At 68.2% G+C, this 57,317-nt stretch carries 49 protein-coding genes and 3 tRNA genes (1 of these 52 only partly in view); 21 read left to right on the top strand and 31 right to left on the bottom strand.

All coding sequences use genetic code 11. The annotated features are described in order from the left end of the window. Positions 1–1,204, top strand: partial view of a MocR-like pyridoxine biosynthesis transcription factor PdxR gene (pdxR, locus tag FFS72_RS16230; protein ID WP_137874913.1) — the 3' portion only. Its footprint begins 269 nt before the window's first position; the window shows 1,204 of its 1,473 coding nt (coding positions 270–1,473); the start codon falls outside the window, past its left edge; its stop codon occupies positions 1,202–1,204. On the opposite strand, the gene mutM is transcribed toward pdxR, so the two are convergent. Genes mutM through FFS72_RS16250 form a run of 4 tightly spaced genes read right to left on the bottom strand, consistent with a single transcriptional unit; the run spans position 1,143 to position 3,588 of the window. After that, complete coding sequence (gene mutM, locus FFS72_RS16235) at positions 1,143–2,006, bottom strand: bifunctional DNA-formamidopyrimidine glycosylase/DNA-(apurinic or apyrimidinic site) lyase (protein WP_137874914.1); 864 nt, start codon at positions 2,004–2,006, stop codon at positions 1,143–1,145. The genes pdxR and mutM overlap by 62 nt on opposite strands. Positions 2,007–2,012: 6 nt before the next feature. Further along, a complete protein-coding gene (rnc, locus tag FFS72_RS16240; RefSeq protein ID WP_137874915.1) occupies positions 2,013–2,801 on the bottom strand; it encodes a ribonuclease III in 789 nt (262 codons plus the stop codon). Between the two features lie 5 nt (positions 2,802–2,806). Next, positions 2,807–2,989 (bottom strand): 50S ribosomal protein L32, encoded by a 183-nt coding sequence (gene rpmF / locus FFS72_RS16245; RefSeq protein ID WP_043809451.1) that lies wholly within the window; start codon positions 2,987–2,989, stop codon positions 2,807–2,809. 2 nt (positions 2,990–2,991) lie between these two features. Continuing rightward, a complete protein-coding gene (locus FFS72_RS16250) occupies positions 2,992–3,588 on the bottom strand; it encodes a YceD family protein (protein WP_137874955.1) in 597 nt (198 codons plus the stop codon). A 302-nt stretch (positions 3,589–3,890) separates the two neighbouring features. Here FFS72_RS16250 and ppk2 point away from each other — a divergent pair, with 302 nt between their 5' ends. Both ppk2 and FFS72_RS16260 read left to right on the top strand, forming a co-directional pair. After that, a complete protein-coding gene (ppk2, locus tag FFS72_RS16255) occupies positions 3,891–4,694 on the top strand; it encodes a polyphosphate kinase 2 (RefSeq protein ID WP_137874956.1) in 804 nt (267 codons plus the stop codon). 60 nt (positions 4,695–4,754) lie between these two features. Next, on the top strand, positions 4,755–7,535 hold the full coding sequence (locus FFS72_RS16260) for a cation-translocating P-type ATPase (protein WP_137874916.1): 2,781 nt from the start codon (positions 4,755–4,757) through the stop codon (positions 7,533–7,535). A 35-nt stretch (positions 7,536–7,570) separates the two neighbouring features. Here FFS72_RS16260 and FFS72_RS16265 read toward each other — a convergent pair whose 3' ends face one another. Next, positions 7,571–8,335 (bottom strand): DivIVA domain-containing protein, encoded by a 765-nt coding sequence (locus FFS72_RS16265; protein WP_050067083.1) that lies wholly within the window; start codon positions 8,333–8,335, stop codon positions 7,571–7,573. Between the two features lie 175 nt (positions 8,336–8,510). On the opposite strand from FFS72_RS16265, the gene FFS72_RS16270 reads away from it, so the two are divergent. Further along, positions 8,511–9,479 (top strand): glycoside hydrolase family 43 protein, encoded by a 969-nt coding sequence (locus FFS72_RS16270; protein ID WP_171018713.1) that lies wholly within the window; start codon positions 8,511–8,513, stop codon positions 9,477–9,479. Between the two features lie 7 nt (positions 9,480–9,486). Here the strand turns inward: FFS72_RS16270 and coaD are convergent, their stop codons facing one another. The 5 genes from coaD to FFS72_RS16295 form a co-directional block, all read right to left on the bottom strand. Then, positions 9,487–9,978 carry a pantetheine-phosphate adenylyltransferase gene (gene coaD, locus FFS72_RS16275; protein WP_137874917.1) on the bottom strand — a complete coding sequence of 164 codons (492 nt, stop codon included), beginning with the start codon at positions 9,976–9,978 and terminating at the stop codon, positions 9,487–9,489. Continuing rightward, the gene (gene rsmD / locus FFS72_RS16280; protein ID WP_137874958.1) at positions 9,975–10,538 is read right to left on the bottom strand and encodes a 16S rRNA (guanine(966)-N(2))-methyltransferase RsmD; all 564 of its coding nucleotides are present in this window, start codon (positions 10,536–10,538) and stop codon (positions 9,975–9,977) included. Before rsmD ends, coaD begins: the two co-directional genes overlap by 4 nt. Before the next feature lie 49 nt (positions 10,539–10,587). Continuing rightward, the gene (locus FFS72_RS16285; protein WP_137874918.1) at positions 10,588–14,001 is read right to left on the bottom strand and encodes a pyruvate carboxylase; all 3,414 of its coding nucleotides are present in this window, start codon (positions 13,999–14,001) and stop codon (positions 10,588–10,590) included. 151 nt (positions 14,002–14,152) lie between these two features. Then, positions 14,153–16,483: an ATP-dependent DNA helicase RecG gene (recG, locus tag FFS72_RS16290; RefSeq protein WP_137874919.1), complete on the bottom strand. Its 2,331-nt coding sequence runs from the start codon at positions 16,481–16,483 to the stop codon at positions 14,153–14,155. Positions 16,484–16,559: 76 nt separating this feature from the next. After that, positions 16,560–18,212 (bottom strand): DAK2 domain-containing protein, encoded by a 1,653-nt coding sequence (locus tag FFS72_RS16295; protein ID WP_137874920.1) that lies wholly within the window; start codon positions 18,210–18,212, stop codon positions 16,560–16,562. A 214-nt stretch (positions 18,213–18,426) separates the two neighbouring features. Here FFS72_RS16295 and rpmB point away from each other — a divergent pair, with 214 nt between their 5' ends. Next, on the top strand, positions 18,427–18,618 hold the full coding sequence (gene rpmB, locus FFS72_RS16300; RefSeq protein ID WP_007536895.1) for a 50S ribosomal protein L28: 192 nt from the start codon (positions 18,427–18,429) through the stop codon (positions 18,616–18,618). Positions 18,619–18,700: 82 nt separating this feature from the next. Beyond that, entirely contained in the window at positions 18,701–19,498 is a 798-nt protein-coding gene (locus FFS72_RS16305) for an enoyl-CoA hydratase/isomerase family protein (protein ID WP_137874921.1), read from the top strand. Positions 19,499–19,577: 79 nt separating this feature from the next. Here the strand turns inward: FFS72_RS16305 and FFS72_RS16310 are convergent, their stop codons facing one another. Both FFS72_RS16310 and FFS72_RS16315 read right to left on the bottom strand, forming a co-directional pair. Then, complete coding sequence (locus tag FFS72_RS16310; protein WP_137874922.1) at positions 19,578–20,273, bottom strand: uracil-DNA glycosylase; 696 nt, start codon at positions 20,271–20,273, stop codon at positions 19,578–19,580. 67 nt (positions 20,274–20,340) lie between these two features. Further along, the gene (locus FFS72_RS16315; protein WP_349303996.1) at positions 20,341–21,264 is read right to left on the bottom strand and encodes a thiamine-phosphate kinase; all 924 of its coding nucleotides are present in this window, start codon (positions 21,262–21,264) and stop codon (positions 20,341–20,343) included. 203 nt (positions 21,265–21,467) lie between these two features. Between FFS72_RS16315 and FFS72_RS16320 the strand changes: the two genes are divergently transcribed. Together FFS72_RS16320 and FFS72_RS16325 are read left to right on the top strand one after the other, a co-directional pair. Further along, positions 21,468–21,701, top strand: coding sequence for an Lrp/AsnC ligand binding domain-containing protein (locus tag FFS72_RS16320; RefSeq protein ID WP_137874924.1), 234 nt, complete (start codon positions 21,468–21,470; stop codon positions 21,699–21,701). A 49-nt stretch (positions 21,702–21,750) separates the two neighbouring features. Continuing rightward, positions 21,751–22,362: a DUF3515 domain-containing protein gene (locus tag FFS72_RS16325; protein WP_137874925.1), complete on the top strand. Its 612-nt coding sequence runs from the start codon at positions 21,751–21,753 to the stop codon at positions 22,360–22,362. Positions 22,363–22,404: 42 nt separating this feature from the next. Here FFS72_RS16325 and FFS72_RS16330 read toward each other — a convergent pair whose 3' ends face one another. Next, positions 22,405–23,511, bottom strand: a complete 1,107-nt coding sequence (locus FFS72_RS16330; RefSeq protein ID WP_137874926.1) for a D-alanine--D-alanine ligase family protein — start codon at positions 23,509–23,511, stop codon at positions 22,405–22,407. Between the two features lie 52 nt (positions 23,512–23,563). Then, positions 23,564–24,562 carry an NAD(P)H-dependent glycerol-3-phosphate dehydrogenase gene (locus FFS72_RS16335; protein WP_137874927.1) on the bottom strand — a complete coding sequence of 333 codons (999 nt, stop codon included), beginning with the start codon at positions 24,560–24,562 and terminating at the stop codon, positions 23,564–23,566. 114 nt (positions 24,563–24,676) lie between these two features. Between FFS72_RS16335 and cofC the strand changes: the two genes are divergently transcribed. The 3 genes from cofC to FFS72_RS16350 all read left to right on the top strand — a co-directional run bounded on the left by cofC (position 24,677) and on the right by FFS72_RS16350 (position 28,581). Beyond that, positions 24,677–25,339, top strand: coding sequence for a 2-phospho-L-lactate guanylyltransferase (cofC, locus tag FFS72_RS16340; protein ID WP_137874928.1), 663 nt, complete (start codon positions 24,677–24,679; stop codon positions 25,337–25,339). 128 nt (positions 25,340–25,467) lie between these two features. Next, positions 25,468–27,612 (top strand): RNA degradosome polyphosphate kinase, encoded by a 2,145-nt coding sequence (locus tag FFS72_RS16345; protein WP_349303997.1) that lies wholly within the window; start codon positions 25,468–25,470, stop codon positions 27,610–27,612. Between the two features lie 24 nt (positions 27,613–27,636). Then, entirely contained in the window at positions 27,637–28,581 is a 945-nt protein-coding gene (locus FFS72_RS16350) for an NUDIX hydrolase (protein WP_137874930.1), read from the top strand. A gap of 103 nt (positions 28,582–28,684) precedes the next feature. Here FFS72_RS16350 and FFS72_RS16355 read toward each other — a convergent pair whose 3' ends face one another. The 3 genes from FFS72_RS16355 to leuC all read right to left on the bottom strand — a co-directional run bounded on the left by FFS72_RS16355 (position 28,685) and on the right by leuC (position 31,637). Further along, positions 28,685–29,407 carry an HU family DNA-binding protein gene (locus FFS72_RS16355; RefSeq protein ID WP_137874931.1) on the bottom strand — a complete coding sequence of 241 codons (723 nt, stop codon included), beginning with the start codon at positions 29,405–29,407 and terminating at the stop codon, positions 28,685–28,687. A 154-nt stretch (positions 29,408–29,561) separates the two neighbouring features. Then, positions 29,562–30,176, bottom strand: coding sequence for a 3-isopropylmalate dehydratase small subunit (gene leuD, locus FFS72_RS16360; RefSeq protein WP_137874932.1), 615 nt, complete (start codon positions 30,174–30,176; stop codon positions 29,562–29,564). A gap of 27 nt (positions 30,177–30,203) precedes the next feature. Then, a complete protein-coding gene (leuC, locus tag FFS72_RS16365) occupies positions 30,204–31,637 on the bottom strand; it encodes a 3-isopropylmalate dehydratase large subunit (RefSeq protein WP_137874933.1) in 1,434 nt (477 codons plus the stop codon). Between the two features lie 171 nt (positions 31,638–31,808). Here leuC and FFS72_RS16370 point away from each other — a divergent pair, with 171 nt between their 5' ends. From FFS72_RS16370 to FFS72_RS26510, 3 genes are all read left to right on the top strand, one after another. After that, on the top strand, positions 31,809–32,528 hold the full coding sequence (locus FFS72_RS16370; protein WP_137874934.1) for an IclR family transcriptional regulator: 720 nt from the start codon (positions 31,809–31,811) through the stop codon (positions 32,526–32,528). Between the two features lie 89 nt (positions 32,529–32,617). Next, on the top strand, positions 32,618–33,115 hold the full coding sequence (locus FFS72_RS16375; RefSeq protein ID WP_137874935.1) for a pyridoxamine 5'-phosphate oxidase family protein: 498 nt from the start codon (positions 32,618–32,620) through the stop codon (positions 33,113–33,115). 110 nt (positions 33,116–33,225) lie between these two features. Beyond that, the gene (locus tag FFS72_RS26510; protein WP_249353361.1) at positions 33,226–33,393 is read left to right on the top strand and encodes a DUF5302 domain-containing protein; all 168 of its coding nucleotides are present in this window, start codon (positions 33,226–33,228) and stop codon (positions 33,391–33,393) included. A gap of 65 nt (positions 33,394–33,458) precedes the next feature. Here the strand turns inward: FFS72_RS26510 and FFS72_RS16380 are convergent. The 5 genes from FFS72_RS16380 to FFS72_RS16400 all read right to left on the bottom strand — a co-directional run bounded on the left by FFS72_RS16380 (position 33,459) and on the right by FFS72_RS16400 (position 36,231). Then, positions 33,459–33,531: transfer RNA gene (locus tag FFS72_RS16380), tRNA-Glu, on the bottom strand. Positions 33,532–33,569: 38 nt separating this feature from the next. Beyond that, positions 33,570–33,645 (bottom strand) — tRNA-Glu (locus tag FFS72_RS16385). Positions 33,646–33,698: 53 nt separating this feature from the next. Then, positions 33,699–33,770 (bottom strand) — tRNA-Gln (locus FFS72_RS16390). Positions 33,771–33,907: 137 nt separating this feature from the next. Further along, positions 33,908–35,383 (bottom strand): glutamate--tRNA ligase, encoded by a 1,476-nt coding sequence (gltX, locus tag FFS72_RS16395; protein WP_137874936.1) that lies wholly within the window; start codon positions 35,381–35,383, stop codon positions 33,908–33,910. Positions 35,384–35,457: 74 nt separating this feature from the next. Beyond that, complete coding sequence (locus FFS72_RS16400; RefSeq protein ID WP_137874937.1) at positions 35,458–36,231, bottom strand: fumarylacetoacetate hydrolase family protein; 774 nt, start codon at positions 36,229–36,231, stop codon at positions 35,458–35,460. Between the two features lie 75 nt (positions 36,232–36,306). Here FFS72_RS16400 and FFS72_RS16405 point away from each other — a divergent pair, with 75 nt between their 5' ends. From FFS72_RS16405 to FFS72_RS16415, 3 genes are all read left to right on the top strand, one after another. Then, positions 36,307–37,524: an MFS transporter gene (locus FFS72_RS16405; protein WP_137874938.1), complete on the top strand. Its 1,218-nt coding sequence runs from the start codon at positions 36,307–36,309 to the stop codon at positions 37,522–37,524. Between the two features lie 107 nt (positions 37,525–37,631). Next, complete coding sequence (locus FFS72_RS16410) at positions 37,632–38,993, top strand: lipase family protein (protein WP_249353362.1); 1,362 nt, start codon at positions 37,632–37,634, stop codon at positions 38,991–38,993. Between the two features lie 52 nt (positions 38,994–39,045). Then, a complete protein-coding gene (locus tag FFS72_RS16415) occupies positions 39,046–40,308 on the top strand; it encodes a hypothetical protein (protein WP_137874939.1) in 1,263 nt (420 codons plus the stop codon). Between the two features lie 69 nt (positions 40,309–40,377). Here the strand turns inward: FFS72_RS16415 and FFS72_RS16420 are convergent, their stop codons facing one another. From FFS72_RS16420 to FFS72_RS16445, 6 genes are all read right to left on the bottom strand, one after another. Next, entirely contained in the window at positions 40,378–41,391 is a 1,014-nt protein-coding gene (locus tag FFS72_RS16420) for a 3-isopropylmalate dehydrogenase (protein ID WP_050067235.1), read from the bottom strand. Positions 41,392–41,512: 121 nt separating this feature from the next. Then, positions 41,513–43,105 (bottom strand): phosphoglycerate dehydrogenase, encoded by a 1,593-nt coding sequence (gene serA / locus FFS72_RS16425; RefSeq protein WP_137874940.1) that lies wholly within the window; start codon positions 43,103–43,105, stop codon positions 41,513–41,515. Positions 43,106–43,263: 158 nt separating this feature from the next. Next, on the bottom strand, positions 43,264–44,952 hold the full coding sequence (locus FFS72_RS16430; protein WP_249353363.1) for a SulP family inorganic anion transporter: 1,689 nt from the start codon (positions 44,950–44,952) through the stop codon (positions 43,264–43,266). 149 nt (positions 44,953–45,101) lie between these two features. After that, on the bottom strand, positions 45,102–46,103 hold the full coding sequence (gene ilvC / locus FFS72_RS16435; protein WP_171018717.1) for a ketol-acid reductoisomerase: 1,002 nt from the start codon (positions 46,101–46,103) through the stop codon (positions 45,102–45,104). A gap of 64 nt (positions 46,104–46,167) precedes the next feature. Then, on the bottom strand, positions 46,168–46,671 hold the full coding sequence (ilvN, locus tag FFS72_RS16440) for an acetolactate synthase small subunit (RefSeq protein ID WP_050067058.1): 504 nt from the start codon (positions 46,669–46,671) through the stop codon (positions 46,168–46,170). Continuing rightward, the gene (locus FFS72_RS16445; protein WP_137874941.1) at positions 46,668–48,614 is read right to left on the bottom strand and encodes an acetolactate synthase large subunit; all 1,947 of its coding nucleotides are present in this window, start codon (positions 48,612–48,614) and stop codon (positions 46,668–46,670) included. Before FFS72_RS16445 ends, ilvN begins: the two co-directional genes overlap by 4 nt. Positions 48,615–48,898: 284 nt before the next feature. Here FFS72_RS16445 and FFS72_RS16450 point away from each other — a divergent pair, with 284 nt between their 5' ends. Further along, the gene (locus FFS72_RS16450; protein ID WP_249353364.1) at positions 48,899–49,402 is read left to right on the top strand and encodes a PH domain-containing protein; all 504 of its coding nucleotides are present in this window, start codon (positions 48,899–48,901) and stop codon (positions 49,400–49,402) included. A gap of 182 nt (positions 49,403–49,584) precedes the next feature. After that, entirely contained in the window at positions 49,585–51,426 is a 1,842-nt protein-coding gene (gene ilvD / locus FFS72_RS16455) for a dihydroxy-acid dehydratase (RefSeq protein ID WP_137874943.1), read from the top strand. A gap of 51 nt (positions 51,427–51,477) precedes the next feature. Here ilvD and FFS72_RS16460 read toward each other — a convergent pair whose 3' ends face one another. Further along, positions 51,478–52,521 carry a Glu/Leu/Phe/Val dehydrogenase dimerization domain-containing protein gene (locus FFS72_RS16460; RefSeq protein ID WP_249353365.1) on the bottom strand — a complete coding sequence of 348 codons (1,044 nt, stop codon included), beginning with the start codon at positions 52,519–52,521 and terminating at the stop codon, positions 51,478–51,480. A 345-nt stretch (positions 52,522–52,866) separates the two neighbouring features. Here FFS72_RS16460 and FFS72_RS16465 point away from each other — a divergent pair, with 345 nt between their 5' ends. Then, complete coding sequence (locus FFS72_RS16465) at positions 52,867–54,408, top strand: amino acid permease (protein WP_137874945.1); 1,542 nt, start codon at positions 52,867–52,869, stop codon at positions 54,406–54,408. 49 nt (positions 54,409–54,457) lie between these two features. On the opposite strand, the gene FFS72_RS16470 is transcribed toward FFS72_RS16465, so the two are convergent. Both FFS72_RS16470 and FFS72_RS16475 read right to left on the bottom strand, forming a co-directional pair. Next, the gene (locus tag FFS72_RS16470; protein WP_137874946.1) at positions 54,458–55,186 is read right to left on the bottom strand and encodes a GntR family transcriptional regulator; all 729 of its coding nucleotides are present in this window, start codon (positions 55,184–55,186) and stop codon (positions 54,458–54,460) included. 76 nt (positions 55,187–55,262) lie between these two features. Then, on the bottom strand, positions 55,263–56,063 hold the full coding sequence (locus FFS72_RS16475; RefSeq protein ID WP_137874947.1) for a DoxX family protein: 801 nt from the start codon (positions 56,061–56,063) through the stop codon (positions 55,263–55,265). A 76-nt stretch (positions 56,064–56,139) separates the two neighbouring features. Here FFS72_RS16475 and FFS72_RS16480 point away from each other — a divergent pair, with 76 nt between their 5' ends. Continuing rightward, positions 56,140–57,276: a PQQ-dependent sugar dehydrogenase gene (locus FFS72_RS16480; protein ID WP_137874948.1), complete on the top strand. Its 1,137-nt coding sequence runs from the start codon at positions 56,140–56,142 to the stop codon at positions 57,274–57,276. Positions 57,277–57,317: the final 41 nt, after the last annotated feature.

Here is a 57,317-nt window from a genome sequence, read left to right on the forward strand (position 1 = left end):
CGCCGCCCGAGCCGGCGTCACGGCACACGTCAGCGCCGGAAAGCCGCCTGCGCCGCCACGGAAGCCGGAGCCCGTCGCGATGGAACTCGACCTGACACCCGGATTGCCCGACACCGAGCTGATCTCGAATCGCGACTGGCGATCGGCATGGCGCGCCGCGGCCGGTGGACCCGTCTCCCACACCGTGCCGGGACCGAATGCTCACCGGCGATTACGGGACGCGCTCGCGGTGCACCTGCGCCGAACCCGGGGCGTGGTCGCGAGCCCGGACGAGATCGTCGTGGTGCCCGGGGTAGCGGCGGCACTGCGAACCCTGGTCACGGCGGCCGGACTCGCCGGTCGGCAGGTCGCATTCGAAGACCCCGGATACGCGAAGGCACGCGCGGCCCTCACGGGAGCGGGCGCTCTCATCCGCCCGATCCCGGTCGACACCGACGGACTCGATCCCACGGCCATCCGTCCCGATGACGCTGCGGTGTATTGCACACCGGCACACCAGTACCCGATGGGCGCCCGGATGCCTGCGAGCCGACGAGCAACCCTGGTGTCGGAGTCCGTCGCAGCACGGCGATGGGTCATCGAGGACGACTACGACGGCGAATTCCGTTACGGGGTGGCGCCCCTGCCCGCGTTGCGTGCCGCCCTGGGCGGTCGCGACACGGTGGCCTACATCGGTACCGCGTCGAAGGTCCTCACCCCGGCACTGCGCCTGGCCTGGCTGATCCCGCCCGCACCATTACTCACCGCGGTCCACGAAGCGCTGGCCACCAGCGGTGAGTCGGTGTGCGCGATCACCGCCGACGCGTTGGCCGGGTTCGTCGAATCCGGTTCGCTCACCAGACATCTCGCCCGGTCGAACCGGACCTACGCGGCGCGGCGGCACGCCTTCGTCGACGCCCTGCGTGTTCATCTGCCGGATGTGAATCCCCTGGGTGTCGAGGCCGGTCTGCACGTGGCACTGCGTCTGCCCGACGGCTGCGACGATCGCGCGATCGCCGACGAACTGGAGCGGCGAGGCGTCAGCGTCCGGGCCCTCACCGCCTACCACGCGACCGACTCGGGTCCGCGCGGACTGCTGTGCGGCTACGCGCGACTCCCGGAATCCCGCGCCGACGAGGCGGCGCAGGTGATCGCGGACGTCGTCAGCGGATCGATCGAGGCCGCGGTTGGCAGCGCGGGCAGCTGTACGACGAGCGGTTCATGAACTTCTCGCGCCGGATCGGGGCACCGCAGCGTGAGCAGGGCTCGTCCTCGCGTCCGTACGCCGACAGTGAGCGGTCGAAGTACCCGGATTCGCCGTTGACGTTGACGTAGAGGGCGTCGAACGAGGTGCCACCCTTCGCCAGCGCCTCGGTCATCACGGCGGTCACGGATTCGAGCAGCAACCGGACCTGGGGCCGCGTCAACCGGTCGGTGGGGCGATTGCCGTGGATGCCGCTGCGCCACAAGGCTTCGTCGGCGTAGATGTTGCCGACCCCGGAGAGCACGGTCTGGTCGAGGAGCACCCGTTTGATCTCGGACTGCTTGCGGCGGATCGCCGCGACCGCGGCCTCGGGGTCGAAGAGCGGGTCGAGGGGGTCGCGGGCGATGTGCGCGACCGGTTCCGGGACGGCTGTCCCGTCGACGTCGACGAGTGGCGCCAGTGCCCACCCACCGAAGGTGCGCTGATCGACGAACCGCAGTTCCCTGCCACTGTCGAGTTCGGCTCGGATACGCAGGTGCTTCTCCCGCGCGACGTCTGGCGACTGCACGAGCATCTGACCGCTCATGCCCAGGTGCACGACGACCGCGAGGTCACCGGGATCGACCTCGAGCCACAGGTATTTTCCGCGCCGCTGCGCGGCGGTGACGGAGAGCCCGGTCAGTCGCGAGATCAGGTCGGATCCGCCTGCCAGGTGCCGACGGACTGCACGTGGGTGCAGCACTTCGACCGCGTCGACCCGGGAACCGACCACATGCGTGGTCAACCCGCGACGGACGACCTCGACCTCGGGGAGTTCGGGCACCGTGGACTACTCGCCGGACCCGTCCGTCGACGCGACGGCGGTCGAACCGGAATCCGAGTCGGACTGCCCGTCCGTCAGTGCCTGCCACGCGGTGCTGGCGGCCTTCTGCTCGGCTTCCTTCTTCGTCCGACCGACGCCGACACCGAACGGGACACCCGCGACGAGAACCGTCGCGGTGAATTCCTTGTCGTGATCGGGGCCGGTGGAACTGATCTCGTACCCGGGCACACCGGCGCCGCGCTCCGCGGTCAGTTCCTGCAGGCTCGTCTTCCAGTCCAGGCCGGCACCGAGTCGGGGGCCCCGTTCGAGCAGGTCGGCGAAGAGCTCGAGCACGACGGACCGAGCGGTGTCGATGCCGTGCTGAAGGTGCACCGCGCCGAGGAGGGATTCCATGCCGTCGGCGAGGATGCTCGGCTTGTTCCTGCCGCCGGTCATCTCCTCGCCCTTGCCGAGGAGGAGGTGCACACCCAGCCCGCCCTCGCCGAGACCGCGAGCGACCTCCGCCAGAGCGTGCATGTTCACGACACTCGCGCGGATCTTCGCCAACTCGCCTTCCGACTTGTCGGGATGCGCGGTGTACAGCCGTTCGGTGACGGAAAGTCCGAGGACCGAGTCACCGAGGAACTCCAGTCGCTCGTTCGTCGGCAGACCACCGTTCTCGTACGCATACGAGCGGTGGGTCAGCGCCAATGTCAGGAGCGATTCGTCCAGATCAACGCCAAGAGCGGCGAGGAGGGAAGCATGCTTGCCCTCCTCGCCGCCGGCGGGAGCCGTTGGGCTCGTACTGCTCGTCACTGCGATTAAACCGCAGCAGTGACCTGACGACCCTTGTAGGTGCCGCAGGACGGGCACGCGATGTGCGGCAGGGTCTTCTCGCCGCAGCCGCGGTTCGGGCAGGTCACGAGGGTGGGCGCAGTGGTCTTCCACTGGCTGCGACGCGACCGGGTGTTGGATCGCGACATTCTGCGCTTGGGGACAGCCACTTCTACTTCTCCTCGGCTTCGGTGTTCACAAGATTCGTGCTGGGCTCGGCATCGGCTTCGACACTGTTGACGTCAGCGACACCTTCGGCATCGGCCAACTTCCCCGCGAGGGCAGCCCAGCGAGGATCAAGTATCTCATGCCCATGCCCAGATTCTGCAATCGCCAGGCGAATGCCACATTCGGGGCACAGTCCCTGGCAGTCTTCGCTGCACAGCGGCTGCAGCGGAAGTTCAAGTCCGGCGGCGTCGACGATGACCGGTTCCAGGTCGATCAAATCGTCCACGATCCGGTAGATCTCGTCCTCCTCGGTGGTCTCCTCGGTGACGCTGTTCGGGTATGCGAACAGTTCGGTGAGGTAGAGATCGAGGGTGCCGTCGAACGGTTCGAGGCAGCGCGAGCACTCCCCCGTCGTGTCGGCGTGAACGGTGCCGGTGACCAGCACGCCCTCCGAAACGGATTCGAGGCGGAGATCCAGCTCGACGTCGCCACCGACGGGAACGGCGATCAGGTCGAGGCCGATGCGCGTCGGCGTCGGCACCGTCCGGGTGACCGTGATCATCGATCCGGGCCTGCGGCCGAGCTTGCGGGTGTCCAGCACGAAGCCGCCCTCGTGCAGACGGGGCGTAGCGGAGCTGTGGGAGGACACTCGACACTCTTTCTTTACGACCTGAGAACAGGGACCAGCCCGGATTGGGCAACCACACCAGGGTACGCGATCACTCTCCGGTCACGAAACTCACGTGGCAGGCGTCATGGTGCGCGCGTCGACCTGCGCGGAGGCGCGGCCCGGAGGAAGATGTCCCCAGTCGACGTCGAGGCGGTGGTCCGGTGGGCAAGCAGGGCGGCAAGAAGCATGGCGGCAAGAAGCACGGCGACACTCCACCGGAGGCGGACGGCGAACTGATCGGACCCGGCGCGGACCAGACCGACGAGCACCTCAAATACAAGGAATATCGCCATCTGCTCGAACCGCTGCACGCGGAACTGGTTGCCATGCAGGAATGGGTCAAGTCCTCCGGGGCGAAGGTCTGCATCGTGTTCGAGGGCCGTGACACCGCAGGCAAGGGCGGGGTCATCAAGGCGATCACCGAGCGCGTCAGCCCCCGGGTCTTCCGCGTCATCGCGCTGCCCGCGCCGACCGAGCGGGAGAAGTCGCAGATGTACATCCAGCGCTACATTCCGCACCTGCCCGCGGCGGGTGAGGTCGTCATCTTCGACCGAAGTTGGTACAACCGCGCGGGCGTCGAACGGGTCATGGGCTTCTGCACCGAGGAGCAGGCCGTCCAGTTCCTCGAGGTGATCCCCGAGGTCGAGCGCACCATCGTCCAATCGGGCGTGATCCTGCTCAAGTACTGGCTCGAGGTCAGCGAGGAGCAGCAGACGCTGCGGCTGCAGAGCCGAATCGACGATCCACGCAAGGGGTGGAAGCTCTCCGACCTCGATCTCGAGTCGTACAGCAGGTGGTACGACTACTCCCGGGCCCGCGACGACATGTTCCGGATGACCGACACCGGATGGGCGCCGTGGTACCTCGTCGACACAGACGACAAGAAGCGCGGACGGCTGAACATCATCAGCCACCTCCTCGACCAGGTGCCCTACGAACCGCTGAAACATCGCAAGGTCACGTTGCCGAAGCGTCAACCCGCCGGCGACTACGAACCTCCTCGGCAACCGCTGCGGTGGATTCCCAGCCCGTTCTGATCTGCCCGCCGCGGGGCGACACGATCCGCCTCGCTGATCCCGTCCGAGGAGCACCAGATCATGTCCATCACCGACCACACTCCGTCGGCATCCGCCGACGCGGAGGCTCCCCCGCCGTGGCACGCACAGGACGCCGACACCGTGGTGTCGGCCCTGACGTCGGACCCGGACTCGGGACTGACCACAGCCGACGCGACGGACCGCGCCAGCCGCTACGGCGTCAACGAGATCGCCGCCGAACCCTCGCCGTCGATGTGGTCGACCGCACTTCGGCAGCTGCGCGACCCGATGAATCTGATGCTGGTGGCCGTGGCCGCCGTCAGCGTCGCGATCGGCGAGGTGCCGACCGCGATCGTCGTCGCCGCGCTCGTCCTGCTCAACGTCGTGCTCGGCACCCAGCAGGAACTCAAGGCTCGCGCCAGCGTCGACGCGCTCGCGCGGATGCAGACACCACAGGCACGCGTGATCCGCGACGGCACGCTGATCCAACTCGATGCGACGTCCCTCGTCCCGGGGGACATCGTCGAACTCGAAGCGGGCGACATCGTTCCCGCGGACGGCAGACTGCTCCGGTCCGCGACCCTCGAGACCCAGGAGGCGGCGCTCACCGGCGAGAGTGCGCCGATCGCCAAGGATCCCGCGACGCTGCCCGACGCCGACGTGCCGCTCGGCGACCGCAGCAACATGGTGTTCCAGAACACCTCGGTGACCCGCGGCACCGCGACCATCGTGGTCACCGAAACCGGGATGCACACCGAGATGGGCCGGATCGCGTCGATGCTGTCCGCTGTCGCGCCGAGCAAGTCACCACTGCAGCGCGAACTGGACTCGCTGACCAAGGTTCTCGGCGTGGTCGCCTGGGTGGCGGTCGCGATCATCGTCGTCATCGGTGTCGTCCGCGGCCAGTCCGTCTCGACCGTCCTGCTCCTCGGCATCTCGATGGGCATCTCCGCCATCCCGACCGGCCTGCCGACCTTCGTCCAGGCGATGCTCGCGTACGGGGCACGTCAACTCGCCGACGCGAAGGCGGTCGTCAAGAACCTCACCGACGTCGAAACCCTCGGAGCCACGAGCGCCATCAACTCCGACAAGACCGGCACCCTCACGATGAACCAGATGACGGTGCGGTCCCTGTACTTCCACACCCGCTGGTACGCCGTCGACGGCGAGGGCTACGACAAGAAGGGCGCGATCACCCAAGCTGCGGGCGAGCCGGTCCCCGACTTCACCATGCTGGCGTACGGCCTGTGCCTGGACAGCGATGCGACAGTGTCCGATGCGGGCGCGGTGGTCGGTGATCCGACCGAGGCCGCGCTGGTCGTGCTGGCCGCGAAGATGGGCGTCGACGCGCCGCTGACCCGCAGGAAGTACCCCCGCGTCGCGGAGGTCCCGTTCGACTCGGCGTACAAGTTCATGGCGACCTACCACCACCTGGAGGCCGAGGGCGACACCCGATTCGTCGGTGTCGTCAAGGGCGGCCCGGACGTGGTCCTCGATCGGTGCACCCATGCCTTCCTGCCCGGCAGGCGGTCCGTACCCCTCGACACGGTCCGCGCCGAGATCGATGCGGCGAACCGATCGATGTCGGAGAAGGGACTGCGCGTGCTCGCGTTCGCCGCCCGCGACGTCGACGGGCAGGAGACGGCGGTCACCGCCGATCCGATGTCGTTCGTGAACGACCTCACCTTCATCGGCATGGTCGGCATCATCGACCCGCTCCGACCCGAGGCGGCCGAGGCGGTGCGCACCGCCCACGAAGCCGGGATCGACGTCCGCATGATCACCGGCGATCACGCGATCACCGCCTCGGCGATCGGCGCCGAACTCGGCCTCGGTCCCGGAGCCATCGGCGGGACCGAACTGCAGGCGATGAGCGACGAGGAACTGGTGCAACGGCTTCCGGACCTTCACGTGTTCGGACGCGTCACACCGCAGGACAAACTGCGACTGGCCGATCTCATGCAGCGCGGCGGCGCGGTCGTCGCGATGACGGGTGACGCCGTCAACGACGCCGCCGCTCTCAAGAAGGCCGACATCGGCGTCGCGATGGGCTCCGGAAGTGAGGTCACCAAGCAGGCGGGCAAGATGATCCTCACCGACGACAACTTCGGGACGCTGATCACCGCGATCCGGTTGGGTCGCGGCATCTACGACAAGGTCGTCTCGTACATCCGGTACCAGATGTCGAAACTGTTCTCGCTGGTCCTGCTGTTTCTCGCAGCGAGCATCTTCGACATCAACGACGGGGTCGCGCTGACGCCCCTGATGGTGCTGTTCCAGCACTTCTTCATCACGCTGTTCCCCGTGATCGTGGTGATGCTCGACCCACCCGCACCGAACCTGATGGCCAAACCACCCCGAGATCCCAAACTGCCGATCGCGAACCGGGCGGCGTTCACGCAGTGGATGGCGTACGGGGTACTGCAGTTCGCCGTGACACTGGCCGTGCTGCTGCTCGCCCCCGGCGAGTTGAGTACCACCGAGGCGAACGTGCCGATGACGATGGCGTTCGTCGTGATGTCACTCGCGTCGATCATGGCCGGCCTGGTCATGCGGCGCGATCCGGATTCCGGGATCACCGCCCCCGTGCTGGGTGCGCTGAAGATCCTGACGGTGCCGGTCGTGGTGACGGTCCTCGCGGTCGAACTGGGATTCCTCCAGGACCTGCTGATGACGACGTCACTGACCGGTCGTCAGTGGCTCGTGTGCCTGGGGTGGGCGCTGATCGTTCCTGTCGTCGTCGAGGCGGAGAAGGCGATCCGCCGACGCCGCCGCGCGTCGGCGCCCGGCGCACTGTCGGCGGCGGAGGCGGTCACACCCACCCGCGCCCGCGGAGCCTGAACCACCGGACGGGGGCCGGAGCGGAGGCATCGTCGTCAGCGACGCCGTTCGGTCCGGCGCTCGTCCGGTTCGTCGTAGGTGGGCACGCCGGACCCGGTGCGCAACTGCTGCCGTCCGCGTCCCACCGACCGGATTGTGCCGGTGAGGAACTCCTCGAACTCGGCGAGCTTGTTGTCGACGTAGAGGTCGCAGTCGCCGCGCAGTCGATCCGACTCGGCGTGTGCCGCGTCGATCACCCGCGCCGACTCGGCGTGCGCGGCCTGCACGACCTCCGCCTGCGACACCAGGCGATCCTGTTCGGCCTGCCCCTCTGCGATCGACCGTTCCTGCGCCGCGCGTCCGGCTTCGACCATCCGATCCGCTTCCGCGGCTGCCCGACCCGTCACGTCCTGATACTCCCGACGCCCGTCCTCGACGGTCCGCTCGGCTTCGTCCTGCGCGTCCGCGACGAGTTGTTCGGCGTGCGCCTGCGCCTCCGCGACCATGCGGTCGGCCTTGTCCTTCGCGTCGGCGAGGATCCGGTCGGCATCGTGCCTGGCACTCGACAGGGTCTCGTCCGCTTCGGCGGTCGCGCCGGAGACCATCTTCTCCGCGTGGGTGCGGGCGTCGCCGACCAGTTTGTCGCGGTGGTCGAGCACGTCCTGCGCGTCGTCCAACTCACCTGGGATGGCGTCCCGTACGTCGTCGAGCAGTTCGAGCACGTCACCGCGGGGGACGACGCAGCCCGCGGTCATCGGCACGCCGCGGGCCTCTTCCACGATCGCGACAAGCTCGTCGAGTGCCTCGAATACGCGATACACGCCACACCCCAATCATCGACATCCACTTACCCGTCAATAGTGCCGCAGCCTGCGAGTGCGGCGTGACGCCACGCCCACCGGCGCGCAGATGTGTCGAGGTCCGGGGTAACGATCCGCCACACCCGTGGCCGATATCACGCCTGATGCGTCCGTCGTCACCGATACTGCAGGTGTGATGCCAGCCACACGCAAGGGCCTGTCCGTCATGTCGATGGTGTTGCTCACGGCTGCGAGTTTGCTGGTCGCGACTCCGGGCAGCAGTGGCGCCGCACCACCGGACCGGCGCTACACGATGGTGGCGTTCAGCAACACCAGCGACCGCGACATGGACGTGTACGAGTCGGCGGACGGTACGGAATTCCAAGCACTCCGACTGTCGGCATATCGGCCCCCGTCGGGACTGATGCGTGACCCGAGCATCTTCCGGCACACCGACGGGTTCTACTACGTCACCTACACGACGGTGGACGGGGCGAACATCGGCTTCGCCCGCAGCAGCGACCGGATCAACTGGACCTATCTGGGGTCCTGGCCGGTCCCGTTCTGCTGCGCCTTCCTTCCCGGCACGGGCGACGGTACGGGCTCGGCGAGCCCGCCCGGTTCCTCGGGATCGGCCGGGTTCAGTGACGGACCATCGCTGTCGCCGTTCACCACGAAGGCCTGGGCACCCGAATGGTTCGTCGACGGCGACCGCGTCAACGTCATTCTGTCGATGTCGACGGGCGGCGGATTCGTGCCGTACCTGATGACGGCGCTGGACCCGTCGCTCCGGTTGTGGAGCCCGCCGGTCCCGCTCGCCGGGATCGGCGCCGACCACATCGACACCACCGTGGTCAAGGTCGGATCGACCTATCACGCGTTCACGAAGAACGAGACGAAGAAGGTCGTCGAGCATGCGGTCGCGCCGTCGGTGACGGGCCCGTATTCCTTCGTCCCGCCCGGCGACTGGGGTTCCTTCGTGGAGGGACCCGCCGTGGTCCAGCTACCGGACGGTGCCTGGCGGATCTACCTCGACGCCTACACCGAGGGAAAGTACCTCTACTCGGACAGCACCGACGGCCTGCGCACGTGGTCGCCCGTGCAGGAACTGCCGGGCCTGTCCGGGACGGTGCGTCACGTCGGCGTGATCAGCGAGCCGGCGTGACGACCGTCTAGCCGGCGGACTTGAGCTCGGTGATCCGGGCCAGCAGGGCCTCGTGCACGTGCGGAGGCAGCATGTCCGCGACGTCGCCGCCGTACTTGGCGACCTCCTTGACGAGCGAGCTGGACAGGTAGCTGTAGCGCGGGTTGGTGGCCACGAACAGGGTGTCGACGCCGGTGAGCTTGTGGTTCATCTGCGCCATCTGGAGTTCGTAGTCGAAGTCGTTCGCGCCGCGCAGTCCCTTGACGATCGCGCTCGCGCCGTTCGCGGTCGCATAGTCGACGAGCAGGCCCTGCCACGAGTCGACGCGCACGTTCGGCAGGTCGGCCACCGCCTCGCGGAGCATGGCGAGACGCTCGTCGATCGTGAACATCCCCTGCTTGTTGGGGTTGACGACCACGGTGACGACGACTTCGTCGAACTGCACCGCCACGCGAGCGATCACGTCGAGGTGACCATTGGTGACGGGGTCGAAGGATCCGGGGCAGACCGCACTGCTCATGACTGCAGACCGTAACAGGCGATCTCGACGCGGGTGTCGCCGTACCGGCGTGACCGTTCGACCTCGAATCCGTCCGGCCACACCGTTTCCGGCGATCGGGTGGCCCGCTCGACCACGACGAGTGACCCTTCCCCGACCCAGCCCTTCGCGGCGAGATCTGTCAGGACCGAGGTGAGTTCGTCACCCTCGAACGCGTACGGCGGGTCGAGCATCACGATGTCGTATTCACCGTCGGCGGTACCCGCGACGACGGCGGCCGCGGGCGCGGTCGTCACGACCGCGCCCGCCAGCCCGACCACTGTGATGTTCTCCCGCACGATCGCGGCCGCGCGCGCATTCGACTCGACCATGAGTACGTAACCCGCGCCGCGCGAAAGCGCTTCGAGCCCTAGCGCTCCCGAACCCGCATAGAGATCGAGTACGCGGGCACCGTCCAGGTCCATCCGCGCGGCCAGGGCGTTGAAGAGTGCCTCGCGAACCCGCTCGGACGTCGGACGGGTGCCCTGGGGAGGCACCCGCAGCCGGCGCCCGCCTGCGGCGCCGGCCACGATCCGGGTCACCTCGGCGCCCTGGACGGTGTCACTGCGCGGCCCGCCGCGGCGAACGGTGTCACTGCGGGCCGTCCTCCTCCGCTGCAACGACGGAGATGACCGCGAGCAGGTCGCCGCCCTCGACCTGCTGAACGGGTCCGATCGCAAGCCGTGAGACCGTGCCACCGCGGGTCGCGGTGATCGCGGCCTCCATCTTCATCGCCTCGATGGTCGCGACGGTGTCGCCGGCCGCAACCTTCTGACCGTCGGCGACGACGAGTGTGACCACGCCGGCGAACGGCGCCGCGATGTGACCCGGATTCCCTCGGTCCGCCTTCTCCGCGGCGGGGACCTCACTGGCGATGGACCTGTCCCGCACGGACACCGGCCGCAACTGACCGTTGAGGATGCACATGACCGTGCGCATGCCGCGTTCGTCGGCGTCCGAGATCGCTTCGAGGCCGATCAGCAGTTCGACACCCGGAGCGAGTTGCACCCGATGCTCCTCACCGCGGCGCAGCCCGTAGAAGAACTGGTTCGCGGACAGGCGCGACACGTCGCCGTACTTGTCGCGGTGCTCGATGAATTCCTTTGCCGGGCCCGGGAACAGCAACCGGTTCAACGTGGCGCGCCGACCCTCGGGCGCTCCGACCAGACCGGCTTCGTCAGCCGGGGTGAGCGGAGTCTCCGGCTTCGCGGCGCCGCGACCTTCGAGGGCCTTGGTGCGGAACGGCTCCGGCCACCCACCGGCCGGGGTGCCGAGTTCGCCCCGCAGGAATCCGACGACCGAGTCGGGAATGTCGAAACCGGCAGGGTTGCCCGCGAACTCGTCCGTCGAAACGCCCGCTCCGACGAGGTGCAGGGCGAGATCGCCGACGACCTTCGACGAGGGGGTCACCTTGACGAGCCGGCCGAGCATCCGGTCTGCGGCCGCGTACTTCGCCTCGACCTCCTCGAACCGGTCGCCTAGGCCGAGTGCGATCGCCTGCTGACGCAGGTTCGACAGCTGACCACCGGGGATTTCGTGGGTGTAGACGCGGCCGGTCGGTGCGGGCAGCCCGGACTCGAACGGCGCGTACACCTTTCGCAGCGCCTCCCAGTACGGCTCGAGGTCGCACACGGCCTGCAGGTCGAGGCCCGTGTCGCGCGGAGAGTGCGCGGCGGCTGCGACGATCGCCGACAGCGCGGGCTGGCTGGTGGTGCCCGCCATCGCCGCGCTGGCGCCGTCGACGGCGTCCGCACCGGCCTGCCAGGCGGCCAGGTAGGTGGCGAGCTGACCACCGGGGGTGTCGTGGGTGTGCACGTGCACCGGGAGGTCGAAGTTCTTCCGCAGCGCCGTCACCAGCGTGGCCGCGGCGGGCGCGCGCAGCAGACCCGCCATGTCCTTGATGGCGAGGACGTGGGCGCCTGCATCGACGATCTGCTCGGCCAGCTTGAGGTAGTAGTCGAGGGTGTAGAGGTTCTCGTTCGGGTTCGACAGGTCACCGGTGTACGACAACGCGACCTCGGCGACCGCGGTACCGGTCTCGCGGACCGCGTCGATCGCGGGACGCATCTGGTCCACGTTGTTGAGGGCGTCGAAGATCCGGAAGATGTCGACGCCGGTCGCGGTCGCTTCCTTGACGAACGCCCGGGTCACCGTCTCCGGGTACGGGGTGTAGCCGACGGTGTTGCGCCCACGCAGCAGCATCTGCAGACAGATGTTCGGCATCGCTTCGCGCATCGCCGCGAGCCGCTCCCACGGATCCTCGTGCAGGAACCGCAACGCCACGTCGTAGGTCGCACCGCCCCACGCCTCCACCGACAGCAGCTCGGGCGTCATCCGGGCCACGTGACCGGCGACGGTGAGCAGGTCTCGGGTCCGCAGCCGGGTCGCGAGGAGCGACTGGTGTGCGTCGCGGAAGGTGGTGTCGGTGACGGCGAGCGCGTCCTGGTTGCGCAGTGCGGCCGCGAAGCCCTCCGGTCCGAGCTCGAGCAGTCGCTGCTTCGATCCGGCAGGCGGCGGCGACTTGAGGTCGATCACGGGGAGCTTGTCGTGCGGGTACACCGTCGACGGCCGGTCACCGTGCGGCTTGTTCACCGTGACGTCCGCGAGGTAACGCAGGATCCTGGTGCCTCGGTCCGCGGAGGCGCGGGAGGTCAGCAGTTCCGGACGCTCCTCGATGAACGAGGTGGTGACCTTGCCTGCGCGGAAGTCCGGGTCGTCGAGAACCGCCTGCAGGAACGGGATGTTCGTTGCGACACCGCGGATGCGGAACTCGGTGACGGCACGACGGGCACGGGCGACCGCCGCGGGCAGGTCGCGTCCGCGGCAGGTCAGCTTCACGAGCATCGAGTCGAAGTAGGCGCCGACCTCTGCGCCCACCATGGTGCCGCCGTCGAGACGGACACCCGCACCACCCGGCGTGCGGTAGCCGGTGATGCGGCCGGTGTCGGGACGGAACCCGTTCGCGGGATCCTCGGTCGTGATCCGCAGCTGCAGCGCCGCGCCGCGGATGGTGATCGAATCCTGGCTCAGGCCAAGGTCTTCGAGCGTCTCGCCGGATGCGATGCGCAACTGCGCCTGCACCAGGTCGACGTCGGTGATCTCCTCGGTGACCGTGTGCTCGACCTGGATGCGCGGGTTCATCTCGATGAAGACGTGGTTGCCACGGGTGTCGAGGAGGAACTCGACGGTGCCCGCGCACGAGTACCCGATCTGCTTGGCGAACGCGACGGCGTCCGCGCAGATCTTCTGCCGCAGTTCCTCCGGCAGGTTCGGCGCCGGTGCCAGTTCGATGACCTTCTGGTGCCGTCGCTGGACCGAGCAGTCACGCTCGAACAGGTGGATGACGTTGCCCTCACCGTCGGCGAGGATCTGGACCTCGATGTGACGGGGATCGACGACCGCCTGCTCCAGGAACACCGTCGGATCACCGAACGCGGACTCCGCCTCGCGTGCGGCGGCCTCGATCGACTCCCGCAGCTGGGAGCGCTCGGCGACGCGTCGCATACCGCGACCTCCGCCGCCCGCGACGGCCTTGACGAAGATCGGGAACTCCATCGATTCCGACGCGGCGAGCAGTTCGTCGACGTCGGCGGACGGCGCCGACGACTCCAGGACCGGCAGGCCTGCGGCCTTCGCGGCGGCGATCGCGCGGGCCTTGTTTCCGGTCAGTTCCAGGATCTCCGCCGACGGCCCGACGAAGGTGATGCCCTCGGCGGCACAGGCGGCCGCGAGGTCGGGATTCTCCGAGAGGAAGCCGTAGCCGGGATAGATCGCGTCGGCACCCGCCTTCTTGGCGGCCGACACGATCTCGGTGATCGACAGGTACGCCCGCACCGGGTGGCCCTGCTCACCGATCTGATAACTCTCGTCGGCCTTCAACCGGTGGACCGAATTGCGGTCCTCGTACGGAAAGACGGCCACTGTTCCCGCGCCCAGCTCGTAGGAGGCACGGAATGCCCGAATCGCGATTTCGCCGCGATTGGCAACCAGAACTTTTGAGAACATCGCTGAAAACTACCCTTGCTTTCAGGACGCGGGAGGTACCGCGTTCCAACATCCGGGAATCTCCCGCACGTTCGGACACCTGTAACGATGCAGTCACGCTACCGTCCCTGACCGCACAAAACGACGCCGGGCGCGGTGAGGTTTTCCGGGCCTACGACATGTCGAGGTATTCGACGCCCTTCGCGTCCAGTCCGGCGGTCACCATCGACGCCAGCCCCGGATGCCGCGTCAGCTCCGGATCCTCCGCGACGACGCGGTGAGCGAACGCGCGGGCCGTCTCGATGACGTCCTCGTGGTCGAGCAACGACAGCAGTCGCAGCGTGGACCTGGCACCCGACTGCGCGACGCCGAGTACGTCGCCCTCCCGCCGCTGCGCCAGATCGAGTTGCGCGAGCTCGAAACCGTCGTTCGTCGAGGCCACAGCGCTCAGTCGCCGGTACGCGGGCGACTCGGGCCGCGATCCCGTGATGAGAATGCACAGACCCTGATGGGCACCACGGCCGACGCGACCTCGCAACTGGTGCAGCTGGCTGACACCGAAGCGGTCGGCGTCGAGGATCACCATCACCGTCGCGTTGGGCACGTCGACACCGACTTCGACGACCGTCGTGCAGACCAGGACGTCGATGTCGCCTGCGTTGAAGGCTCCCATCACGGCGTCCTTCTCGTCGGACGGCAACCTGCCGTGCAGCAGGCCCACTCCGACAGATGCCAGCGGGCCTGCCTGCAACTGCTCGTACACGGCGACGGCGGCCGCCGTCTGCGGTGCGTCTCCCTGCTTCTTCTTCGCCTTGCTCGCACTGGGCCGCGGCGCGGGCTCCGGCGCTTTGCCCTTGGCGAAGAACTCGTCGAGATCGAGGTCCGCGAACTCGCCGTCCCCGTCGTCGTCGCCGTCTCCGATCCGCGAGCAGACGACGTACGCCTGCCTGCCCTCGGCGACCTCTTCGCAGATTCGGGCCCACGCCCGGTCCACCCACGCCGGCTTGTCGGACGCGGAGACCACGTTGCTGACGATCGGCGACCGGCCCCGCGGCAACTCGCGCAGCGTCGAGGTCTCCAGGTCGCCGAGCACCGTCATCGCGATCGTTCGCGGGATCGGGGTCGCGGTCATCACCAGGACGTGGGGGCTGGAGCCGTCGCGCGCCCGGCCTCGCAACGCGTCACGCTGCTTCACGCCGAAGCGATGCTGCTCGTCGACGACGACCATCCCGAGGTCGAAGAACTCGACGTTGTCCTGGATCAGGGCGTGCGTGCCGATGACGATGCCCGCGTCGCCGACCAGCGCCTCGTTGAGCGCGGCACGCTTCGCCGCGGTCGACATGGACCCCGTCAGCAGCGTGACCCTGGTCGCGTGGTCGGCCGCTCCGAGTTCCCCGGCCGTCGCGAGGTCACCCAGCATCCGGCGCATCGAGCGGGCGTGCTGCGCTGCGAGCACCTCCGTCGGAGCGAGGAGCGCGCACTGATGGCCCGCATCGATCACCTGCAGCATCGCCCGCAGGGCAACGATGGTCTTTCCCGAACCCACCTCGCCCTGCAGCAGCCGGTTCATCGGGTGGGGACGCGTGAGGTCGGCCGAGATCTCCTCGGCCACCGCGACCTGACCATCGGTGAGGGTGAACGGCAACTCGGCGTCGAAGGCGGCCGCGAGACCGCCCGCCCGGGGCGGGCACGAGGGTGCGACGCGCTCGTCGACGGCATGTCTGCGCTGCGCGAGCACCAGCTGCAACGCCGCTGCCTCGTCGAAGCGCAGCCGCTCCCGGGCGCGCTCGACGTCGTTCTTGGTCTCCGGCTGATGAACGAGACGCAGTGCCTCGTCCAGGCCGATCAGGTCCAGATCCCCACGGGTCGCCTCGGGCAGTGGGTCGGGGACGACGTCGAGCTGGTCGAGCACCTGCCGCACGCAGCGCGCGATCGTCCAGGTCTCCACGTCCCTGGTGGAGGGATAGATCGGGATCAGTTCCCGATCGAAGATCTCCATGTCGATCCCGGAATCCTCGTCCTGGGTGCTACGGGCCATGCCTGCGAGTTCCCCGGACCCGCGGACCCGCCCACCGATGGTCGGTTCACCGTCCCCGGTCGGCAGGATCAGGTAGCTGGGGTGGGTCAGCTGCAGTTGCTCGCGGAAGTACTTGGCGGTGCCCGAGAACATCGCCCGAACACCCGGCTTGATCGCGTGCGCGACCTTGTGCGGATTGAAGAAGGTGGCCTCGACGCGCTGCGTGTCCGAAGACAGGACGGTGCGGAGCATCTTGCCGCTACGGCTCTTGAACGAGACGACGTCGGCCTTCACGACGGTCGCGACCATCGTGATGTGCTCGCCCTCGGGCGGCTTCTTCTCACCCAGTTCGGCACCCTGCGTCGCGTACCGGTTCGGGTAGTGCCGAAGGAGGTCCTCGACCGTGTGGATGTCGAAGTCGGCGGCCAACGGCTCCGCAGCCTTCGCACCGAGCAGGTGGTCGAGGCGGTCGCTCAGCGCTGCCATGGGTTCGTCTCTCCGCTCACAGGCACAGTCCTACTCCTCGGCACCGACGTGTTCCCGGGCAGCTACCCGGCGCGGGTCACTCCACACCCACCTGGACGAGGTCGGTGTCCTGCCCGCCGGGGTAGACGAGCACCTCGACTCCCGGGTGGTTGTTCGAGACGTGGTCGGCGAGCGCGTCACCGAGCCCGTGCGGCGCCTGCGCCCCGATCAGCAGCGTCACCAGTTCGCCGCCGACGCCGAGCACCTGGTCGAGAAGCCTGCGGCCCGCCTCGACCGCATCACCGGCGATGACCACGACCTCGTGCCCGATCAGTCCGAGCCCGTCCCCCGCCTCGCAGGTGCCCATCAACGTCAGCGACCGCTCCTGCGCGACTCGAACCGACCCCCATCGCGTCGACGCCGCTGCCTCCGACATCGCGAACCCGTCGTCCACGGCGGGGCGGCGGGTGTCGTGCACGGCCAGCGCGGCCAGGCCCTGCACCATCGACGACGTGGGCAGCAACAACACGGAGCGGCGGTCGTCGCGAGCGAGCGCGCCGACCGTCAACAGTTCCTGCGCGGGCAATGCCCCGTTCGGCATCACGAGCACCTCGGTGCAGCTCAGCTGCCGGATCGCGTCGAGCAATTTCTCGGGTGTGACCTGCTCGTCGCACCGCATCACCTCCGCTCCCTCGGAAGCGAAGAGCTCGGCCGCCCCGTCACCCGCCACGACGGCGAGGATGCAGCGGCGGCCCGGCACGGACACCGCCGAACCGGTGTCACCCCGGACCAGGTCGAGCGCGAAGCAGTCGATCCTGATGTCGTGGACCCGCCCGGCGGCGAGCCCCACTTCGACGGCGGCACCGGCGTTGTGGCAGTGCACGTGGACCGACCAGGATCCGTCGCCGTCCCCGACGACGATCACCGAGTCACCCACTTCGCCGAGTCGCGTGCGCAGTTCCGCGACGCGGGCCTCGTCCGTGTCCCCCACGAGGTACATGACCTCGTAGTCGAGGGTGTGCTGTGTGGAGTCGTGAGTCGTTCCGTGGCCGTGACCGTGACCGTGGGTGTCGTGTTCGGGTCCCGCGTCGACGTCCACCTGCGCGACGAGAGTGAGGCCGGAGCGATCGGGTGTCACCCCCGTGACGACACCCACCAGGGCGTCGAGGATCACGACGAGACCCAAACCGCCTGCGTCGACGACTCCTGCGCGGCCGAGTTCCGCGAGTTGGGTGGGCGTGTGGGCGAGCGCTGCTGCGGCTCCCGACGCGGCCGCCGACACGACTCCCGCGAGATCGGTGTCGCGCGGGCATGCGCTCGCCGCCACCGCCGCCTCGCGGAGAACCGTCACGATCGTCCCTTCGACCGGGATGCTGATCGCGTCGGTCGCCAGGACTGTCGCCTGGTCGAGCGCCGTACACACCGTCCTGGCGTCCAGGTGTCCGATGCGCGCGACGTCGGCGATACCCCGGAGAACCTGCGACAGGATCACACCCGAGTTGCCCCGCGCTCCCGCGACCGCACCGCGTGCGAGCGCGGCGGCCACGTCGGCGACGGACCCGTCGGCCGACGCTGCCGAGTCCGCTGCGGCACGCATGGTGAACAGGAGGTTGGTACCGGTGTCCGAATCGGGTACGGGAAACACGTTGAGCCGATTGATGTCCTCGCAGCGGCTGGTCAGACCGTCGACGCAGATACCCGCCCAGCGGCGTAACGCCTCACCGTCCACCCTCTGCAGCGCTTCGAGCACCTCGGTTCCGTCCCTCCGCCCTTCTTCGGTATTGTCGGTGCCGCAAGATTAGCCGCAGGCTTTGTCAGCTCGCTCACCGCGAAGTGTCACGCACCACCGGTTTGGTCATTCGGCACTGTTCCGGCTAATCTGGCAGGGTTGCCTGGCACGGGTCACGTCAGTGTTCCGTGTTCGCAACTGAATCCATCCGCATCACATCAAGGAGTTCGCGACTATGGCTGCCGTCTGCGACGTATGCGCCAAGGGACCCGGCTTCGGTAAGTCGGTCTCGCACTCGCACCGGCGTACCAACCGTCGCTGGAACCCGAACATTCAGACTGTCCGGGCCCAGGTCGGATCCGGTACGCGCCAGAAGCTCAACGTGTGCACCTCCTGCCTCAAGGCAGGCAAGGTCGTCCGCGCCTGATCTTCTCTATCATCACGACTGATGCCCGGCACCTCATGGTGCCGGGCATCAGTCGTTTGCGGTGCTTCGTTATTGTGCTGAAGTGACTACACTCGACGGCTTCAGCCATGTCGGCCTCGACGGCGACGTCCTCCGGATCGCCATCGCCACCGCAGCAAACGGCACCGCTCTCGACTTCGACTGCGTGGACGAGGGAACGGCTGCGCTGCGCGCACTCGCGGCCGGGGAGATCGCGGCAGGCGCGGTGCTGCTCGTCGGCGACGGCGCGAACTTCTGCGCAGGCGGCAATGTCCGGGACTTCGCCGGGGCACCCGATCGCGCCGCCTTCCTCCTCGACATCGCCAACCGGCTGCACGACTTCGTTCGACTTCTCGCGGCCACCACCGTCCCTGTCGTCGCCGCAGTACAGGGTTGGGCGGCCGGTGCCGGGATGAGCCTGGCGTGCGCGGCCGACATCGCGATCGGCGGCGAATCGACGAAGCTGCGCGCGGCGTACCCCGGTGTCGGCCTCACGCCCGACGGCGGGATGTCGTTCACACTGCCGCGCATCGTCGGTGCCCGGAAAGCGGCCGAACTGATCCTCTCCGACACGATCATCGATGCGGACGAGGCCGTTCGGCTCGGCATCCTCAGCCGGCTCGTCGCCGACGACGCGGTCAAGGACGAGGCACTGAAGGTCGCTGCAGGATTCGCGGCAGGCCCGACCAGTTCGTACGCGGGCATCAAGGCACTGCTCGCCAGGTCCGGGGGTTCGACGTTGTCGGATCAGCTCGATGCCGAAGCTGCGTCCATCTCGGCAGCAGCGGCAGGTCCCACCGGCCGCGAAGGCGTCGACGCCTTCGTCGAGAAGCGTCGCCCCGACTTCGCCGCCTCCCGCTGACACCCGCAGTGACGCTGTGAACGAAACGGTCAGGCCCTCTCAGGGCCTGACCGTTCCAGTTCACACCAGCGAAAGGCGGTCAGGGCAGTCGCCAGTCCACGGGCTTCTCGCCCATCTCCTCGAGGAGCTTGTTGACGCGACTGAAGGGCCTCGACCCGAAGAAGCCGCGAGAAGCGGACAGGGGCGACGGGTGCGCGGATTCCACATACGGGGTGTCTCCGAGCATCGGCTTCAGTGTCGCCGCATCACGACCCCACAGGATCGCGACGAGCGGACGCCTCACCCCACTCGGGTCGGTACGGGCGACGAGGGCGTGGATCGCCTGCTCGGTGACGTCTTCCCAGCCCTTGCGTCGATGTGACGCGGCCTGACCGGGTTGCACGGTCAGCACCCTGTTCAGCAGCAGCACCCCCTGCTGCGCCCACGGCGTGAGGTCTCCGTTCGACGGAGTCGGCAGACCGAGGTCGGTGCCGAGCTCGGTGTAGATGTTCACCAGGCTCCGCGGGACGGGCCGGACGTCGGGGGCGACGGAGAAGCTCAGTCCGACAGCGTGGCCCGGTGTGGGATAAGGGTCCTGCCCGACGACGAGGACCCGGACGTCGTCGAAGGGCTGCGCGAAGGCGCGCAGGACGTTCTCGCCGGCCGGGAGGTAACCACGACCGGCCGCGACCTCGTCGCGGAGGAACTCCCCCAGCTCGGAGATCCGTCCGGCGACCGGTTCGAGCGCCGTCGCCCATCCGGGGTCGACGAGTTCGGCGAGTGGACGCGGCGCCATCACGCGTTCCCGGTGTGGGGCCGGACGAGCGCAGCGACGGGGAATGTAGTCGACATGGGTGCTCACCCTAGCGGGAGTCGGCCGGGCCGAAACTCTCCCAGCCGACCGGACCGGTCCATTCCCGGCCGCCGACGTGAACACCCGTACCGCCCGCGACGACGCCGATGCGACGCCAGCCGTCCGGAAGGTCGACGTCCGGTGGGAACGTGGCCGCGAGAGCGTGGTCCTCTCCCCCGGTCAGGACCCACACGATCGGGTCGGTTCCGAGGTCCGCTGCCGCCGCGTGCAGCGGCGGATCCGGTTCGAGCGCAGCGAGATCGAGGTCGATCTGCACACCGGACGCGGCACAGATGTGACCGAGATCGGCGAGCAGGCCGTCCGAGACGTCCGTCATCGCCGTGGCACCCGACTCTGCCGCGGACGGGCCGCACGAGTAAGGCGGATCCGGGACCTGATGTGCAGCAACTACTTCGGCATGCCCGTCGACTCCCGCCACCAGGACAGCCAGTCCTGCGGCCGACCATCCGAGCCGACCCGCCACCGCCACCTGGTCACCGACGCGCGCCGTCGACCGCAGCACCGCGTCACGTCCGCCGAGGTCCCCCAGAACCATGATCGACAACACGATCTGGTCGGACTGCACGGTGTCTCCCCCGACGACACCCGCACCGAGACGCGACGCCTCGGACCAGATTCCGTCCGTCAGCGCGTCCGCCACCGCGACCGGCGTATCGGGCGGGCAACCGAAGGAGACGAGAAACGCGGTGGGCCAGGCGCCCATCGAGACGATGTCGGCGCCGTTCTGCGCCACAGCCTTTCGTCCGACCTGCTCCGGTGTCGACCAGTCCAGGCGAAAGTGCCTGCCCTGCACCAGCATGTCCGACGACACCACCACCCTGCCGTCCGCGACCCGAACGACGGCCGCGTCATCGCCCGGACCGAGGAGGGTCGTGTCCGGCTGGGACCGTCCGGACACCGCGCGGTCGATCACGGCGAACTCGCCGATGTCCGCGACGGTGGCGTCGGCCTGGCGGGGGTCGCGGGCGGAATCGGGGGTGTCGATGACGGACCTTTCGTAGAAATCTGTCGCGGTACCCTGGGAATCGACCGGGACAAGACCCGGCCGAGAAACGGACCAGGGCCATCGCGACTCTACCGAGACCGCGACGTGCTGGGCCGGGAAGGGACCTGGCGGTGGCGCAGGCATACATCCTGATCCAGACCGAGGTGGGCAAGGCCACGACGATTGCCGAGCGGATCCGGCAGTTGCCCGGAGTGATCACCGCGGAGAACGTGGTCGGCCCCTACGACGTGGTCGTGCGGATCGACGGGAACGGCGACCCCGGGTCGTCCCCGGCCCTGACCGGAATCCAGCAGGTTGCGGGCATCACCAGGACCCTGACCTGCGAGGTTCCCGCGCGAGCGTGACCCCCGCCGACCACCCGACCCCAGTGAACGAACGGCACAGAACAGCATCGTGAACACCTCCGAACCCGACACCACTCCTACCGCCGACAGTCCGGCATCAGACCCCGACACCCGCCGCAGTCCCGCCCTGATCGCCGTGGCGGTCGCACTGCCCGTTGCGCTGGTCGTCGGCATCGTCGTCGCAGCGGTCCTCGCGAATCGCAACCCCACCCTCGACCCTGTCGCTCTCGGGACAGTCCCGGCGCCCGCCGCGACGTCGGCCGAGTGCACCGCACTGATCGACGCTGTCCCGGACCGCCTCGGCGATTTCGAGCGTGCCGAGCTCGTCGATCCCGCACCCGACGGCGCCGCGGCGTGGCAGTCCGTCGATGCGCAGGAGATCGTGTTGCGGTGTGGCCTCGACCGGCCTGCGGAGTTCGACGCCGCCAGCGCGCTGCAGGTCGTGAACGGGGTGCAGTGGTTCGAGGTGCCCGGTGACGAGGGCTTTGACGCCAGCACCTGGTTCGCCGTCGATCGTGGCGTCTACGTGGCGCTGACCGTGCCGCACGGTCTGGGCCCGACACCGTTGCAGGACGCATCGGACGCGCTCGCCGGCGCGCTCGAGGCGAAGCCGATCGACCCGGCTCCGCTTCCCGTCGTCACTCCGACGCCCGGCTCCTGACAGCACTCGCCGCGGCCGGCTTCCCGGCCGCGGCGAGGAGCGTCAGCGCAGGCCGGTTCCGCGCGCGAGCGCGGTGTCGACGAGCGTGGCGACCAGCGTGCGGTAGTCGACGCCTGCGGCGTCCCACATGCGAGGGAACATCGAGATGGACGTGAACCCGGGCATCGTGTTGATCTCGTTGATGACCGGACCGTTGTCGGTGACGAAGAAGTCGACCCGCGCCAGGCCCTGGCAGTCGAGTGCGGCGAAGGCCTTCACGGCGATCGCACGGATCTCGTCGGCGACGGAGTCGTCGAGCTTGGCCGGGACGTCGAACTCGCAGATGTCGTCGAGGTACTTGGTGTCGAAGTCGTAGAAGGCGCCGTCGTCCTCGGTCAGCTCGGGCATCCGGATCTCCGCGACCACGCTGGCGCGGACCGACCCGTCGGGGAACTCGAGGACGCCGCACTCCACCTCGCGGCCGACGATGGCGGCTTCGACGATGACCTTCGGGTCGTGAGCCCGGGCGTGCGCGATCGCGGCGTCGAGTCCGTCCCAGGTCGTGACTCGGGTGATGCCGATCGAGGAACCGCCGCGCGCGGGCTTGACGAACACGGGCAGCCCGAGCACCTCCCGGTCCTGCTCGGACACCGTCACGACGCCCGGTCGCAGGACGACCTGGTGTCCGATCGGCAGGCCCTCGGCGGCGAGGAGCTTCTTCGTGAACTCCTTGTCCATGCCCGCGGCACTCGCGAGGACACCCGGTCCGACGTACGGCAGCCCGGCGAGTTCGAGCATTCCCTGGATGGTGCCGTCCTCGCCGTATGCACCGTGCAGGACCGGGAACACGACGTCGACCGAGGCCAGCACCTGCCCTGCCTGCTCGGAGTCGAGCGCGACGACGTCGCCGCCACGGGTGGGGTCGACGGTGAGCGTCAGCGCCGATCCCGACGCGTCCACCGTCGGGAGCGCACGCCCGTCCATGACGAGGGCGGCGGGATCGGATTCACCGAGCACCCAGGAGCCGTCGTGCGTGATGCCGATCGGCACCACCTCGTAGACCTCGGGGTCGAGATTGCGGAGCACACTTCCGGCGGACACACAGGACACCGAGTGCTCGCTGCTGCGGCCACCGAAGACCACCGCGACCCGGGTACGAGGATTGTTCACTCGGAAACCCTAGCGTCGACGGGCCCCGCGCGTCATTCCGGCAGGTCACGCCTCATTCGGGTTTGATGCGTCGCCCCAGCAGCAGCCCAACGGCCTCGCGCACCGACAATCCCTCGTGGCAGACGCGATGCACCGCCTCGGTCAGCGGCATCTCGACCCCGTGCTGCTGCGCCAGCGCTCGCACCGATGTGCACGATTTCACACCCTCGGCGACCTGACCGTTGGTCGCGGCCTGAGCGCTGGCGAGGGTCCCACCCTGTCCGAGGTGGGCGCCGAACGTCCGGTTCCGGGACAGCGGCGACGAGCAAGTCGCGACGAGGTCGCCGACGCCCGCGAGCCCGGCCAGTGTCGCGGGGTTGGCGCCGAGCGCGACACCGAGCCTGATCATCTCGGCGAGTCCCCGGGTGATGATCGACGCGTTGGTGTTCTCACCGAAGCCGACTCCGGACGCCATGCCGCAGGCGAGTGCGATCACGTTCTTGCAGGCGCCGCCGATCTCGCATCCGACGACGTCGGTGTTGGTGTAGGGACGGAAATATCCTGTTGCACAAGCCTTCTGAACGTCCTTGGCTCGCTCGTGATCGGTGCAGGCGATGACTGTCGCGGAGGGTTGCCCGCTCGCGATCTCACGTGCCAGGTTGGGCCCCGACAGAACCGCGATCCGGTCATCGGATGCGCCGACGACCTCGCCGATCACCTGACTCATCCGTTGGAGGGTGACCGATTCGATGCCTTTCGCCAGGGACAGCAGCGTCGAGTCCGGTTCGACGAGCGGCGCCCAGACGGCGAGGTTCTCCCGAAGCGACTGCGATGGGACGGCGAGGACGACCAGGTCGGCACCCGAGAGCGCAGCCGCGTGGTCGCTGGTCGCGGTCAGGGCTGCGGGAAGTTCGATGCCGTCGAGGTAGAACGGATTGGCGTGCGTCTCGGTGATCGCCGCAGCGACCTCGGGCCGACGCGCCCACATCGTGACATCGGTCCCGGCGTCCGCGAGCACCTTCGCGAAAGCCGTGCCCCATGATCCCGCACCCAGTACCGCCGCCTTCACCATGCGCCCTCCGACCTCCCGACTGCTGTGTGAAGACGACACTAGTACCGGCCGCGCCGTTCGGTCCCGTACGAACCACGCCGACGTCACCGATCCCGATGCTGGCAGGATGGCCACATGAGCGCCGCCCCCGCACCCCAGCAGGCTGCGCGTGCCCACGTGTTGATCGCCGTGAAGGATCTGCGCCACGCGAAGAGTCGCCTGGGCCCGTACCTGAGCGCCGACGAGCGGGCGACACTGACCTTGGCGATGGTCCGCGACACCGTGGCCGCGGCACTCTCGTCCGAGGCGGTCGACGGCGTCACCGTGATCACCCCCGATGCTCTGGTCGCGTCGGCCGCCGCCGACCTCGGCGCGGCGGTGTTCCCCGACCGCGGCGACGACGACCTCAACCAGGTTCTCGCGGCCGCGTCACGGACCGTTCGGTCGGGCCGGGTGGTCGCACTGCAGGGTGACCTACCGTGCCTGACGGGGCCCGAACTCACCGACGCACTGGCGGCTTCGCGGCGCATGCGGCGGGCGGTCGTCGTCGATCACCACGGGACGGGAACGGCCGCCCTGATCGTCGCGGCGGACGACCTCGTCCCGCTCTTCGGCGAGGACTCGGCGAGGCGTCACATCGATTCCGGTGCTACGGCTTTGGAGGGGATCTGGCCGGGCCTTCGCCTGGACGTGGACACCCCCGACGACCTCGCCGCCGCGGCCGCACTCGGACCCGGTCCGGCGACGACCGGTGTGCTGCGGTCGATGAACCGACACGGTTCGTCTCCCTGTCGTTGAGAATTCATTCAACAGGCCGCGCCGGATTGTCGCGCGATCGCGATCTGGGGGATGATCGACCCGTGAACAACGGCGAGGGCGCGAGACGTAAGACGGTGCAGGCGACAGCGAACGAGGAGTCGAACAACGTGGCGGTCCCGGTCGCCGGACACCTGCCGGTCATCCCGACACCACTCCCCGCCGCGACGCCCCCGTCCGTGGACGGATCGGTTGCCCCGCTCCCCGACGACCGGTACCTCAACCGCGAACTGAGCTGGCTCGACTTCAACTCGCGTGTGCTCGCGCTCGCCGAGGATCCGTCGCTGCCGTTGCTCGAACGCGCGAAGTTCCTCGCGATCTTCGCCTCGAATCTCGACGAGTTCTACATGGTTCGGGTGGCCGGCCTCAAGCGCCGCGACGAGACGGGACTGTCCGTGCGCTCAGCGGACGGACTGACTCCGCGAGAGCAGTTGGCACTGATCACCGAACGCTCCCAGGAGATCGCGAAAGTCCACGCCCGCACATTCGGGGATCTCCTCCCACTGCTGGCTGCAGAGGGCATCTCGATCATCCGGTGGGCCGATCTCGACCTCGAGGAAGCCGCCAAGCTCTCGGCGTACTTCAACGATCAGGTGTTTCCGGTCCTGACCCCACTCGCGGTCGATCCCGCCCATCCGTTCCCGTACATCAGCGGATTGAGTCTGAACCTCGCGGTGACGGTGAAGGACTCCTCGACCGGCGGCGAGCACTTCGCTCGAGTGAAGGTGCCGGACAACGTGGATCGGTTCGTGCGGGTCAACCGCACCGGGTCGCCGTCCGGGATTCCGGCGTTCCTTCCGATGGAGACGCTGATCGCGGCGCACCTGCACGTGCTGTTCCCCGGCATGGAAATCGTGGAGCATCACGCCTTCCGCATCACGCGCAACGCCGACTTCGAGGTCGAGGAGGACCGGGACGAAGATCTCCTCCAGGCCCTCGAGCGCGAACTTGCCCGGCGGCGCTTCGGATCTCCCGTTCGCCTCGAGGTCGCCGACGACATGACCGAGCACATGCTCGAGCTGCTGCTGCGCGAACTCGATGTCAATCCGGGCGACGTCATCCAGGTTCCCGGACTTCTCGACCTGTCGTGCCTGATGCAGGTCTACGGCGTCGATCGCCCCAATCTCAAGGACGCACCGTTCGTCCCGGCCACCCACCCGGCATTCGGTGAACGCGAAACCCCGAAGAGCGTCTTCTCGACCCTGCGCGAAGGCGACATCCTCGTGCAGCATCCGTACGACTCCTTCTCGACCAGCGTCCAGCGGTTCATCGAGCAGGCTGCGGCGGACCCGCAGGTGCTCGCGATCAAGCAGACCCTGTACCGCACGTCCGGCGATTCCCCGATCGTGAACGCGCTGATCGACGCCGCGGAGGCGGGCAAGCAGGTTGTCGCGCTCGTGGAGATCAAGGCCCGCTTCGACGAGCAGGCCAACATCAAGTGGGCGCGCAAGCTGGAGCAGGCGGGCGTGCACGTGGTCTACGGACTGGTCGGCCTCAAGACCCACTGCAAGACATGTCTCGTCGTCCGCCGGGAAGGCTCGACGATCCGTCGTTACTGCCATATCGGGACGGGCAACTACAACCCGAAGACCGCACGGTTGTACGAGGACGTGGGGCTGCTCACCGCCGCACCCGAGATCGGCGCCGATCTGACCGACCTGTTCAACACACTGACCGGGTACTCACGCAAGACCGAGTACCGCAACCTGCTCGTTGCACCGCACGGGGTTCGGCAAGGGATCGTGGATCGGATCCACGGCGAGATCGATCACAAGGCCGCCGGCCGATCCGCGCGAATCCGGCTCAAGGCCAACGCCCTCGTCGACGAGCAGGTCATCGACGCGCTGTACCGGGCGTCGCAGGCGGGCGTGCCCGTCCAGGTCGTGGTCCGCGGCATCTGCGCCCTCCGGCCGGGTGTCCTGGGGCTGAGCGAGAACATCGAGGTCCGGTCGATTCTGGGTCGTTTCCTCGAGCATTCGCGCGTCATGCACTTCGAGGGCGCCAACGAGTTCTGGATCGGTAGCGCCGACATGATGCACCGCAATCTCGATCGTCGCGTCGAGGTGATGGCTCAGGTCAAGGATCCGCGACTGACGCGGCAACTGGACGGGATGTTCGAGTCCGCGCTCGATCCGACGACGCGGTGCTGGGTCCTCCAGGAGGACGGGCACTGGGCGGCCTCGCCTGCTCGGGGCGAACGGGTGCGCGAACACCAGGAGGAAATGATCCGCAGCCGCCGGACCAGCGGGGCGTAGGAACCGGCTATCGAAGGGGAACCCGTGGGCTCGACATCGGACAGATCCAGCCACAAGTCGGCCGCTGTGAAAGCCAACATCTTTGCGGCAGGCGCAGTGCTGTGGCGCAAATCCCCAACGGACCCGTACGAGATCGAGATCGCTCTCATCCACCGGCCCAAGTACGACGACTGGTCTTTCCCCAAGGGCAAGCTCGACCCTGGTGAGATCCCGGTCGTCGCGGCTCGACGGGAGGTCGAGGAGGAGACGGGCATGCGGGTCCAGTTGGGACGGCACGTCGCTCGCGTCTCGTACCTCGTACCGGGTCATCGGCGGCGCAAACGCGTCGACTACTGGGCCGCTGAGGCGCAACACGGCGACTTCGTGCCCAACGACGAGGTCGACGAGTTGCGCTGGATGTCCCCCGACGAGGTAATCAACTCCCTGTCGTACCAGGTCGACGAGAAGGTGACCCGAAAGTTCCTGCAGGCACCCGCCGACACCTCGACCGTCCTCGTCGTCCGGCACGGCAAGGCAGGCCGGCGCAGCACCTACAAGGGCGACGACACCACCCGCCCCCTCGACAAGGTCGGTCGCGCACAGGCCGAGGGCCTGTCGGCGCTCCTCCAGGCGTTCGGCGCCACCGAGATCCACTCGGCGGACCGGACGCGATGTGTCCAGACAGTCGAGCCGCTGGCCCGCGACATCGGTGCAGAGATCACGCAGGAGCCGGCACTGAGCGAGGAATCGTACCGAGAGGACCCAGCGAGCACACAGGCGCTCGTACGGAAGATCGCGGCGCGCGGAGGCGTACAGGTGATCTGCAGCCAGGGTCGCGTCATCCCGGATCTGCTGCAGTGGTGGGCCGATCGAGATGGGATCACGCTTCCCGCGGCCCGCAACCGCAAGGGCAGTACGTGGGTGCTCTCACTCTCGGGTGGCCTGCTCGTCGACGCCAGCCACATCAGCAGCGCACTGCCCGAATCCTGAGGCGCTGAAGCGCCGAGGCACTTCGCGGGCCCGCCACCAACTCACGAACGAAAAGAGGGTGTCGACGGTTTCCCGTCGACACCCTCTTTTCGGATTTCGGTGACTACCGCTTGCGCGCGGTGGTCTTCTTGGCCGGAGCCTTCTTGGCGGGCGCCTTCTTGGCCGGAGCCTTCTTGGCGGGGGCCGCCTTCTTCGCGGCGGTCGCCTTGGTGGCGGTGGTCTTCTTGGCCGGTGCCGCCTTGGTGGCAGTGGTCTTCTTGGCCGCGGTGGTCTTCTTCGCCGCGGTCGCCTTGGTGGCGGCGGCCTTCTTGGCCGGCGCCGCCTTGGTGGCGGTGGTCTTCTTGGCCGCAGTGGTCTTCTTCGCCGCGGTCACCTTGGTGGCGGTGGTCTTCTTGGCCGCGGTGGTCTTCTTCGCGGGAGCGGCCTTCGCGACCGTCTTCTTCGCGGGCGCAGCCTTCTTCGCTGCGGTCTTCTTGGCTGCGGCGCGCTTCGCCGGAGCAGCAGCGGCCGAGCCACGCTTCACGGCCGGGCCGGACGAGGGCAGCTTCTGCTTGCCTGCGATGACAGCCTTGAACTGGGCGCCGGGCCGGAACGCGGGCACGGACGTCGGCTTGACCTTCACGGTCTCACCGGTGCGCGGGTTGCGAGCGACACGGGCCGCACGCCGACGCTGCTCGAAGACACCGAATCCGGTGATGGTGACGTTCTCTCCGGCGTGGACCGCGCGGACGATGATGTCGACGATGTGCTCGACCGCGTCGGTCGCGCTGCGTCGATCCGAATCCAACCTCTCGGTCAGCTGATCAATGAGCTCTGCTTTGTTCATTGGATGATTCCTCCACAAACCAATGGCCCAATTGACGGACCGACTAGCAAACACGGTAAACCGGAAACGGGCAAGAGTCTATGTGCCACGCCAATTCTCATGGCTTTCTCACGGCGTGGCAACCCGTTTCCGGCTTCCGATGTGCTTAGCGCCCCTACGCGTTCTCCCCCGCTGCGCGTGCAGGCAACGTAGCAGGTTTCCAAGACGGCCTTGACTTTTCGAACTCGGAAATCGCCTCTACCTGGCGCAATGTGAGTCCGATGTCGTCGAGACCCTCCAGCAGACGCCACCGCGTGTAGTCGTCAATGGCGAAGGGCACCACCAGAGTTCCGGCACTCACGGTCCGCGACGTGAGATCCACGACAATTTCCAGACCGGGCTGCTCCTCGAGCGCCTTCCACAGCAATTCGACGTCCGACTGCTCGACCTGAGCAGCGAGCAGACCGGCCTTTCCCGCGTTCCCGCGGAAGATGTCGGCGAAGCGAGACGAGATCACGACACGGAATCCGTAGTCGGACAGCGCCCACACCGCGTGCTCACGCGACGATCCGGTGCCGAAGTCGGGACCCGCGACCAGAACTGTGGCCTTGTCGTACGGCTCCGTGTTCAGAATGAAACCGGGATCGGCGCGCCACCCGGCGAACAGTCCGTCCTCGAAACCGCTTCGGGTCACCCGCTTGAGGTAGACCGCGGGGATGATCTGGTCGGTATCGACATTGGAACGTCGCAGCGGGACGCCGATGCCCTTGTGAGTCGTGAAGGCTTCCATCGAGATTCTCCTCCTGATTCCGAATGTCTAGTCGAGGTCGGACGGCGCCGAGAGCGTTCCGCGCACCGCGGTCGCGGCCGCCACGAGCGGCGAAACCAGGTGGGTACGACCACCCTTGCCCTGCCGTCCCTCGAAGTTGCGGTTCGAGGTGGACGCCGACCGCTCACCGGGCGCCAGCTGATCCGGGTTCATTCCCAGGCACATCGAGCACCCGGCCTGGCGCCATTCCGCCCCTGCGGCCGTGAAGATCTCGCCGAGGCCCTCGTCTTCGGCCTGCGCACGCACGCGCATCGAACCGGGGACGACCAGCATCCGAACGCCGTCGGCAACCTTGCGGCCGTTGAGGACTCCGGCGACCGCGCGCAGATCCTCGATCCGTCCGTTCGTGCACGACCCGACGAACACGGTGTCGATCGGAATCTCGCGAAGCGGGGTTCCCCCCTCCAACCCCATGTAGGCGAGCGCCTTCTCGGCCGCGGCGCGCTCCCCCTCGTCGGCGATCTCGGCGGGAACCGGAACCGACGCACCGAGCGGAGCGCCCTGCCCGGGGTTCGTACCCCACGTGACGAACGGGGTCAGAGCGGCACCGTCGAGGTGCACCTCGGCGTCGAAAACCGCGTCGTCGTCGGTCTTCAGCTCGTTCCACGCGGCAACGGCGGCGTCCCAGTCCGAACCCGTGGGCGCGTGCGGGCGACCCTTGAGGAACTCGTAGGTCGTCTCGTCGGGCGCGATCATGCCTGCGCGGGCACCTGCCTCGATCGACATGTTGCAGATCGTCATTCGAGCTTCCATCGACAGCTTGCGGATCGCCTCGCCGCGATACTCGAGGACGTAACCCTGGCCGCCGCCCGTTCCGATCTTGGCGATGACCGCGAGAATCAGGTCCTTGCTCGTGACCCCGTCGGGCAATTCGCCGTCGATGTTGATCGCCATCGTCTTGAACGGGCGCAGCGACAGGGTCTGCGTGGCCATCACGTGCTCGACCTCGCTGGTTCCGATTCCCATTGCGATGGAACCGAACGCGCCGTGCGTCGAGGTGTGACTGTCGCCGCACACCACCGTCATACCGGGCTGGGTCAGGCCGAGCTGCGGACCGACGACGTGCACGATGCCCTGTTCGAGGTCACCCATCGGGTGCAGCCGGACCCCGAACTCTTCGCAGTTGCGCCGCAAGGTGTCCACCTGCAAACGGGACACGGGATCCGCGATCGGCTTGTCGATGTCGAGGGTCGGAACGTTGTGGTCCTCGGTCGCGATCGTCAGGTCGGGGCGGCGGAGCTGCCGACCCGCCAAGCGAAGTCCGTCGAACGCCTGCGGACTGGTCACCTCGTGCACCAGGTGCAGGTCGATGTAGATCAGGTCGGGCTCGCGTGCGGCCCCTTCACCCTCGCCTCGAACGACGACGTGCTGATCCCACACCTTCTCCGCCAGTGTGCGCCCTCTGCTGGCCATGTTCTCCACCTCTTCGTGATTCGTCGCTCACCCGGGAGCGGCACAGGTTTGCTGCCGCGCGAGCGGCACGTACCTCGCGGACTACGGGCTGGTCCGGCGAGATCCGATGTCCATCATCCCTCGCATCATGTCCACACCTCGAATTTCCATCCCACAATGCGAGACGTTAGTATCCGATCTATGAGAAAGCATAGCGCTCAGGCGGTCACCAGCGGGATCGGGGTACTCGACAAGGCCATGTCGGTGCTGCACGCCGTCGCCGACGCGCCCTGCAGCCTTGGAGAGCTCTGCGCGAGAACCGGACTGCCGCGGGCCACCGCACATCGCCTCGCCGTCGGCCTCGAGGTCCATCGCCTCCTCAGCCGCGACGCCGACGGCCTGTGGCGCACCGGACCCGGACTTGCGGACCTGGCACCCACCGCCAATGACAATCTCCTCGAAGCCGCGGCGATGGTGCTGCCCCGCCTTCGCGAGATCACCGGCGAGAGTGTGCAGCTGTACCGCCGTGAAGGTCTGCAGCGAGTGTGCATCGCGTCGATGGAGCCCCCGACCGGACTGCGCGACACCGTCCTCGTCGGCGCGCGACTGCCCATGACCGCAGGGTCCGGCGCCAAGGTCCTTCTCGCGTGGGCCGACGCTCAGGTCCAGCGTTCCGTCCTGCCCGACGCGCTGTTCAGCGACCGGGTTCTCGCCGAGGTCCGCAAGCGCGGCTGGGCGCAGAGCGCCGCCGAACGTGAGCAGGGTGTCGCGAGCGTGGCCGCGCCGGTCCGCGACCGCACCGGCGCCGTCGTCGCGGCGATCTCGGTGTCCGGGCCGATCGACCGGATGGGCCGCCGGCCCGGTGCCCGATGGGCGTCGGACCTGCTCCACGCCGCGGAAGCGCTGCACAAGCGGCTCTGAATCTTCCGCGACCCGCCCGGGGCGCCCTCGCGCGTGGCACAGTGCTGGGAGGAACACGTTCCAGTACACCCGAAAGGCAGGGCGCCGCAGTGGGCACCAAACAACGCTCGCAGATCACGATGACGGACACCGAGATCTCCGAGTTCATGCATCAGAGCCGTGTCGCCACCATGGCGACGATCGGGCCGAGCGGCACTCCGCACCTGATCGCCATGTGGTACGCGATCGTCGACGGAGAACTCTGGTTCGAGACGAAGGCCAAGTCCCAGAAGGTACTCAACCTGCGACGCGACAACCGGATCACGGTCATGATCGAGGACGGCAACACCTACGACACGCTCCGCGGAGTGTCGTTCGAGGGCACCGCCGAGATCATCGACGACCACGACGCACTCTGGTCCGTCTGCGTCAGCGTGTGGGAGCGCTACACGGGCCCCTACACGAAGGAGGCCGACCCGGCGATCGCGATGATGGCGAACAAGCGGGTCGCGGTCCGGGTGAAGGCCGACCGGGTGCGGTCGTGGGACCACCGGAAGCTGGGGCTTCCGGAGATGCCCGTCAGCGGCAGCACCGCCCAGTACCTGTAGCTCGGCAATACCTGAAACACCGGAAAATGCCCGCGACGCACGGCGCGGACGAGGGTACGGTCACGATGCGACCACCGAACCGGACTCGACCAATCGAGGAGGAACGCATCGTGACCGAATCCGAGAGCGAACACATCAAGGAACAGTTCCGGGAAGCACTCGAGCGCAAGAGCCATCAGCATTCGAAACACGGCAACGCGCCCGCCGGGGACTCCAAGATCCACCAGTCACACGGTCCGTCCGATCACAAGCGCGAATTCCGGCGCAAGAGCGGCTGACGGACTTCCACCGCCTCCACTACGCAGAAGACCCTCCGGTATACACCGGAGGGTCTTTCTCGTTGTAGCCCCGACGGGATTCGAACCCGCGCTACCGCCTTGAGAGGGCGGCGTCCTAGGCCGCTAGACGACGGGGCCAGGAATGCCTCAGCAGATGATGTTCGGCACGCTCTCCGTGGTAGCCCCGACGGGATTCGAACCCGCGCTACCGCCTTGAGAGGGCGGCGTCCTAGGCCGCTAGACGACGGGGCCAGGGAACGTGCCGTTCTGCTTGGACGGTTCGGTTGACGTTCACCGAACTTCCGCTGGGGTACCAGGACTCGAACCTAGAATGGCGGTACCAGAAACCGCTGTGTTGCCAATTACACCATACCCCAATGACCTCAGCGGCTCGCTCAACCTCGCGGCGTTGCTCTCCGTTTCGGACGAGGGAAACCATAGCAAAGCCCTGGGGTCATTCTCCAAATCGGCTGGTCAGAGGGCCGAAATCGGCGCTCCGACCAGCCGAGCCGGACTACTGACCGATCTGCGCTCGGGCAGAACGCAGCCGGTCGAGCGTCGTCTGGCGTCCGAGCAGCTCCATCGACTCGTACAGCGGCGGGCTGATGTGCGACCCACTGACCGCGACCCGGACCGGAGCGAAGGCCTTGCGAGGCTTGAGTTCGAGACCGTCGATCAACGCCGCCTTCAGCGCGGCCTCCAGATCCGCGGTCGCCCACGTGCCGAGACCGTCGAGAGCGATGATGGCGGCGTCGAGCACCGGCGCCGCGTCGGCACCGAGGTTCTTTGCCGCGGCCGCGGGGTCGATCACGAACTCGTCGTCGGAGACGAACAGGAACTTGAGCAGGTCCCACGCATCCGAGAGCACCACGATCCGGGTCTGCACCAGGTCCGCCGCCACCGCAAAGGCATCCGCGTCGAGGGCGTCGACCGGGTGGCCGTGCGTGGTCAGGAACTCCCGCAGGCGGCCTGCGAAGTCCTCCGGGGTCAGCAGCCGGATGTGCTCTGCGTTGATCGCGTCGGCCTTCTTCTGGTCGAACCGGGCCGGATTCGAGTTCACCTTGGCGATGTCGAACGCGGCGACCATCTCGTCGAGCGAGAACACGTCGTGGTCGTCGGCGATGCTCCACCCCAGCAGTGCCAGGTAGTTGAGCAGCCCCTCTGGGATGAACCCGCGGTCGCGGTGGATGAACAGGTTCGACTCGGGGTCACGCTTGGAGAGCTTCTTGTTGCCCTGACCCATCACGAACGGCAGGTGGCCGAACTGCGGGGTGAAATCGGCCACACCGACGCGCTGCAGCGCCTCGTACAGCGCGAGCTGACGCGGCGTCGACGACAGCAGGTCCTCGCCACGCAGCACGTGTGTGATCTTCATCAACGCGTCGTCGACCGGATTGACGAGGGTGTACAGCGGAATGCCGTTGCCGCGGGTCAGCGCGAAGTCCGGGACGGTGCCCGCCTTGAACGTCGTCTCCCCACGCACCAGGTCGACCCAGGTCAGGTCGTGGTCGGGCATACGCAGCCGCACGACGGGCTTACGGCCCTCGTCGAGGTACGACTGCCGCTGCTCCGGCGTCAGGTCGCGGTCGAAGTTGTCGTACCCCAGCTTGGGGTCGCGGCCGGCCGCCTTGTGCCGCGCCTCGACCTCCTCGGGCGTCGAGAACGACTCGTAGGCCTCGCCCGCCTCGAGCAGCTTCGCGACGACCTCCAGGTGGAGGTCACGCCGCTGGGACTGCCGGTAGGGCTCGTAGGGCCCGCCGACCTCGGGACCCTCGTCCCAGGTCAGGCCGAGCCACCGCAAGGCGTCGAGGATCGCCTGGTACGACTCTTCCGAGTCGCGGGCGGCATCGGTGTCCTCGATACGGAAGACGAACTTGCCGCCGTGGTGCCGCGCATACGCCCAGTTGAACAGGGCGGTGCGGACGAGCCCGACGTGCGGGGTTCCGGTCGGAGACGGGCAGAAACGGACGCGCACTTCGCTGGTGGTCATGGCTCACTTGGGTCGAGGGTCGTCGGGGGATCAACCCCAGATTAGTCCTCCCATGCCGTGCGACCGCGTTCGAATCAGCCTTTCGCGACGACCGGGTTGCTCAGCGTCCCGATGCCCTCGACCGTGACGTTGACGGTGTCGCCGGCGACGATCGGGCCGACGCCTTCCGGCGTGCCCGTGAGGATCACGTCTCCGGGCAGGAGGGTCATCACCGCGGACACCCACTCGATGATCTTCGGGATGTCGTGCAGCAGAAGGGAAGTACGGCTCCGCTGCTTGACCTCACCACCGACCTCGGTGGTGATCTCGACGTCCGACGCGTCGAGCGAGGTCTCGATCCAGGGGCCGAGAGGGCAGAAGGTGTCGTGCCCCTTGGCCCGGGTCCACTGCCCGTCCTGGCGCTGATGGTCACGGGCCGAGACGTCGTTGGCGACGGTGTAGCCGAGCACGACGTCGAGCGCCTTCGACGCGGGCACGTCCTTGCAGGGCCTGCCGATGACCACGGCGAGTTCACCCTCGAAGTGGACCTCGTTCGAGGTGGGGGGAAGCACGATCGGAGCGCCCGGCCCGACGATCGAGGTGTTCGGCTTGAGGAAGATGACCGGCTCGGCGGGGGCCTCTCCGCCCATCTCGGCCGCGTGCGCGGCGTAGTTCTTGCCGACGCAGATCACCTTGCTCGCCAGGATCGGCGCGAGCAGTCGCACGTCCGCGAGCGGCCAACTCCTGCCGGTGAAGGTCGGGTTACCGAAGGGGTGCTCCGCGATCTCTCGCGCGGTGCGCTCATCCCCCTCTCCCTCGATCGACACGAAGGCGACCCCATCCGGGCTTGCGATTCGACCTAGACGCATGTCGAGATCGTAGCGCTCGTCCACATATTGGGAGCATGTTTTCATTGGCTGGGACGCTGTGCCTACCGTTGCAGCATGACCAGCACCGCGTTGTTCACCGTCAGCACCACCCGACGCTGGACGATCCTCGCGCTCGGCGTGTTCGCCCAGGCCGCCCAAGCCGTCCTGGTCAACGGCACTGCGTTCCTCATCCCGACGCTGCACGAGCAGCACGACATGAGCCTCACGCAGGCCGGAACACTGGCCTCCGCGCCGGTGTTCGGCGTCGTGTTCGCTCTGGTCGCCTGGGGCGCAATCGCAGACCGGTACGGGGAGCGCATCGTCCTGACATCCGGCCTCGCTCTCGCCTCGGTTGCCGTCACCGCCGCAGCGGCGACGTCGTCCACCGTCGCGCTGGCGGTGTTCCTCGCGATCGGCGGCGCCTGCGCCGCGTCCGCCAACGCCGCGAGCGGCCGGGTCGTCGTCGGCTGGTTTCCCCCGCACCAGCGCGGTCTCGCGATGGGGATCAGGCAGATGTCGCTGCCACTCGGTGTCGCGATCGCCGCCATGACCATGCCGCTGTTGGCCCGCGACCACGGAATCGGGTGGGCGCTCGCCTTTCCCGCAGCGATCTGCGCGATCGCGGCCGTCGCGTGTGCCGTCGGGATCGCCGATCCGCCCCGTCCCGACCGGAAGGAGGCCGAAGCGCAGGGACTGCTCGCCAACCCGTACCAGCAGTCGTCGGTCCTGCCGCGCATCCACGCCGCGTCGGTACTGCTCGTCGTTCCGCAATACGTGGTGTGGACGTACGCGCTGGTATGGCTCGTCACCGACGTCGGCTGGGCCGAAGCCGCAGCCGGACTGGTCATCACCGCCGCACAGTTCCTCGGCGCGGCGAGTCGCGTTGCCGTCGGAATCTGGTCCGATCGCGTCGGCAGCCGCCTGCGGCCGCTGCGCATCGTGGCCGTCGCCGTCGTGTGCTCGATGCTCGCCCTGGGTGTCGTCGCGACGACCGGCTCGCCGCTGGCGGTGGTGCTGCTGGTGATCGCGTCGGTGACCACCGTCTCCCCCAACGGTCTCGCGTTCACTTCCGTCGCGGAGATTGCCGGACCCTACTGGGGTGGGCGCGCGCTCGGCGTCCAGAACACCTGCCAGTTCGTCGCGGCAGCGACAGTGGGACCCGCCTTCGGTGCCGTGATCGGCACCGTCGGATTCGCCGGGGCGTTCGCGATTGCGGCAGTGGCACCCGCCTTCGCGGTTCCCCTGGTGCCGCAGCGACTCCGAGGGAGATCGGGTACCGAAACGACCCTGTGACCAATGCGAGTTGTGGTTAACTTGCGCGTCCTCGACGCGGTACCCGAGCGGCCCGACGGGACGACGCGGATTCGCGAACCACGCTCTCCCGGAACGGAGTCACACCGGTGCCGACCTCCGGCCGCTGGCATGTGCGGCGTCTCGCCGTCGTCGCATGCACGCTCGTCGCCTGTACCCCGATCGGCGCCGCCGTTGCCGCCCCCATCCCCGACACGGCGGTGCCGATCGACGTTCCGGCACCCGACGAGGTACTCACCGAGTTCGCGGAGGGCGCCCTCAGGGACGGGAGGTTCGCGACCCCACAGGAAATCTGGGACGGACTGACTGGTACCGACCAGTTCTTCGACGAACCTCCGCTGCGTGGAGACGAGAAGCCCGGAACCCTACTGCGAGCCGAGCCCTTCGAGCTCCAGTTCGCCGGTGTCGTGCCGGGGCGGATCGACGCATGGAAGCTCATGTACGTCACGGAGAACGTCCACGGCGGTCTCGACATCGGCACCGCCGTCATGATGGTTCCCGAGGACGACCGAGGGGACGCAACGCGGCCCGTGATCGCCTACCAGGAGGCGAACGACTCGGTGGGCGCCGGATGTCACCCTTCCAGCCAGTGGACCGGAGGGGTTCCGATCGAGCCGTCCGGGTGGTCCGCCATCGGACCGCTCACCCAGATGTGGAGCGCAGGCGCGGCAACGGTGATCACCGATGTCGGCAACGATGCCGATCCCGCACCGCATGGCATCTTCGCGGGACGGTACGCGGGAATGGCGGTACTCAACGGCGTCCGCGCCGCCTTCGACGTCGGGGCGCCGGGCGTGCGACGTGACAGCCCGGTCGGCGCCTTCGGGATCGCGGGTGGCGGCGTCGGGGCCGGATTCGCCGCCGAGTACCAACCCGACTACGCACCCGAGATCGACCTGCGCGCGACGGTTCTCGAGGCGATGGTTCCCGACCAGCGCAGCTTCGTCGACAACTCCGCGGACGGGCTCGGAGCCGGCTTCGCCTTCGCCACCCTCCTCGGCCTCGAGGCGCAATACCCGGAGATGCGTATCGACGAGAAGCTCACCCCGGCCGGACGCGCCCTCGCGGACCATTTCCGAGGAAGCTGCCAGGTCGCCTACTTCACAACGCCGTTCCTGCCGTTGCAGGCGCTGTTCACCTCGGGCGTCAGGCCGGCGGACATCCCCGAGTTCCAAGCCGTGTTCGCGGACAACGACCTCGGTCGCGGTGCCGCGCCCACCTCGAAGGTGCTCGTGAGCAACTGCCGGGCGAACGACTCGTTCCTCATGGTCGTCCCCGTGGCGGACACGGCCGCCCTCGTCGAGCGGTACCGCGCGATGGGAACCGACATCACCTACCAGCCGCTCGACTGCGCGGACGCCGTCATGGTCACCCAGCCCTACCGCTGGCTGACCGAGCTGTACGGGATGCACACCGTCGACTGGCTGCTGACCGAACTGGACGAGAACTGAGCCGAGCCGGCCCACCGGACACCCGGTCGCCGCACCAACCGGAAAGAGCACGATGCCCCTGTCTCCCAAGCGGTTCGCAGCCCGTCTCGCCGCCGCCGTCCTTCCCGCGGCACTTCTGTCCGCGACAGTCGTTGCCGTGCCGTCCGCGCACGCGTCCGATCTCGACGCGGTGCTCAACCTTTCGCTGACCAATCGACTGGCCGATCAGGCACCCGGTGGCGTCAATGCCTCCCTGCCAACGGATCTCGCGGCGCTCGAAGCCCTGGTCGACAGTGCGCGCAGCTCCCGCCGCCCCGCCACCGACTACGCGGCACTGCTGTTCCAGTACCGCCTCGTGCAGGCAACCACCGAGGCGGGCATCGATCTCGCGGCGTGGGATCCGAGCGCCGGGTTCAGCGCCAACCGCGACAACATGATCCGGTCGTACCGGTACTACGAGAACTTCCAACTGGACCGCCGGGAACTGCAGTGGGCCGGAATGGGCGGAATGGTCGGTGGCGACTTCGGTGGCGGCATCGCGGACATGGAGCTCGCGAACACCGTGTACGGACTGCCCGGCCTGCAAAAGACCGCGCAGACGGTGCTCGGAGCCGTCGAATCCGCCTTCGGGGAGGCGGGAATCGCGCAACTCCCGGAGGGGCTGCGCACTCTTGCGGAACGTGCGGGCGACATCACCACCACCGACCTCGACTGGTTCATCCGGCGCGTCGTCATCATGCAGAAGGCGATCTTCGACGACCTGATGCCGATGCACTACGCCTACAGCCACGAGGGCCTTCCCGCCATCGAGGAGTTCCACGACGCGGGCCTGATCCCGGACGACGTCCTCGCCGCCTGGCACGACGTCGCGTCGGGCGACCCGGACCGCATCGCCGCAGGCAATGCGGCACTGTTGCGCCGTGAGCAGTTCACGGTCGTCGGGCAGCTGTGGGACGACACCCGCGCCTACCGTGACGGACTCGGCGGCGCACTGACATACGTCATGACGATGGTCGGTTCCCCGTCCATCGCCGGGGTGCCCGCCCTGCGGGAGCACGATCCGATCACCGTGACCGCCACCCTGCCCGACGGGCGCGCCGCCACGCTCACCACTCCACTTCCCGCCTGGGACTGGTCGATCTTCGAGGACCGGTGGACCTACGTCGAGGGTGAGCTGCTACCGCGCTACCGGGACATGACCGAAAACGACTGGCCGACGCTGAAGGCCGCGCTCGAGGTTCCCTACGAGCGCCAGTTCGAGTCACAGCGCGCCACCGCGCGCATCCCCCAGCTTCTCGGCGACGTGGCCACGGCAACGACCGTCACCGTCAACTGACCTGCGAATGACACAGGGCCCGAGCGGAATCCATCTGCTCGGGCCCTGTCGGGTTCTGCGAGATACCGGTCAGACCGCGGCAGCGATCCGGTCGCCGACCTCGGTGGTGACGATCGGACCGTCGCCGCGCACGGCCAGGTCGGCCTCGACTGCCCGCTCGACTCGCGCGGCGTCGTCCTCGCGACCGAGGTGACGCAGCAGCAGAGCGGCGGACAGGATCGCGGCCGTCGGGTCGGCGATCCCCTTGCCCGCGATGTCCGGCGCCGAACCGTGCACCGGCTCGAACATCGACGGGTTGGTGCCCGAGGCGTCGATGTTGCCGGACGCTGCGAGACCGATACCGCCGGTGACCGCGCCCGCGAGGTCGGTGATGATGTCGCCGAACAGGTTGTCGGTGACGATCACGTCGAACCGGCCCGGATCGGTGACCATGTAGATGGTCGCGGCGTCGATGTGGCAGTAGGCCGTCTCGACGTCGGGGTACTCGGCGCCGACCGTCTCGACCGCGCGGGTCCAGATCCGGCCCGCGTTGGAGAGCACGTTCGTCTTGTGGATCAGCGTCAGGTGCTTGCGGCGGCTCTGTGCCAGCTCGAAGGCGTACCGCACGACGCGCTCGGCACCGAACCAGGTGTTCACCGAGACCTCGGTCGCGACCTCGTGCGGTGTTCCGACCCGGATGGAGCCGCCGTTGCCGGTGTACGGCCCCTCGGTGCCCTCACGGACGACGACGAAGTCCATGTCCGGGTTGGCTGCCAGCGGCGAGCTCGAACCCGGGTAGGTGCGGGCGGGACGCAGGTTCACGTGGTGATCGAGCAGGAAGCGCATGTTCAGCAGCAGACCCCGCTCGAGGATGCCGGGACCGACCAGTCGGGGATCGCCGATCGCGCCGAGCAGAATCGCGTCGTGCCCGCGGATCTCCGCAAGCTCCGCCTCCGGCAGCAGCTCACCGGTCTCGTTGTAGCGCTTGGCACCGAGGTCGTACTCGGTGGTCTCGAGGTCCGGAACGAGCTTCCGCAGCACCTTCAACGCTTCCGCGGTGACCTCGACACCGATGCCGTCACCGGGGATGACCGCAAGCTTCATGAACACACACTCTCTTCCTCGTTGAACCGGCCACCCGTGAGGACCGGTGAATCCGGCTGTGGCCGCGTCCGATTCGACGATTCGCGAACGGACGCGGCCACAGCCGATCTTCGATGACCGATCAGGACAGGTCGACCTGCGCGACGCGAGCGTCGAGCTGCTCGACGATCTGCTCGACCTCGGCGTCGCCGACAACGCGGTCGACGCGCAGGATGACCGTGGCGCCCTCGCCCTCGGCGTCCTGGCTCAGCGCCGCGGCCTGGATGTCGATGCCGGCGTTGCCGAGGACGGTGCCGAGCGTGCCGAGCACGCCCGGGCGGTCCGCGTAGTGCACGACGATGTTGTGGCCCTCGGCGCGCAGGTCGAAGCTGCGGCTGTTGACGTTGACGATCTTCTCGATCTGCTGCAGACCGGTCAGGGCGCCGGCGACCGCGGTGACGGTGCCGTCGGCAGCGACGGCGCGCACCTCGACGGCACTGCGGTGCGACTGCGCCTCGCTGTGCTTCTCGACCTCGACGCTCACGCCGCGCTGCTCGGCGAGCTGCGGCGCGTTGACGAAGGTGACGGCCTCGTCGCTGCTCGCGGAGAACAGGCCGCGCAGTGCGGCGAGGCCGAGGATCTCGACGTTCTCGGCGGACAGCTCACCGGTGACGACGACCTGGACGTTCTGGACGGCCTCGGGCGACAGGGTGCCCGCGAGCAGACCGAGCTTGCGGACGAGCTCGAGCCACGGCGCGACCTCTTCGCCGACCGGGCCACCGGAGACATTGACGGCGTCCGGAACGAACTCGCCCGCCAGCGCGAGCAGCACGCTCTTCGCGACGTCGGTGCCCGCGCGGTCCTGGGCCTCCGAGGTGGATGCGCCGAGGTGCGGGGTGACGACGACGTTGTCGAGATCGAACAGCTTCGAGTCGGTGCAGGGCTCGGTGTTGAACACGTCGAGGCCTGCGGCACGGACCTTGCCACCGACGAGCGCGTCGTACAGCGCATCCTCGTCGATGAGACCACCGCGAGCGGCGTTGACGATGATGACGCCGTCCTTGGCCTTCGCCAGACGCTCGGCGTTCAGCAGTCCCGCGGTCTCCTTCGTCTTCGGCAGGTGCACCGAGATGAAGTCGGCGCGCTCGACGAGCTCGTCGATGTCGACGAGCTCGATGCCGAGCTGCGCGGCGCGGGCGGCGGGCAGGTAGGGGTCGTACGCGATGAGGTTCGTCTCGAACGCCGCAAGGCGCTGCGCGAACAGCTGGCCGATCCGGCCGAGGCCGACGACGCCGACGGTCTTGCCGAGGATCTCGGTGCCGTTGAAGCTCGAGCGCTTCCACGTCTTCTCACGCAGCGTGCGGTCGGCGGCCGGGATCTGGCGCGCGGTCGAGAGCAGCAGCGACACGGCGTGCTCGGCGGCCGAGTGGATGTTCGAGGTCGGTGCGTTGACGACCATGACGCCGCGCTCGGTTGCGGCGGGGATGTCGACGTTGTCCAGGCCGACGCCTGCGCGACCGACGATCTTCAGCTTCGACGCGACGGCGAGGACCTCGGCGTCGACGGTGGTGGCGGACCGCACGAGCAGGGCGTCGGCTTCGGGCACGGCGGCCAGCAGCGCGGGACGGTCCGGACCGTCCACCCAGCGCACCTCGACACCGTCACCGAGAGCATCGACGGTCGATTGTGCGAGCTTGTCGGCGATCAGTACGACGGGACGGCCATTCTGGCTCACGAGCGAACTCCCCTGCTAGGTGTCTGGGCGGATCGTCCACGAACGGTGGTCGCGGGACGCGCCCACGAATTTCGTGACGCGGACAGCTTAGTGGCCCCGCCCCCGCGGGATCACCCCGCGGGTGGGTAATACCACATGGTGGACGCCACCGGAAGGGGTCAACCCCGATTCTCGAACGCCTCGACCGCGGTCTCGAGGGTCGGATAGAAGTGGTCGGATCCGAACCTCTCCCCCAGCCCGAGCCTCTGCAACTTGTCCTTGACCGGATCCTTCATCTCCGCGAAGACCAGCTCGATCCCGTTGCCGGACAGGTACTGATCGAGTTCGACGAGCTCGTCCATCGCCGTCGTGTCCACCCCCGTCATCGGCTCGGACGCGATGATCACCCACCGCACCGGTTCGGGAGAGCGCGCGACGACACGGCGCGCATAGTCGTCGAAGATGGCGCCGTTCGCGAAGAACAGCTGCGCGTCGAACCGGATGATCACGAGACCGGGGATCCGATGTCCGGTCGGATTGCGTTTGATGTCGTGGTACCCGTCGATCCCGGGCACCGCCACCAGTTCGGTGCGGTACGGACGCCACGCGTGGACCACGACGGCGACGAACGAGAGTGCAATGGCGACGACGATCCCTTCCAGGACGCCAACCAATGCGACCCCCAGGAACGCCGCGATCGCCAAAACCGTCTCGACCCGGCTCATCGACCACATGTCCACGATGCTGCGGATGTCGACCAGCGAGGTCGCCGCGACGATCACGACAGCGGCGAGGGCCGCCTCCGGAAGGTATCCGGTGAGGCCCGGTGCGACCAGGATGAACACCACGATCAGCAAGGCACCCACCACACCGGTCAGCTGGGTCTTCGCCCCGTTCTGCTCCGCCACCGGTGTCCGGGACGAACTGGCCGACATCGGGAACCCGCCGAGGAGGCCGCTGGCGACGTTGGCGGTACCGATCGCGCGCATCTCCTGGCTGCCGTCGACGGATTCTCCGCGTCGGGCGGCGAACGTCCGTGACAGCACGCCGGTGTCGGCGAACGCCACCAGCGCGATACCCGCCGCGGGACCGATCAACTCCGCGACGTCCGACCACTGCAATCCTCCGAGCGCGGGCGCGGGAAGACCCTGTGGGAGTGCGCCGACCATCGGGATGTCGTCGTCGAGGCCGAGGAAGTAGGCGACGGCGATGGCGCCGAACACGGCGACCAGCACACCGGGAATGCGGCTGTGGAAGAGCTTGAACGCCACGATCACCGCGATGCCACCGATGCCGATCGCCGCCGCACTGGGGTCGATCTCCCCTCCCGCGATCGCGGACACCGTTGCCCGCATCTCGTCGATCAGGTTCACCCCGTCCACCGAGAAGCCCAGCAGTTTCGGGATCTGGCTGACGACCACGACGAGCGCGATGCCGTTCAGGTAGCCCAGCCGAATCGGCTTGGACAGCAGGTCCGTGACGAAGCCGAGCCGAAGGATGCCGCCGAGGACCAGGATGGCGCCCATCAGGATCGCCAGGAGGCCGGCGAGGGCGACCGCACGCTCGGGGTCACCTGCCGCGAGCGGGAGCACCGCGGCACCGATGATCGGCGCGAGCGACGAGTCGGGGCCGAGCACGAGGATCTTCGACGGCCCGACGAGGGCGTACACCAGGAGCGGGACGATGGTCGCGTACAGGCCCGTCTCCGGCGGGAGGCCGGCCGCCTGCGCGTATCCCATTCCGGCGGGGATCAGCAACGCGGTGAGCGCGATGCCCGCCGTGATGTCGGTCCGCAGCCAGGACCGCTGGTAGGTCCGGGCGACATCGACCCCCGGAAGCCACGACTTCGTCAACGACTCACGTGTCACCGATCACCTGCCTGAAAGCACGAAACCCGACGTTCTTCCGGACAGTGTGCACCGTCCGGGAGAACATCGGGTATCGACATGCGCTGCGCGCCCGTGAGTGATTTTCACCCCGCTCAGGGGTGACGATCACTCACGAGCAGCGGAGCTGCTTACGCAGTTTCGGTGATGGGGCGATCGACCCAGCTCATCAGGTCGCGCAGCTTCTTGCCGGTGACCTCGATGCCGTGCTCGGCGTTCTCCTTGCGCAGGCCCTCGAGCTCGGTGTTGCCGTTCTCGACGTTCGCGACGAGACGCTTGACGAACGTGCCGTCCTGGATGTCCTTGAGGATGTCCTTCATCCGGTCCTTCGTGCCTGCGTCGATGACGCGCGGGCCGGAGAGGTAGCCACCGAACTCGGCGGTGTCGGAGACCGAGTAGTTCATGCGCGCGATGCCGCCCTCGTACATGAGGTCGACGATCAGCTTGAGCTCGTGGAGGCACTCGAAGTAGGCCATCTCGGGCGCGTAGCCCGCCTCGACGAGGACGTCGAAGCCGGTCTTGACGAGCTCCTCGGTGCCACCGCAGAGCACGGCCTGCTCACCGAACAGGTCGGTCTCGGTCTCTTCCTTGAAGTCCGTCTTGATGACGCCGGCGCGGGTACCGCCGATGCCCTTCGCGTAGGACAGCGCCAGGGCCTGGCCCTCGCCCTTCGGGTCCTGGTGAACGGCGATCAGGGCCGGAACGCCCTTGCCGTCGACGAACTGGCGACGCACCAGGTGGCCGGGGCCCTTCGGGGCGACCATGCCGACGGTGACGTTCGCCGGAGGCTTGATCAGACCGAAGTGGATGTTGAGACCGTGGCCGAAGAAGAGCGCGTTGCCCTCCACGAGGTTCGGCTCGATGTCGTTGGTGTAGATGGACGCCTGCGCGGTGTCGGGGGCGAGCACCATGATGACGTCGGCCCACTCGGCGACCTCGGCGGGGGTGCCGACCGTCAGGCCCTGCTCCTCGGCCTTGGCCCGCGACTTCGAGCCCTCCTTCAGGCCGATGCGGACATCGACACCGGAATCGCGCAGGCTCAGCGAGTGCGCGTGGCCCTGGCTGCCGTAACCGATCACAGCGACCTTGCGGCCCTGGATGATCGACAGATCGGCATCGTCGTCGTAGAACATCTCGACTGCCACTGGTATTACCTCTCCTCTTGAATAAAAGCCGTGCGTGATGAGTAGAACTTAGCTAGCGGGTGGCCGTGATCGACTTCGGCCCACGTCCGACCGCCACGACGCCGGACTGCACGATCTCCCGGATACCGTACGGGTCGAGCATGCGCAGCAGTGCATCGAGCTTGGACCGGGTACCGGTCGCCTCGACCGTGAGCGACTCGGGCGAGACGTCGATCACCTTGGCGCGGAACAGATTCACCGTCTCGATGACCTGAGTGCGCACGCTGGCATCGGCGCGCACCTTGATGAGCACGAGTTCGCGCGCCACCGACGCCTCACCCTCCTGCTCGACGATCTTGATGACGTTCACGAGCTTGTTGAGCTGCTTGGTCACCTGCTCGAGCGGGAACTCGTCGACTGTGACGACGATCGTCATTCGCGAGATCTCGGGAAGCTCGGTTCCTCCGACCGCGAGGGACTCGATGTTGAATCCACGCCGGGAGAACAGTGCGGCGACACGCGCCAGCACGCCCGGCTTGTCCTCGACGAGAACGCTGAGGGTGTGACTCGTGCTCACTTGGTGTCCTCCGAATTCTGTGCAGCAGCGTCGCCGGCGGCGTTCTGCTCGCGGTCCATCGCCTCGTGGATGACGGCAGGCTCCGAGGCAGCCTCGTCGTCGTCGAACAGCGGACGGAAGCCCCGCGCCGCCTGGATCTCGTCGTTGCTGGTGCCTGCGGCGACCATCGGCCACACCTGGGCGTCGGCGCCCACGATGAAGTCGATGACGACGGGACGGTCGTTGATGGACTGCGCCTCGCGGATCGCGGCCTCCACGTCCTCTTCCCGCTCCACGCGGATGGCGTGGCAACCGAGCGCCTCACCGAGCTTCACGAAGTCCGGGATGCGGACGGTTCCGTGGGTGCCGAGGTTGGTGTTGGAGTATCGCTCCTCGTAGAAGAGCGTCTGCCACTGCCGCACCATGCCGAGGTTGCCGTTGTTGATGAGCGCGACCTTGATCGGGACGCCCTCGACCGCGCAGGTCGCGAGCTCCTGGTTGGTCATCTGGAAGCAGCCGTCACCGTCGATGGCCCAGACTTCCTTCTCCGGCGCGCCCATCTTGGCGCCCATCGCGGCGGGAACCGCGTAGCCCATGGTGCCGAGGCCACCCGAGTTGAGCCACGTGCGCGGCTTCTCGTACTTCACGAACTGCGCGGCCCACATCTGGTGCTGGCCGACGCCGGCGCAGTACACGGCGTCGGGTCCGGCGAGCCGGCCGACCGCCTCGATGACGAACTCGGGCGAGAGCGCGCCGTCGGACGGCTTGCTGTACGCCAGCGGGTACGTGTTGCGCAGTCCGTTCAGGTACTCCCACCACGCGGTCAGGTCCATCGTGGTGCCGGTGGCCTTGTCGGCGCGGATCGCCTCGATCAGCTCGACGATCACCTCACGGCAGTCACCGACGATCGGCACGTCTGCGTACCGGTTCTTGCCGATCTCGGCGGGGTCGATGTCGGCGTGGATCACCTTGGCGTCGGGCGCGAACGAGTCGAGCTGGCCGGTGACCCGGTCGTCGAAGCGCGCACCGAGCGTGATGAGCAGGTCGGACTTCTGCAGCGCCGCGACGGCCGCGACGGCGCCGTGCATGCCGGGCATGCCGCAGTGCAGCTGGTGGCTGTCGGGGAACGCGCCACGGGCCATCAGCGTGGTGACCACCGGGATTCCGGTCAGCTCGGCGAGCTCGAGCAGCTCGGCCGACGCCTCGGCCTTGATGACGCCGCCACCGACGTAGAACACGGGCGACGTGGACTCGGCGATCAGCCGGGCCGCCTCGCGGACCTGCTTGCCGTGCGGCTTGGACACCGGCCGGTAGCCGGGCAGTCGCATCTCCGGCGGCCACGAGAACGTGGTCTGCGCCTGCAGGACGTCCTTCGGGATGTCGACGAGGACGGCGCCCGGACGACCGGACGACGCCAGGTAGAACGCCTCCGCCATGATCCGCGGGATGTCGATGCCGTCGGTGATGAGGAAGTTGTGCTTGGTGATCGGCATGGTGATGCCGGAGATGTCGGCTTCCTGGAAGGCGTCGGTGCCGATCAGTCCGCGGCCGACCTGGCCGGTGATCGCGACGACGGGAACCGAGTCCATCTGGGCGTCCGCGAGGGGGGTCACCAGGTTCGTGGCGCCAGGTCCGGACGTTGCCATGCAGACGCCGACCTTGCCGGTCGCCTGGGCGTACCCGGTGGCGGCGTGACCTGCGCCCTGCTCGTGACGGACGAGGACGTGACGCACCTTCGTCGAGTCGAAGAGCGGGTCGTAGACGGGGAGAACCGCGCCGCCCGGAATGCCGAAGACCGTGTCAACCTCGAGCTCCTCGAGGGCGCGGACCACGGACTGGGCGCCGGTGACCCGCTCGGGGGCGACCTGGCGTCGCGCTCCGGACTGGGGGGTGGCGGCCGTGGGACCGGGCTGGGCCCCGGCCTTGCGCGGCGTGGGCTGCGGCCGTGCGGTTGGTGCGCTCACTGGTGATTCCTCTGGTGTTGACGAGTCGAGCTGTGTCCGGGCAACAAAAAACCCCCGCCAGCAATGTCTGCTGTGCGAGGGTGGCGCGTCGTGCTTTGCGAGTTGACTTCGAAATCGACTCAGGCGACGACGCGCCGGCCGATTACGAGGAACTCATTCTGCTTCACGCGTTAGAAGGTAGGCGCGTCAAGGGTGAACAGTCAACTTTGGTGAGTCACTGTCCCAGAATGTGAGAGCGCCGGCTGCAATGCGAGGATGGTGAGGTGTCGTCCCCATCGCAGCCCGTGCCACCACAGTCATCCTCCCACACCGCCGAGGCGACTCGGCAAACCATCCAGATCTCGAGCCTCGGCCTGCTCGGCGTCCTGCTCCTGGCCTTCGGCCTGAGCTTCGTGATCTTCGCCAGCCCGCCGTGGGTGTCGGTGCTGTGGATCGTGCCGATCGGGGTCGCGTACTGGATGCTGCGCGTCCGCACGGTCGTCGACACCCAGGGGCTGCACGTGCGCCGGATGTTCACCAGCGAGGTGATCACGTGGGACGAGGTCAAGGGCTTCCGCTTCCCCAAGCGGGCCGGCTGGGCGCGCGCGGAGCTGGTCGACGGCGGCGAGAAGTCTCTGCCCGTCGTCACCTTCGAGAAGCTCCCGCTGATTGCGGCCGCGAGCGGCGGGCGTGTCACCGACCCCTACGCGGTCGCCGAGAGGATCGAGCGGGAGCGCCGCGAGCAGGAACGAGCCGAGCGGGACGTCGCAGCGGAACGTCCGACCGACTCGGATCAGGGCGGCGAATAACACGCGAGTACCGTTGAGGCAATCCCCGACGCCGGTCGGGCAGTCCGTCGGCACTGCCGACAAGCGGGGCACCGCCCCGGCCTGACCGCCCGAATCAGCCCCCGCGCGCCGGGTCCACCCGATGCACAGCGCGCCCGCCTGTCAGCCCACCGGCGATGCGCCCCAAGGAGTGAAGGACGCCCATGCCCCCGCTGAGGTCACGCACCACCACCGTCGGACGCAATGCCGCCGGAGCCCGCTCCCTGTGGCGAGCCACCGGCATGACGGACTCCGACTTCGGCAAGCCGATCGTCGCGATCGCGAACTCGTACACCCAGTTCGTGCCCGGCCACGTCCACCTCAAGGACGTCGGTGACATCGTCGCCGAGGCCGTTCGCGCGGCGGGCGGCGTCCCCCGCGAGTTCCACACCATCGCCGTGGACGACGGCATCGCGATGGGCCACGGCGGCATGCTCTACTCACTGCCGAGCCGCGAGATCATCGCCGACTCGGTCGAATACATGGTCAACGCGCACACCGCCGACGCCCTGGTCTGCATCTCCAACTGCGACAAGATCACGCCCGGGATGCTCAATGCCGCGATGCGCCTGAACATCCCGACCGTGTTCGTCTCGGGTGGTCCGATGGAGGCGGGCAAGGCCGTCGTCGTCGGTGGCGTCGCACAGGCCCCGACCGACCTCATCACCGCCATCTCCGCGTCCGCCAACGACTCCGTGTCCGAGGAGGGCCTGGACGAGGTCGAGCGCAGCGCCTGCCCCACGTGCGGTTCCTGCTCGGGCATGTTCACCGCGAACTCGATGAACTGCCTCACCGAGGCGCTCGGACTCGCACTGCCCGGCAACGGCTCCACGCTGGCCACCCACGAGGCCCGCCGCGCACTGTTCAGCCGTGCCGGCACCACCGTCGTCGAGGCCGCGCTGCGCTACTACCGCGACGAGGACGAGTCGGTCCTGCCGCGGAACATCGCCACCCCCAAGGCGTTCCGCAACGCGATGGCACTCGACGTCGCGATGGGCGGCTCCACCAACACGGTGCTGCACACCCTGGCCGCGGCGCAGGAGGGCGAGGTCGACTTCGACCTGTCCACCATCGACGAGATCAGCCGCCAGGTGCCGTGCCTGTCGAAGGTCTCCCCCAACTCGGACTACCACATGGAGGACGTGCACCGCGCCGGCGGCATCCCCGCCCTGCTCGGTGAGCTGCGTCGCGGCGGCCTGCTCGAGACCGATGTGTCGACGGTGCACACCAAGAGCTTCGACGAGTGGCTCGACACGTGGGACGTCCGCTCCGGCAAGGCGTCCGACGAAGCAGTCCAACTCTTCCACGCCGCACCCGGTGGGGTTCGCACCACGGAGCCGTTCTCGACGAACAACCGGTGGTCCGCACTCGACACCGACGCGGCGGGCGGGTGCATCCGCGACATCGAGCACGCCTACACCGTCGAGGGCGGCCTGTGCGTGCTGCGCGGCAACATCGCCGTCGACGGCGCGATCCTCAAGACCGCGGGCATCGACGAGGAACTGTTCTCCTTCCAGGGCCCGGCCGTCGTGGTCGAGTCACAGGAGGAAGCCGTCTCGGTGATCCTGCAGAAGAAGATCAAGCCGGGTGACGTCATCGTGGTCCGCTACGAGGGACCGAAGGGCGGACCGGGCATGCAGGAGATGCTGCACCCCACCGCATTCCTCAAGGGCGCCGGCCTCGGCAAGGTGTGTGCGCTGGTCACCGACGGACGCTTCTCCGGCGGCACGTCCGGCCTGTCGATCGGCCACGTCTCCCCCGAGGCCGCGGCAGGCGGCGTCATCGGCCTGGTCGAGAACGGCGACCAGATCCGCATCGACGTCGCGACCCGCACGCTCGAGGTCGTCGTCGACGAGGACGTCCTGGCCGAGCGCCGCGCCAAGATGGAGGCGTCCGAGCGGCCGTGGCAGCCCGTCGACCGTCAGCGCACCGTCACGACCGCGCTGCGTGCCTACGCCGCACTCGCGACGTCCGCCGACAAGGGTGCCGTCCGCCAGGTGCCGTGACCTGCTGGTGCCCGTGCGGACGAAGCGCCGTCCGCACGGGCGCCACCGCGTCTACCCCGACACACCCTGGCGCGCTGCGTCGATCCGACGATGCGCCAGAGCCATCGCGGCCGACTCCGGATCGGACCGGGTCACCGCCGCGTTGTGCAGGATCTCGTCGACGACAACACCGATCCGGTCGACCCGGTCCACGAAGTCGACCTCACCGTTGATCTCGGCGGCGCACGAGATCAACCCTCCCGCGTTGGACACGAAGTCCGGGACGTACGCGACACCGCGGGCGGCGAGAGTCGCGCCGACGCCCGGCCCGGCGAACATGTTGTTCGCGGCACCGACCACCGCGCTCGCACGCAGCCGACCGGCGACCTCCTCGGTGACCACGAGTCCGGGACCCGCCGGGCACACGACGTCGACGTCCGAGAGGAGCACGGTGTCGAGCGCTGTTGCGGTCGCACCGTGATCCGTGACCGCCGACGCGACGCGCTCCGGATCCGGATCGGCAACGACCACCCGCGCGCCGCGGGCGGTGAGCAGTTCTACGATGCCCCGGCCCACGTTGCCGATGCCCTGCACCGCAACCCGAAGTCCGTCCAGCCCTTTGTGCCCGATTCCGTTGCTGCCCAATCGGTTCGCCACGGTCTCCATCGACACGACCACGCCGCGGGCCGTGTAGGGCGACGGGTCCCGGCCGTCGCTGGAGACGCGGGGCGCGTGCCGACCGATCACTTCGAGGTCGGCGGGGCCGGTGCCCATGTCCGCGCCGGGAATGTAGCGGCCGTCGAACGCCGCGACGTGCCGACCGTGTGCCTCGAGCATCTCCACGGTCTTGTCGTCGCGGGGATCGGCGTTGATCACCGACTTGCCGCCACCCAGTGGCAGCCCCGCGAGCGCGGCCTTGAAGGTCATGGCTCGCGCGAGTCGCAGTGCGTCCGCTGCCGCGAGGTCGTCGGTGGCGTACTTGCGAATGCGGACACCGCCGAGCGCCGGCCCGAGAGTGGTGTCGTGGACGGCGACGATGCTGGCGAATCCGCCGTCGAGGCGCCGAACCGAAAGCTGTTCGAAGTTCTGTTCGCCGAGGGTGTCGAGGGCGCTCACTGATACTCCTTCACTGCGCATCACGGCGACGCCACCCTTGTGGGGCGCGGTCGTGGAGCGATTGGGTCGCGGGGATTTCCGCACCGCGAACTGTAATCCACGTCACATGATTGTCAACAGACGTGGCCACGGAGACACGTACCGAGCAGTTTTCCTGAGCATGATGAATAGCTGGCGATACCTGGCACGCCATCGCGTGAGCACGACGCGCACCTGCCGAACGCGCTGTTGCGCTGCCGCCCGGCGCGATGCTTCCCTCGTGGACGCGGTGAGACCCACATCACATCGCAACCGCCCAGCCCGCGCGGCCCACGAGGTCACCGGAGCACACCGAGGAGCGCATCCATGCCCGGATCCGGAATCTGGCGTACCAAATCCGTCGAGCAATCCATCTCGGACACCGACGAACCCGACACCCGGCTCCGAAGAGAGCTCACCACCCGCGATCTGACGGTGTTCGGTGTCGCGGTGGTGATCGGTGCCGGCATCTTCACCCTCACCGCACGGACCGCGGGAAACGTTGCCGGACCGTCTATTTCACTGGCATTCGTGCTGGCAGCCTGCGCCTGTGCGCTGGCCGCCCTGTGCTACGCCGAGTTCGCCTCCACGGTTCCCGTCGCGGGCAGCGCCTACACCTTCTCGTACGCGACATTCGGCGAGTTCGTCGCCTGGATCATCGGATGGGACCTGATTCTCGAGTTCGCCCTCGCGTCGGCGGTGGTCGCGAAGGGATGGTCCCTCTACCTGGGCAACGTGTTCGGCGCCGGGTCCACCATCGCGCACATCGGACCACTGAACCTGGACTGGGGCGCACTGGTGATCGTGGGCGTGCTGACCGTCGTCCTCGCCGTCGGAACCAAGGTGTCCTCCCGGGTGTCGGCGATCGTCACGGCCATCAAGATTCTGGTGGTTCTGCTCGTCATCGTGGTCGGGTTCTTCTACATCGACACCGACAACTACTCCCCGTTCGTTCCTCCGGCGGAACAGGCAGGTGACGCCGCCGCAGGAATGCACCAGTCGCTGCTGTCGTTCTTCACGGGCGCAGGCGGCAGCACGTACGGATGGTATGGACTGCTGGCCGCGGCATCTCTCGTGTTCTTCGCCTTCATCGGATTCGACGTGGTCGCGACCACCGCCGAAGAGACGAAGAATCCGCAGAAGTCCCTGCCCCGAGGCATTCTCGGCTCCCTCGCGATCGTGACCGTCCTGTACGTCGCGGTCACCGTCGTCCTCACCGGCATGGTGAAGTACACCGACCTGAGGACCGGCAGCCCGCTCGTGGGAGACGGCAGTGCCACCCTGGCCACGGCCTTCGAGGCGCATGGCATCACCTGGGCGAAGATGGCGATCAGCTTCGGCGGCCTCGCCGGACTGACCACCGTCGTGATGGTGATGATGCTCGGCCAGACCCGGGTGTTGTTCGCGATGTCCCGCGACGGTCTGATGCCCCGTGGCCTCGCGAAGACCGGGCGCCGCGGCACCCCGGTGCGGATCACGCTCCTCGTCGGCGGTGTCGTCGCGGTGCTCGCGGCGCTCTTCCCGATGGGCACTCTCGAGGAGATGGTCAACATCGGCACGCTCTTCGCGTTCGTCCTCGTCTGCATCGGAGTCGTCATCCTGCGCCGCACGCGTCCGGACCTGCCCCGCGGGTTCAGGGTGCCGTTGGTGCCGCTGGTTCCGATCCTCGCGGTCCTCGCCTGCGGGTGGCTGATGCTGAACCTGTCGGTGGAGACCTGGATCCGGTTCGTGGTGTGGATGGCCCTCGGCGTCGCGGTGTACTTCGCCTACGGGTACCGCAGGTCGGTGCTCGGTCGACGGCTCGCCGCACCCGTGGAGGCCGCACCGGAGCCGGAGCCGGAGCCGATACCGGCGAACCTGCCCGTCTGACGGGCGACCGAACCGGCCGTGGTCGCACCCCGAGGTGGTGCGACCACGGTCAGCGTCGTCTCAGGGTCACCCGATAGGTGTAGTGCTCGGGTAGGAAGTAGCTGATCGCGAGCTCCGTCGGCTCGTCGATCTCGTTGGAGTAGAGGCGATCCACCCGTAGCATCGGATGCCCCGGCTCGCAGCCGACGGCGGATGCGGCGGCATCGGGCGCCGAGGCCACCGTGATCGACTGGTCGGCCTGCACGATGGGCATCGCCAGATGCGGCTCGATCAGGCCGATCATCGTGTACGTGCTCGACGCGCCCGCCGCGAGTTCCGGGGCCTCGACGACCGCCTTGCCGACGATCTCCGGCAGGTACACCGTCGTGTACACGAACGGAACCCCGTCGTGCAGGCGCCGGAACGACACCGCATAGAGCAGATCGGTGTCCAGCCGGAGTCGGCTCGCCGCCTCGATGTCGACCTGGCGTCGCATCGGCGACACGATCTCCATCGTCGTGTCGGTCGACAGATTCATCAGGTCTTCGATGGAACCCAGCTGCCGTAGATAGCGTCCGGTGGTCTCGCTGGCGAAGGTGCCGCGTCCCGGGACGCGGTGGACGATGCCCTCGGAGACCAGGTCGTGGAACGCGCGGCGCACGGTCTGACGACTGACGCCGTGTGCGACGGCCAGTTCCGCTTCCGTCGGCAACCGCACGCCGTCCCGGTAGAGGCCGTCGGCGATCTCGCCGCGGAGCCGATTGGCGAGCGCCTGATAGGCGGGTTCTCGAACGTCCAAGCCCGCCTCCACGTCGCACCGATTTGTACGGCCATTATGTCGAGGTCGGCGACTCCGCGTCAACGCGGACCTCACGTCACGCGAGCGGATTCGCTCCGTTGAGGAAGATCCACAGGCACACGCCCCCCGCGACACCCAACAGCAGCACGACGAACGAGCCGATGTGCGGCCTCGTGGCCCACCGGCGCCTGCCCTCCACCGAGATACGTCCCGGGCCCGTCAGCGCGATCGCGACGAGCACCGCCGCGAGCAACAGCTCCAACTCGGGGCCGTCCGGTGCGAACCATTGCAGACCGGGGTCGGCTGCCTGCTGCACACACCAGGCGTTGATCAGGACCGCGAGCAGACCCGCGGCGGCGAACGGTGTGAACAATCCGACAATCAGCAGGACACCCGCCACGACCTCACCGATCGCGCCCGCGTACGCCAGGATGGCGGCCTGCTGGAAACCCGCATCGACGAGGAACGACTCGAAGCCGTCGAGTCCCGGACCACCCCAGATCCCCAGCAGCTTCTGCAGCCCGTGCGCCAGCGCAACGGCACCGACCGCGACGCGCAGGACGAGCAACCCGAGGTCGAGGGTGCCGCGCGGTGTCGGGGGCGGCGCGGTGGGCGCGACCACTGCAGGAGGCGCGGTCGACGCGGCCAACGTGGCCGCGAGGTCTCGGTCGTACGAATCGGCCGTCCGCAACTCCTCCGTCGGATGCGGAGCTGACGTCGCCGAATCGGATGCGCTGTAGGTCGGGATCTGCTCGGTCGGCAGGAAGTCGAGATCGTCGTCGGTGGTGGGAATCCGGCCCGACTGCGCGGTGCCGGTGCTGGGCACCGAGCGGGCGAAGCCCTCGGCTGCCGGGTTCTGTCGCGGGTTGTCGGTCACGCAACCCAGCGTAGGTCGGGTAGGCCACCGACCACCGGTTCGGCGCGCGGTGAGTCGGTTGTCGTACGGTTCGGACATGGCGATCAATCGTGCGGCGTACCGCACCGCGGTGCTGTCCACACTCGCCCTGACCGTGCTGCCGGGCTGCGCCCGGTTCGACGACAGCGCGTCCACCCCGTTCACCCCCGTCCCCACCTTCTCGGCGGGCGAGGTCGAGCCACGCCAACCGGACGCACCGACGACCACGCCCGACGCGACCGGCGCACCGCCGGATGTCGTGCCGTGCGTCGACCCCGACCCCGCCGTCGTCGCGACGTGCCTCGACGTCACCGGCGGGCTGACCGTCCTGCCCGGGGGGCAGTCCGCACTGGTCACCGAGCGGCGCACCGGACGGATAGTCCAGGTCACTCCGGGCCTGCCGGCCCAGGAGATCGCGCGCGTCGACGTGGACGGATCGGGTGACGGTGGCCTGCTCGGCGTCGCACTGTCCCCCACCTACACCGAGGACAACCTGCTCTACGCGTACGTCACCACTGCCTCCGACAACAGGGTGGTTCGCATCGCACCCGGCGACACCCCGAAGGACGTCCTGACGGGTATTCCGCGAGGGGCGAGCGGGAACGCAGGGGCACTGACCTTCACCACGCCGTCCGAACTGACCGTCGTCACGGGCGACGCGGGAAACCCCGCAGCGGCAGCAGATCCCGGATCCCTGGCCGGAAAGGTCCTGCGGGTCACCGCCCTCACACCGTCGCCGTCGCAGCCGCCGCCTCAGGTGGTGCTGTCCGGAATCGGGACCGTCGGCGACGTGTGTCTCGACCCCGTGGGCGGCGGCGTGTGGGTCACCGATCGCACCGTCCTCGAGGACCGGTTGCAGCGCGTCTCGGCAGTGGGCGCCACGGGCACACCCGTGTGGACGTGGCCGGATCGGCCGGGCGTCGCGGGCTGCACAGCCGTCGACGGTGGTGTCGCGGTGTCACTCACCGGGGGTCGGGCACTCGCCGTCCTGCCCATCGACCCGCGCACCGGCGCCGCGCAGGCCGCACCCGGACTGATCGCGCAGGACACCTACGGCATGCTCGGCGGAGCCGATCTGGGTGCGGGAGGACAGGTCTGGGTGGCGACGGTGAACAAGTCCGGTGACCTCCCCGGACCCACCGACGACCGCGTCGTCCGCATCCCGGCGCCGCAGGGCGGCGGCGGATTCGACTGACGCGTCAGGTCCGGTCGGCGGGGGCGGGCGCGTTCTGGGAG

This window comes from Rhodococcus sp. Q, from assembly GCF_005503035.1.
Lineage (GTDB): Bacteria > Actinomycetota > Actinomycetes > Mycobacteriales > Mycobacteriaceae > Rhodococcus_G.

What these genes read in the sequence shown, in the direction of transcription:
- coaD (WP_137874917.1), bottom strand. Translation starts at nt 9,978, where the DNA reads ATGAGCAGTGCGGTCTGCCCCGGATCCTTCGACCCCGTCACCAATGGT.
- FFS72_RS16415 (WP_137874939.1), top strand. Translation starts at nt 39,046, where the DNA reads ATGCCCCTGTCTCCCAAGCGGTTCGCAGCCCGTCTCGCCGCCGCCGTC.
- ilvC (WP_171018717.1), bottom strand. Translation starts at nt 46,103, where the DNA reads ATGTTCTACGACGACGATGCCGATCTGTCGATCATCCAGGGCCGCAAG.
- FFS72_RS16480 (WP_137874948.1), top strand. Translation starts at nt 56,140, where the DNA reads ATGGCGATCAATCGTGCGGCGTACCGCACCGCGGTGCTGTCCACACTC.
- FFS72_RS16270 (WP_171018713.1), top strand. Translation starts at nt 8,511, where the DNA reads ATGCCAGCCACACGCAAGGGCCTGTCCGTCATGTCGATGGTGTTGCTC.
- FFS72_RS16465 (WP_137874945.1), top strand. Translation starts at nt 52,867, where the DNA reads ATGCCCGGATCCGGAATCTGGCGTACCAAATCCGTCGAGCAATCCATC.
- recG (WP_137874919.1), bottom strand. Translation starts at nt 16,483, where the DNA reads ATGGCAGCGCTGAGCGACCGCCTCGACCACCTGCTCGGTGCGAAGGCT.
- FFS72_RS16420 (WP_050067235.1), bottom strand. Translation starts at nt 41,391, where the DNA reads ATGAAGCTTGCGGTCATCCCCGGTGACGGCATCGGTGTCGAGGTCACC.
- FFS72_RS16285 (WP_137874918.1), bottom strand. Translation starts at nt 14,001, where the DNA reads ATGTTCTCAAAAGTTCTGGTTGCCAATCGCGGCGAAATCGCGATTCGG.
- FFS72_RS16335 (WP_137874927.1), bottom strand. Translation starts at nt 24,562, where the DNA reads ATGGTGAAGGCGGCGGTACTGGGTGCGGGATCATGGGGCACGGCTTTC.
- ilvD (WP_137874943.1), top strand. Translation starts at nt 49,585, where the DNA reads ATGCCCCCGCTGAGGTCACGCACCACCACCGTCGGACGCAATGCCGCC.
- FFS72_RS16405 (WP_137874938.1), top strand. Translation starts at nt 36,307, where the DNA reads ATGACCAGCACCGCGTTGTTCACCGTCAGCACCACCCGACGCTGGACG.
- FFS72_RS16400 (WP_137874937.1), bottom strand. Translation starts at nt 36,231, where the DNA reads ATGCGTCTAGGTCGAATCGCAAGCCCGGATGGGGTCGCCTTCGTGTCG.
- FFS72_RS16355 (WP_137874931.1), bottom strand. Translation starts at nt 29,407, where the DNA reads ATGAACAAAGCAGAGCTCATTGATCAGCTGACCGAGAGGTTGGATTCG.
- rpmB (WP_007536895.1), top strand. Translation starts at nt 18,427, where the DNA reads ATGGCTGCCGTCTGCGACGTATGCGCCAAGGGACCCGGCTTCGGTAAG.
- leuD (WP_137874932.1), bottom strand. Translation starts at nt 30,176, where the DNA reads ATGGAAGCCTTCACGACTCACAAGGGCATCGGCGTCCCGCTGCGACGT.
- FFS72_RS16310 (WP_137874922.1), bottom strand. Translation starts at nt 20,273, where the DNA reads ATGGCGCCGCGTCCACTCGCCGAACTCGTCGACCCCGGATGGGCGACG.
- gltX (WP_137874936.1), bottom strand. Translation starts at nt 35,383, where the DNA reads ATGACCACCAGCGAAGTGCGCGTCCGTTTCTGCCCGTCTCCGACCGGA.
- FFS72_RS16260 (WP_137874916.1), top strand. Translation starts at nt 4,755, where the DNA reads ATGTCCATCACCGACCACACTCCGTCGGCATCCGCCGACGCGGAGGCT.
- FFS72_RS16370 (WP_137874934.1), top strand. Translation starts at nt 31,809, where the DNA reads ATGAGAAAGCATAGCGCTCAGGCGGTCACCAGCGGGATCGGGGTACTC.
- cofC (WP_137874928.1), top strand. Translation starts at nt 24,677, where the DNA reads ATGAGCGCCGCCCCCGCACCCCAGCAGGCTGCGCGTGCCCACGTGTTG.